General features: G+C 60.6%; 57 protein-coding genes and 2 pseudogenes (2 of these 59 running past the window's edge). 23 read left to right on the forward strand and 36 right to left on the reverse strand.

Translation table 11 applies throughout. The features are described from left to right. The 7 genes in view from NKI31_RS10850 to NKI31_RS10880 are tightly spaced (at most 10 nt apart) and all read left to right on the forward strand, a layout consistent with a single transcriptional unit that may run on beyond the window. Positions 1-195, forward strand: partial view of an ABC transporter substrate-binding protein gene (locus NKI31_RS10850; RefSeq protein WP_352651479.1) — the end only. The gene continues 840 nt to the left of window position 1, outside the view; only the last 195 of its 1035 coding nucleotides appear in the window; the start codon falls outside the window, past its left edge; it ends in the stop codon at positions 193-195. Between the two features lie 10 nt (positions 196-205). Further along, positions 206-973: an ABC transporter permease gene (locus NKI31_RS10855; RefSeq protein ID WP_352651480.1), complete on the forward strand. Its 768-nt coding sequence runs from the start codon at positions 206-208 to the stop codon at positions 971-973. Then, the gene (locus tag NKI31_RS10860) at positions 973-1644 is read left to right on the forward strand and encodes an ABC transporter ATP-binding protein (RefSeq protein ID WP_023829136.1); all 672 of its coding nucleotides are present in this window, start codon (positions 973-975) and stop codon (positions 1642-1644) included. Before NKI31_RS10855 ends, NKI31_RS10860 begins: the two co-directional genes overlap by 1 nt. Beyond that, a complete protein-coding gene (locus tag NKI31_RS10865) occupies positions 1641-2816 on the forward strand; it encodes a lanthanide ABC transporter ABC transporter substrate-binding protein PedA1 (protein ID WP_352462698.1) in 1176 nt (391 codons plus the stop codon). The genes NKI31_RS10860 and NKI31_RS10865 overlap by 4 nt, the downstream gene beginning before the upstream one ends. Continuing rightward, complete coding sequence (locus NKI31_RS10870; protein WP_352651481.1) at positions 2804-3766, forward strand: PQQ-dependent catabolism-associated beta-propeller protein; 963 nt, start codon at positions 2804-2806, stop codon at positions 3764-3766. The genes NKI31_RS10865 and NKI31_RS10870 overlap by 13 nt, the downstream gene beginning before the upstream one ends. Beyond that, positions 3763-4488, forward strand: coding sequence for a lanthanide ABC transporter ATP-binding protein PedB/LutE (locus tag NKI31_RS10875; RefSeq protein ID WP_023824782.1), 726 nt, complete (start codon positions 3763-3765; stop codon positions 4486-4488). The genes NKI31_RS10870 and NKI31_RS10875 overlap by 4 nt, the downstream gene beginning before the upstream one ends. Beyond that, entirely contained in the window at positions 4485-5291 is an 807-nt protein-coding gene (locus NKI31_RS10880) for a lanthanide ABC transporter permease protein PedC (protein ID WP_352651482.1), read from the forward strand. Before NKI31_RS10875 ends, NKI31_RS10880 begins: the two co-directional genes overlap by 4 nt. A 1-nt stretch (position 5292) precedes the next feature. On the opposite strand, the gene NKI31_RS10885 is transcribed toward NKI31_RS10880, so the two are convergent. From NKI31_RS10885 to NKI31_RS10945, 13 genes are all read right to left on the reverse strand, one after another. Then, complete coding sequence (locus tag NKI31_RS10885) at positions 5293-5709, reverse strand: c-type cytochrome (RefSeq protein WP_023712217.1); 417 nt, start codon at positions 5707-5709, stop codon at positions 5293-5295. Further along, the gene (locus NKI31_RS10890; RefSeq protein ID WP_352651483.1) at positions 5690-6568 is read right to left on the reverse strand and encodes a cytochrome c oxidase assembly protein; all 879 of its coding nucleotides are present in this window, start codon (positions 6566-6568) and stop codon (positions 5690-5692) included. Before NKI31_RS10890 ends, NKI31_RS10885 begins: the two co-directional genes overlap by 20 nt. Next, the gene (locus NKI31_RS10895) at positions 6565-6906 is read right to left on the reverse strand and encodes a hypothetical protein (protein ID WP_023681115.1); all 342 of its coding nucleotides are present in this window, start codon (positions 6904-6906) and stop codon (positions 6565-6567) included. The genes NKI31_RS10890 and NKI31_RS10895 overlap by 4 nt, the downstream gene beginning before the upstream one ends. Beyond that, positions 6906-7511, reverse strand: a complete 606-nt coding sequence (locus NKI31_RS10900; RefSeq protein ID WP_023681116.1) for a cytochrome c oxidase subunit 3 — start codon at positions 7509-7511, stop codon at positions 6906-6908. The genes NKI31_RS10895 and NKI31_RS10900 overlap by 1 nt, the downstream gene beginning before the upstream one ends. Beyond that, positions 7508-9484 (reverse strand): cytochrome c oxidase subunit I, encoded by a 1977-nt coding sequence (ctaD, locus tag NKI31_RS10905; RefSeq protein WP_352651484.1) that lies wholly within the window; start codon positions 9482-9484, stop codon positions 7508-7510. Before ctaD ends, NKI31_RS10900 begins: the two co-directional genes overlap by 4 nt. After that, positions 9481-10494, reverse strand: coding sequence for a cytochrome c oxidase subunit II (gene coxB / locus NKI31_RS10910; protein ID WP_023668010.1), 1014 nt, complete (start codon positions 10492-10494; stop codon positions 9481-9483). The genes ctaD and coxB overlap by 4 nt, the downstream gene beginning before the upstream one ends. Further along, positions 10491-11024 carry a c-type cytochrome gene (locus NKI31_RS10915; protein WP_023668011.1) on the reverse strand — a complete coding sequence of 178 codons (534 nt, stop codon included), beginning with the start codon at positions 11022-11024 and terminating at the stop codon, positions 10491-10493. Before NKI31_RS10915 ends, coxB begins: the two co-directional genes overlap by 4 nt. Then, complete coding sequence (locus tag NKI31_RS10920; protein WP_023754469.1) at positions 11021-11890, reverse strand: substrate-binding domain-containing protein; 870 nt, start codon at positions 11888-11890, stop codon at positions 11021-11023. The genes NKI31_RS10915 and NKI31_RS10920 overlap by 4 nt, the downstream gene beginning before the upstream one ends. After that, positions 11871-13748 carry a methanol/ethanol family PQQ-dependent dehydrogenase gene (locus tag NKI31_RS10925; protein ID WP_352651485.1) on the reverse strand — a complete coding sequence of 626 codons (1878 nt, stop codon included), beginning with the start codon at positions 13746-13748 and terminating at the stop codon, positions 11871-11873. The genes NKI31_RS10920 and NKI31_RS10925 overlap by 20 nt, the downstream gene beginning before the upstream one ends. Then, the gene (locus NKI31_RS10930; RefSeq protein ID WP_023712209.1) at positions 13745-14527 is read right to left on the reverse strand and encodes a heme-binding protein; all 783 of its coding nucleotides are present in this window, start codon (positions 14525-14527) and stop codon (positions 13745-13747) included. Before NKI31_RS10930 ends, NKI31_RS10925 begins: the two co-directional genes overlap by 4 nt. Positions 14528-14800: 273 nt before the next feature. After that, complete coding sequence (locus tag NKI31_RS10935; protein ID WP_023681123.1) at positions 14801-15850, reverse strand: chemotaxis protein CheB; 1050 nt, start codon at positions 15848-15850, stop codon at positions 14801-14803. A gap of 135 nt (positions 15851-15985) precedes the next feature. After that, on the reverse strand, positions 15986-16954 hold the full coding sequence (locus NKI31_RS10940) for a manganese catalase family protein (protein WP_023691426.1): 969 nt from the start codon (positions 16952-16954) through the stop codon (positions 15986-15988). A 379-nt stretch (positions 16955-17333) separates the two neighbouring features. Continuing rightward, the gene (locus NKI31_RS10945) at positions 17334-20486 is read right to left on the reverse strand and encodes a GAF domain-containing protein (RefSeq protein ID WP_352651486.1); all 3153 of its coding nucleotides are present in this window, start codon (positions 20484-20486) and stop codon (positions 17334-17336) included. Positions 20487-20707: 221 nt separating this feature from the next. Here NKI31_RS10945 and NKI31_RS10950 point away from each other — a divergent pair, with 221 nt between their 5' ends. From NKI31_RS10950 to NKI31_RS10965, 4 genes are all read left to right on the forward strand, one after another. Beyond that, on the forward strand, positions 20708-20962 hold the full coding sequence (locus NKI31_RS10950) for a hypothetical protein (protein WP_023696347.1): 255 nt from the start codon (positions 20708-20710) through the stop codon (positions 20960-20962). 128 nt (positions 20963-21090) lie between these two features. After that, a complete protein-coding gene (locus NKI31_RS10955) occupies positions 21091-22149 on the forward strand; it encodes an alpha/beta fold hydrolase (RefSeq protein ID WP_352651487.1) in 1059 nt (352 codons plus the stop codon). 20 nt (positions 22150-22169) lie between these two features. After that, positions 22170-22700 carry a DUF1003 domain-containing protein gene (locus NKI31_RS10960; protein WP_031244116.1) on the forward strand — a complete coding sequence of 177 codons (531 nt, stop codon included), beginning with the start codon at positions 22170-22172 and terminating at the stop codon, positions 22698-22700. A gap of 242 nt (positions 22701-22942) precedes the next feature. Continuing rightward, positions 22943-23335, forward strand: a complete 393-nt coding sequence (locus NKI31_RS10965) for a response regulator (RefSeq protein WP_023668021.1) — start codon at positions 22943-22945, stop codon at positions 23333-23335. A 168-nt stretch (positions 23336-23503) separates the two neighbouring features. Here NKI31_RS10965 and NKI31_RS10970 read toward each other — a convergent pair whose 3' ends face one another. The 3 genes from NKI31_RS10970 to NKI31_RS10980 all read right to left on the reverse strand — a co-directional run bounded on the left by NKI31_RS10970 (position 23504) and on the right by NKI31_RS10980 (position 24979). After that, positions 23504-23680 (reverse strand): hypothetical protein, encoded by a 177-nt coding sequence (locus NKI31_RS10970; protein WP_023725512.1) that lies wholly within the window; start codon positions 23678-23680, stop codon positions 23504-23506. Positions 23681-23883: 203 nt separating this feature from the next. Further along, positions 23884-24120: a DUF6894 family protein gene (locus NKI31_RS10975; RefSeq protein WP_023725511.1), complete on the reverse strand. Its 237-nt coding sequence runs from the start codon at positions 24118-24120 to the stop codon at positions 23884-23886. Positions 24121-24139: 19 nt separating this feature from the next. Further along, entirely contained in the window at positions 24140-24979 is an 840-nt protein-coding gene (locus NKI31_RS10980) for a Crp/Fnr family transcriptional regulator (protein ID WP_352651488.1), read from the reverse strand. A 310-nt stretch (positions 24980-25289) separates the two neighbouring features. On the opposite strand from NKI31_RS10980, the gene NKI31_RS10985 reads away from it, so the two are divergent. Then, complete coding sequence (locus tag NKI31_RS10985) at positions 25290-28619, forward strand: DEAD/DEAH box helicase (RefSeq protein WP_023752167.1); 3330 nt, start codon at positions 25290-25292, stop codon at positions 28617-28619. Positions 28620-28750: 131 nt separating this feature from the next. On the opposite strand, the gene NKI31_RS10990 is transcribed toward NKI31_RS10985, so the two are convergent. Both NKI31_RS10990 and NKI31_RS10995 read right to left on the reverse strand, forming a co-directional pair. Further along, the gene (locus tag NKI31_RS10990) at positions 28751-29593 is read right to left on the reverse strand and encodes an SDR family oxidoreductase (RefSeq protein WP_352651489.1); all 843 of its coding nucleotides are present in this window, start codon (positions 29591-29593) and stop codon (positions 28751-28753) included. A 100-nt stretch (positions 29594-29693) separates the two neighbouring features. Next, positions 29694-30077 carry a DUF1330 domain-containing protein gene (locus NKI31_RS10995; RefSeq protein ID WP_023748057.1) on the reverse strand — a complete coding sequence of 128 codons (384 nt, stop codon included), beginning with the start codon at positions 30075-30077 and terminating at the stop codon, positions 29694-29696. Positions 30078-30228: 151 nt separating this feature from the next. Between NKI31_RS10995 and NKI31_RS11000 the strand changes: the two genes are divergently transcribed. Further along, positions 30229-31119, forward strand: a complete 891-nt coding sequence (locus NKI31_RS11000; RefSeq protein WP_352651490.1) for a LysR family transcriptional regulator — start codon at positions 30229-30231, stop codon at positions 31117-31119. 217 nt (positions 31120-31336) lie between these two features. Here the strand turns inward: NKI31_RS11000 and cyoD are convergent, their stop codons facing one another. The 5 genes and pseudogenes from cyoD to NKI31_RS11025 all read right to left on the reverse strand — a co-directional run bounded on the left by cyoD (position 31337) and on the right by NKI31_RS11025 (position 36481). Continuing rightward, on the reverse strand, positions 31337-31747 hold the full coding sequence (gene cyoD, locus NKI31_RS11005; protein ID WP_352651491.1) for a cytochrome o ubiquinol oxidase subunit IV: 411 nt from the start codon (positions 31745-31747) through the stop codon (positions 31337-31339). Further along, on the reverse strand, positions 31744-32430 hold the full coding sequence (locus tag NKI31_RS11010; RefSeq protein ID WP_352651492.1) for a cytochrome (ubi)quinol oxidase subunit III: 687 nt from the start codon (positions 32428-32430) through the stop codon (positions 31744-31746). Before NKI31_RS11010 ends, cyoD begins: the two co-directional genes overlap by 4 nt. Beyond that, positions 32427-34427 (reverse strand): annotated as a pseudogene (cyoB, locus tag NKI31_RS11015) (cytochrome o ubiquinol oxidase subunit I). The gene NKI31_RS11010 and the pseudogene cyoB overlap by 4 nt, the downstream one beginning before the upstream one ends. 2 nt (positions 34428-34429) lie before the next feature. Continuing rightward, the gene (gene cyoA / locus NKI31_RS11020) at positions 34430-35359 is read right to left on the reverse strand and encodes a ubiquinol oxidase subunit II (protein ID WP_352651493.1); all 930 of its coding nucleotides are present in this window, start codon (positions 35357-35359) and stop codon (positions 34430-34432) included. Between the two features lie 231 nt (positions 35360-35590). Next, entirely contained in the window at positions 35591-36481 is an 891-nt protein-coding gene (locus NKI31_RS11025; RefSeq protein WP_023668030.1) for an MBL fold metallo-hydrolase, read from the reverse strand. Positions 36482-36780: 299 nt separating this feature from the next. On the opposite strand from NKI31_RS11025, the gene NKI31_RS11030 reads away from it, so the two are divergent. Further along, positions 36781-37938: a hypothetical protein gene (locus tag NKI31_RS11030; protein ID WP_023704619.1), complete on the forward strand. Its 1158-nt coding sequence runs from the start codon at positions 36781-36783 to the stop codon at positions 37936-37938. 69 nt (positions 37939-38007) lie between these two features. Here NKI31_RS11030 and NKI31_RS11035 read toward each other — a convergent pair whose 3' ends face one another. From NKI31_RS11035 to NKI31_RS11045, 3 genes are read right to left on the reverse strand one after another with little or no spacing between them, the layout of a single operon-like run. Further along, positions 38008-38529 carry a ferritin-like domain-containing protein gene (locus tag NKI31_RS11035; protein ID WP_352651494.1) on the reverse strand — a complete coding sequence of 174 codons (522 nt, stop codon included), beginning with the start codon at positions 38527-38529 and terminating at the stop codon, positions 38008-38010. A 47-nt stretch (positions 38530-38576) separates the two neighbouring features. Continuing rightward, positions 38577-39719, reverse strand: coding sequence for a UDP-galactopyranose mutase (gene glf / locus NKI31_RS11040; protein WP_023668033.1), 1143 nt, complete (start codon positions 39717-39719; stop codon positions 38577-38579). 2 nt (positions 39720-39721) lie between these two features. Beyond that, a complete protein-coding gene (locus tag NKI31_RS11045; RefSeq protein ID WP_023691418.1) occupies positions 39722-40894 on the reverse strand; it encodes a glycosyltransferase family protein in 1173 nt (390 codons plus the stop codon). 353 nt (positions 40895-41247) lie between these two features. On the opposite strand from NKI31_RS11045, the gene NKI31_RS11050 reads away from it, so the two are divergent. After that, a complete protein-coding gene (locus NKI31_RS11050; RefSeq protein ID WP_023691417.1) occupies positions 41248-42165 on the forward strand; it encodes a glycoside hydrolase family protein in 918 nt (305 codons plus the stop codon). A gap of 183 nt (positions 42166-42348) precedes the next feature. Here NKI31_RS11050 and NKI31_RS11055 read toward each other — a convergent pair whose 3' ends face one another. Further along, positions 42349-42525: a hypothetical protein gene (locus NKI31_RS11055; RefSeq protein WP_155922451.1), complete on the reverse strand. Its 177-nt coding sequence runs from the start codon at positions 42523-42525 to the stop codon at positions 42349-42351. 230 nt (positions 42526-42755) lie between these two features. Here NKI31_RS11055 and NKI31_RS11060 point away from each other — a divergent pair. Together NKI31_RS11060 and NKI31_RS11065 are read left to right on the forward strand one after the other, a co-directional pair. Beyond that, positions 42756-43174 (forward strand): annotated as a pseudogene (locus NKI31_RS11060) (pyridoxamine 5'-phosphate oxidase family protein). A 66-nt stretch (positions 43175-43240) separates the two neighbouring features. Next, complete coding sequence (locus NKI31_RS11065) at positions 43241-43813, forward strand: hypothetical protein (RefSeq protein ID WP_023748065.1); 573 nt, start codon at positions 43241-43243, stop codon at positions 43811-43813. Position 43814: 1 nt separating this feature from the next. On the opposite strand, the gene NKI31_RS11070 is transcribed toward NKI31_RS11065, so the two are convergent. The 6 genes from NKI31_RS11070 to NKI31_RS11095 all read right to left on the reverse strand — a co-directional run bounded on the left by NKI31_RS11070 (position 43815) and on the right by NKI31_RS11095 (position 46607). Next, on the reverse strand, positions 43815-44111 hold the full coding sequence (locus tag NKI31_RS11070; RefSeq protein WP_023687830.1) for a SemiSWEET family sugar transporter: 297 nt from the start codon (positions 44109-44111) through the stop codon (positions 43815-43817). Positions 44112-44126: 15 nt separating this feature from the next. Continuing rightward, the gene (locus tag NKI31_RS11075) at positions 44127-44690 is read right to left on the reverse strand and encodes a hypothetical protein (protein ID WP_032904714.1); all 564 of its coding nucleotides are present in this window, start codon (positions 44688-44690) and stop codon (positions 44127-44129) included. A 116-nt stretch (positions 44691-44806) separates the two neighbouring features. After that, positions 44807-45583: an exodeoxyribonuclease III gene (gene xth / locus NKI31_RS11080; protein WP_023754455.1), complete on the reverse strand. Its 777-nt coding sequence runs from the start codon at positions 45581-45583 to the stop codon at positions 44807-44809. A 68-nt stretch (positions 45584-45651) separates the two neighbouring features. After that, entirely contained in the window at positions 45652-45864 is a 213-nt protein-coding gene (locus tag NKI31_RS11085; protein ID WP_245259911.1) for a hypothetical protein, read from the reverse strand. Next, positions 45861-46025 (reverse strand): hypothetical protein, encoded by a 165-nt coding sequence (locus NKI31_RS11090; protein ID WP_156932539.1) that lies wholly within the window; start codon positions 46023-46025, stop codon positions 45861-45863. The genes NKI31_RS11085 and NKI31_RS11090 overlap by 4 nt, the downstream gene beginning before the upstream one ends. Before the next feature lie 54 nt (positions 46026-46079). Next, positions 46080-46607 carry a YciE/YciF ferroxidase family protein gene (locus tag NKI31_RS11095; protein WP_023704627.1) on the reverse strand — a complete coding sequence of 176 codons (528 nt, stop codon included), beginning with the start codon at positions 46605-46607 and terminating at the stop codon, positions 46080-46082. Positions 46608-47028: 421 nt separating this feature from the next. On the opposite strand from NKI31_RS11095, the gene NKI31_RS11100 reads away from it, so the two are divergent. Further along, positions 47029-48429: a phospholipase D family protein gene (locus tag NKI31_RS11100; RefSeq protein ID WP_352651495.1), complete on the forward strand. Its 1401-nt coding sequence runs from the start codon at positions 47029-47031 to the stop codon at positions 48427-48429. 105 nt (positions 48430-48534) lie between these two features. On the opposite strand, the gene NKI31_RS11105 is transcribed toward NKI31_RS11100, so the two are convergent. Beyond that, positions 48535-48816 carry a hypothetical protein gene (locus NKI31_RS11105; protein ID WP_352651496.1) on the reverse strand — a complete coding sequence of 94 codons (282 nt, stop codon included), beginning with the start codon at positions 48814-48816 and terminating at the stop codon, positions 48535-48537. A 73-nt stretch (positions 48817-48889) separates the two neighbouring features. Then, the gene (locus tag NKI31_RS11110; RefSeq protein WP_352651497.1) at positions 48890-49882 is read right to left on the reverse strand and encodes a YihY/virulence factor BrkB family protein; all 993 of its coding nucleotides are present in this window, start codon (positions 49880-49882) and stop codon (positions 48890-48892) included. 191 nt (positions 49883-50073) lie between these two features. On the opposite strand from NKI31_RS11110, the gene NKI31_RS11115 reads away from it, so the two are divergent. The 3 genes from NKI31_RS11115 to ligD all read left to right on the forward strand — a co-directional run bounded on the left by NKI31_RS11115 (position 50074) and on the right by ligD (position 53395). Beyond that, positions 50074-50298 carry a hypothetical protein gene (locus tag NKI31_RS11115; RefSeq protein ID WP_156933724.1) on the forward strand — a complete coding sequence of 75 codons (225 nt, stop codon included), beginning with the start codon at positions 50074-50076 and terminating at the stop codon, positions 50296-50298. After that, positions 50295-50588: a hypothetical protein gene (locus NKI31_RS11120; RefSeq protein ID WP_352651498.1), complete on the forward strand. Its 294-nt coding sequence runs from the start codon at positions 50295-50297 to the stop codon at positions 50586-50588. Before NKI31_RS11115 ends, NKI31_RS11120 begins: the two co-directional genes overlap by 4 nt. Positions 50589-50749: 161 nt before the next feature. After that, complete coding sequence (gene ligD, locus NKI31_RS11125; RefSeq protein ID WP_352651499.1) at positions 50750-53395, forward strand: DNA ligase D; 2646 nt, start codon at positions 50750-50752, stop codon at positions 53393-53395. Positions 53396-53450: 55 nt separating this feature from the next. On the opposite strand, the gene NKI31_RS11130 is transcribed toward ligD, so the two are convergent. Next, positions 53451-53921: a GFA family protein gene (locus NKI31_RS11130; RefSeq protein WP_023729497.1), complete on the reverse strand. Its 471-nt coding sequence runs from the start codon at positions 53919-53921 to the stop codon at positions 53451-53453. A 192-nt stretch (positions 53922-54113) separates the two neighbouring features. On the opposite strand from NKI31_RS11130, the gene NKI31_RS11135 reads away from it, so the two are divergent. Both NKI31_RS11135 and NKI31_RS11140 read left to right on the forward strand, forming a co-directional pair. Then, complete coding sequence (locus NKI31_RS11135) at positions 54114-54338, forward strand: hypothetical protein (protein WP_352538584.1); 225 nt, start codon at positions 54114-54116, stop codon at positions 54336-54338. A gap of 291 nt (positions 54339-54629) precedes the next feature. Next, on the forward strand, positions 54630-55883 hold the 5' portion of the coding sequence (locus NKI31_RS11140; protein ID WP_352651500.1) for an alpha,alpha-trehalose-phosphate synthase (UDP-forming). 240 nt of this gene lie beyond the right edge of the window; only the first 1254 of its 1494 coding nucleotides appear in the window; the start codon lies at positions 54630-54632; its stop codon lies off the right edge, out of view.

The following is a 55883-nucleotide window of genomic DNA, read 5'->3' on the forward strand; positions in this document are numbered from 1 at the left end:
TTGGGCACGGACGATCCTCACCTACAGGCGGCGTTACGCGCCGCCTATCGAGCCGGAATCCCTCGTCGGTTCGGCAAAGACGAACGTGATGGCGCGGCCCGGTTGTTTGCAATCCTGGCCGAATTGGGCGGCGAGGATCTGGTCGGCAAGGCGACGAGCCTCGATCCTGGTGTCTTCCGGGCCATACCGGCTTGAGCTCGCGCCAATGACCGATGTCCCAGCGTTCCCCATCACAATGCAGCGTTGGCAATCGGCTGCGGCATTGCTGACCATGGTGCTCGTCTGGCAGATTGCATCATCGATCGCCGCCGATCGGCTGTTTCCTGGTCCGGTCCAGGTTGTTTCGGTTCTCCTGCACGAAGTGGTTCGGGGCGAGCTGCCATACCATTTGGGCATCTCGCTTGCGCGCGTCGTGGCAAGCCTCGGGTCGGCAATCGTCATTGGCGCGGCCCTTGGCTACGCGGCAGGCCGCTCGCACAGAGCCGACATATGGATGAGGCCTTGGATCGTGTTACTCCTCAACATGCCGGCGCTGATCACGGTCATTCTAATTTATATCTGGCTTGGTCTTGCCGAGACTGCGCTTGTCCTTGCGGTCGCGCTCAACAAGATCCCCAATGTCGTGGTGACTATTCGTGAAGGCGCCAGCCGGCTGGACAAGGACTTTGCCGAAATGGCTGAGCTCTATCGCTTCGGGCGTGCTGCAAAGCTGCGGCATCTCGTGCTGCCGCAATTGGCGCCGTTCTTTCTCGTCACCCTGCGCAGCGGGCTGGCATTGACGTGGAAGATCGTGCTGCTCGCCGAACTGCTCGGCCGCTCCAACGGCGTCGGGTTCCAGCTACAGGTCTATTTTCAGAACTTCGACGTCACCCACATCCTTGCCTATGCGATCAGCTTCGGCGTTGTGATGCTTGCCATAGAGTATGGACTGCTTGTGCCGTTGGAACGTCGTCTGTTCGCCTGGCGACGCTGATGCTGAGGATCAGGATCGAGGACAAGACTTTCCCCGGTGACGACGGCCAGCGCCGGACGATCTTTCGCGCGCTGTCGCTTGATATAGCCGACGGACAGGTCTGCGTCCTGACCGGCCCTTCCGGTGTCGGCAAGTCGACGCTGCTGTCGATCGTTTCGGGCGTCGACCGCGAATTTCGCGGCAGCGTGAGCGGACGACCGCTTCCGATAGGCATGCTGTTCCAGACACCGAGGCTGCTGCCCTGGCTCACCGCCTTGCGCAATGTAGAGATGGCCATCCCGGATCGCGCGCCCGATGCGGCCCGGTGGCTTGCCGCTGTCGGCCTGAAAGGCAATGAGAAGAGCTATCCGCAGCGACTCTCGGGCGGCATGGCGCGGCGCGTAGCGCTTGCCCGGGCGCTCGCCGTGGAGCCTGCGCTCCTGCTCCTCGACGAGCCATTCGCTTCACTCGACGAGGCGACCGCGCAAGCCATGCGCCGCCTGCTGCAGGATTGTTTCGCCAGTCGGCGGACTACCACGCTGCTGGTTACGCATGATCTCGCCTATGCCTCGTCGCTGGGGGATCGGGTTATTGTTCTGGAGGGATCGCCTGCGCGCATCGTGCGCGATGTCGCAATCTCTGGTGGCGATGAAGCGGGATCGTCGCGGTTTGGGCTGGGGGCGACACAATGAGACTGTTGCTGGGCCTTCTCTTTCTTTTGCTGATCACCGGCCCTGGCGCCACCGAGCAACAGACGATGGTGATCGGGTATATCGGCCAGGAGCGCAAACCGGCTCTGCCCCTTGGACCCCTTGATGAAACCGTCACCGACGACGGCCTGCAAGGCGCACGGCTCGGCATTGCCGACGACGAAAGCACCGGCCGGTTTCTTGGGCAGAAATTTCGGCTGGAGGAAAGGATATTGAAACCAACCGAAACGCCGGACGACGCGGTAAGACAATTCGCCGATGCCGGCATCGCCTTTGTCGTCGCCGATCTCGACGCCAGTCAGCTTCTACAGGCCAGTGCCGCGCCCGGTGCCGAGCAGATGACGTTGCTCAACAGCCGGGCGCCGGACGACGTGCTTCGCCAGCAGGACTGCCGTAGGAACGTGCTGCACACGATCCCGAGCCGCGCCATGCTCGCTGACGGGCTGGCGCAATATCTCGCCTGGAAGCGCTGGCAGCGTTGGTTCCTGCTTGTGGGGCCGCATTCGCAGGATCAGGCGATGGCTGCGGCCTTTCGACGGGCGGCGGCTCGCTTCGGAGCCGAGATCACGATCGACCAGCCGTGGACATTCAGGCCCGCCAACGGACGTGCCGATACAGGGCATGTCACGCTGCAGACCGAAATACCGGCGGTCACGCAGGTCAGCGACTATGATGTGCTCGTGGTCGCCGACGAGGCGGATGAATTCGGCGCCTATCTAGAGGGCCGCACTGCGCTGCCGAGAATCGTCGCCGGCACGCAAGGGCTTGTCGCCACAGGCTGGAGCGCTGTCAGCGAGGAATGGGGCGCCACGCAACTGCAGGACCGTTTCCACAGGCAGGCAGGGCGCTGGATGTTGCCCAGCGACTACGCGGCCTGGCTCGCTGTGCGCAGTATCGGCGAAGCGGCGACGCGCCTGCACAGTCTCGATCCCGCGGCAATCGGCAGATATATACGCGGCGACGCGTTTCTTCTGGCTGGCTTCAAGGGGCAGGGGCTTAGTTTCCGTCCCTGGGACGGACAGATGCGCCAGCCCATTTTGATCGCCGGGCCTCGCCTCTTGATTTCCAGCTCACCGCAACCGGGCTTCCTGCATCAGCGCACGCCGCTCGACACGCTGGGCATCGACCTGGAGGAGAGCACATGCAAGTTCTGATGACGCTGTTGTTGGCGGCGTTCGCTCTTGCTGCTCCCGCCGCCGCCGAGACCATCTACGTTTCCAATGAGCAGGACAATACCGTCGCGGTCGTCGACGGCGTGACAATGACTTTGCTGGCGACGATCGATGTCGGCCGCCGTCCGCGCGGGCTGGCACTGTCGATCGACAACAAGATGCTGTTCGTCGCGGAAGGCGACGACAACCGCATCGACGTGGTCGACCTCGCGAAGCGGCGGGTCGTCGGGGAATTGCCTTCGGGAGCCGATCCGGAATTCTTCGCAGTCCATCCCGATGGCAAGCGGCTGTTCGTCGCCAACGAGAATGACAATCTGGTGTCGGTGGTGGACATCGCCGCGGCCAAGGTCATCGGCACCGTGGATGTCGGCGTCGAACCGGAAGGAATGGCGGCCAGCGCCGACGGCCGCTATGTCGCCTGCACTTCGGAGACCACCAGCATGGTGCATCTGATCGACGCAGGCACGCTTGAACTCGTCGACAATCTGCTGGTCGATACCCGGCCGCGCGCGGCTTTATTCTCGCCGGACGGGAAGCAATTCTGGGTGTCCTCGGAGATCCGGGGCACTGTCACCGTCTTCGACACGGCAACGCGCGCACAGACCGGCAAAGTCGAGTTCGAGGTGCCGGGTATACGACGCGAGGGTGTGCAGGCGGTCGGCATGGCGACGTCTCGCGATGGCACGACCGTCTATGTGGCGCTCGGCCCCGCCAACAGGATTGCGGAAGTCGATTTGAAAACGCTGGCGGTCCGTCGGCTCTACCTTGTTGGTCAACGACCCTGGCACGTTGCGCTCTCCGGCGACGAGAAGCGCCTGGTCAGCGCAAACGGGAATTCCGGCGATATTTCGTTTATCGATCTGGAAAACCAGGAGGTGGTGAAATCGCTGCCGGTAGGGCGGGGGCCGTGGGGCGTCGTGATCGGGCCATGAACGCCTTGTCGGTCGAGAATCTGGGCCATAGTTTCGGAAACCGGCGGGTTCTCGACGGCGTCTCTTTCTCTGTGGCCCAAGGCAGGATGTGCATCTTGCTAGGCCGCAACGGCGCCGGCAAGACGACGTTGTTCTCGCTGATCACCGGTCTTTATCACGCCCGCTCCGGCTCGGTGCATGTCTTCGACCAGGCGATGGATGTCAACCCGTCCGCCGCGTTGGCGCAGATGGGCGTCGTCTTCCAGTTGCCGACCCTCGACCTCGATCTGACGGCCGGCGAGAACCTGCGTTACCACGCGGCCTTGCATGGGCTTAGCCAGGCCTTGAGCAAGGAGCGCTCCATCCACGAACTCGGCCGGCTGGACGTGCTGGACAGGATCGACGATCCTGCCCGAGCGCTTTCCGGGGGGCAGCGTCGCCGTGTCGAGATCGCACGTGCTCTGATGCATAGCCCACGCCTTTTGCTGCTGGATGAGCCGACCACCGGGCTCGACGTGCCGGGCCGCCGCGCGCTCGAGCGGCACGTGCGGGAGCTTTGCCGCCAGCGCGGCATTGCCGTTCTGTGGGCAACACATTTTCTGGAAGAACTAACGGCGGATGACGATGTGGTGGTGCTGCATCGAGGCACAATGCGGTGGGCCGGCCGCGCCGATCGCCTGGCTACCGATCTCGGTGTAGCGAGCACGGGCGAGGCCTTCGCGTCGCTGACGGAGTCCGAATGAAAACGTCTCACGCGGTGCGCGCGCTCAACGGCATCCTGCGCAGGGAGATGCTGCGCACGTTGCGGCAACGCGGCCGGCTGCTCTCGGCGATGGTACGGCCGCTGGTCTGGCTGGCAATCTTTGCCGCTGGCTTCCGCTCCGTTCTCGGTCTGTCGATAACGCCACCCTACCAGACCTATGTTCTCTATGACGTATATGTGGTGCCTGGGCTAGCGGCCATGATGCTGCTCTTCCATGCCATGGCGAGTTCGCTGGCCATGGTCTACGATCGCGAGATGGGCAGCATGCGCCTGTTGCTGACCGCACCATTGCCGCGCTGGTACCTGCTTGCGGCGCGCCTGCTGGCCAGCGTGATCGTCGGCGTGCCGCTGGTCTATTTGTTTCTGTTGGTCGCGCGTTTCTGGGATGTGCGGCCGCCCGTTCTCGGCTACGTCGCGGTATTTCCGGCGCTCGTGCTGGCGGGCCTCATGCTTGGCGCGTTCGGCCTGCTTGTCTCCTCGGTTTCGTCACAGATGGAGAACTTTGCCGGTGTCATGAATTTCGTCATCTTTCCGGTGTTCTTTGCCTCGACGGCGCTCTATCCGCTGTGGCGGCTTGCCGAGGCGGGACCGGTGCTGGCAACAATCGCCGCCTGGAACCCGTTCAGCTCGGCGGTCGAGCTGATACGCTTCGCGCTCTATCTGCGGTTCGATCCTGTCGCGGCGATTGTGGTCCTTGGCTGCCTCATCGCCTTCTTCCTCGTGGCGGTCATCGGCTACGATCCCGGCCGCGGCTTGTGGTCCCGGCGCGGCGGCGAGGGCTGATTTACCTCAAAGCATAGAGATAAGCGGCGATGTCCCGCGCCTGTTGCTCGGTGATCCTCGTCGACGGCATGGCCGTGTGCGGATTGACTTCCCTCGCCGAGCGTATCCAGCGGATCATGTTCTCCGGATTGTTTGCCAGCAGGCCACCGATAAAGACCCTGTCGGCAAGGCCACCGTCCAGGCGGGGTCCGACCTGGCCTTGCGCACCCGGCACGCCGGGTATCGTATGGCAGCCGGAGCAGCCATTCGCCGTCATGATCGGAATGGCGCGGGCGCCTACGCCGCCGGTCGCCGCATCCGACTCGTGCCGGACACGGTCGCGCCGGTCGGACCACAAGGTCGCCGCTGCCACAGCCGCGGTCAGCAGCAGGATTGCGGCAAGGGCGCCCCCGATCAGCCTACCCAGGTCGGAGCGCATGTGTTGCCTCCCTGGTTGCGCTGCTGCTTATCCACAGGCCGGCGAGCAGCAGGGCGGCGCCGCCATAGATCAAGCCGGCCGGAACCCACATTACCAATCCGGCGAGCTGCTGGTCCTCGATCGCGGTCAGTCCCCACAATGCCGCGCCGGCGCCATTCTCCGGATACCAGAGTTTAGGCGACATCAGCAGCAGGACACCGAGCAGGCCGGTATGAAGCGAGGTGAAGAAAAGATGCATGACGGAGCTGCCATAGGTCTGCTGCCGACCGGGGCGCGCAAGGAGCGCCCACCAGAACAGCAAGGCTGTGCCGAGGAAGCTCGCATGCTGGGCATAATGAAGAAAGCCCTGCTGGAGCGCTGCCTGGAACAACGCCGGAATGTGCCAGATCCAGATGGCGACGCCGTGAATGATCGTCGCGTTGAGGGGGCGGATCACCAGGGCCCAAACCGATTGCAGCGTCTTTGCGCGCGTGAGCTTGCCCGTTCCGCGGCGAAGTGAGGCCGGCAAGGACCAGAGCAGGACTGCGCCTGGGCAAGCGGCGACAAGGAGGGGCGCCGCCACCGCCATCAGCAGTTCATGCTCGATCATATGGGCGGCAAACACCCGCTCGCCGAGCGCATGGATGGGGCTGACCAGTGCTGCCGTCAGCACGCCCCAACCGGCGGCGAAAAACAACGCCTGCCGCATCCGCTCGGGACGGCCTCGGCTGCTGCGGCGCCACAACCGAGTCGCTCCGATGGCATAAAGGAAGGCAATCGCGGCCAGCGGAAACGTGATGGGAAATGCGAGCGTCCATCCGGCCTCGGGCGCGCCGGCGCCGTAGCAGATCGAGGTCGAGAAGAACGCGTCGAAGCTCATCGCAGGCACTCGTCGAGAATGAGAGCCGCGCTGCCTTGCATGATGATGACGAGGGCAAACAGCAATGCCGCAAGCATGCCGAGATCGGCGACGAACTGCTCGGTGCTGCGCGTGCGCTCAGGCTTGAAGGCGGCGCCGCCCTGCCGCTTCGCCCGCCATGACAAGGCACCGCCGAGCAGCGAAAGCACGGCGAGCACCAGTGCCACGGGAAGCACCACCGGCACCTGGCGGTTGCACTGCCATGGTACGAGTGCGTAGTTCAGCTGCGTCGAGATTGCCCAAGCCATCGGCCCCGACAGAAGACCACCCCAGGACGTTCCCATTTTCAACGCACGCATCAGCCTAGCCTCGGCATCCAGTAGATGAGCAGATAGATCGGGATCCAGGTCAGCACCACGAAATCCCAATAGAAGACATTGTCGCCGACATCGCCGAAGCGCCGGCCGCTATAGCCATGGCGTGTGAACATCAGCACCGTCAAAACGATGGTGTCGCCGACATCGGTGATCAGGTGTGTGGTGTGCAGCCCGAGCAGCACCCAGAGCATCGAGCCGTAGGCGTTCGTGTCCCAGTAGATGTTCAGCGCCGGGAATTCGAACCAGCGCACGACAAGCGGGGCCAGACCGAGCAGCGACATCACCACCAGCCCGATCCGCACCGGCACGATCGCGCATTGCTTGGCATGGCCGTGGAGGATGTGATTCGGCACCACGCTGATAATGAACAGGATGGTGACGATCGTTCCGGGCCAATGGTTGGGGTGCGGGGCGCTTAGACGCCAGTTGGGCCACAAGGTGGCGAGATAGAGATAAGCGCCGGCGGCCAACGCAAAGCCCATGCCTTCCAGCGCCATGAAGCCGAGCGTTCCCCACCAGGTCGGGCTGCGCGGACCATGTCCAAAGGTTGGGAGGTCCGAAAGATCCAAGCTCGGACGCTCACTCATCCCTCATCCTCCGGGTCGTCCTTGGGCCAGAACCAGCCGATCAAGGTGATGGCGATCGGCGCGGCGCCCCAGACGATCGCCCAGGGCGTGAAGATCGAATAGACAAACGTACCGCCGACGGCGATTGCCGCCAGCAGCGGCCAGATCGACGGTGTCGCCGATTTCTCGCGAATGTCGGGGTGGGCTTCCGCCACGGTTGAGATCAACAGCTCACGGACATCGACGCGGAGACCGGTCGCCACAGGCAGCGCCTCCCGTTCGGCCCAGAGCGGCTCGACATGTGTGACAATCGGTATCCGCGCGAAATTATAGCTTGGCGGCGGCGAAGACGTCGCCCATTCGAGCGTACCGGCATCCCAGGGATTGTTTCCGGCCAGTGCGCCCTTCAACGCGCCGTGTACAAGATTGAAAGTGAACAGTACGAAGCTGAGGAAAAAGAGCACCGCGCCGGCGCTGATGAACAGGTTGATGTTGCCCCAGCCAAGCTCGGCCGGATAGGTGTAGACCCTGCGTGGCATGCCCCAGAGCCCGACGAGATGCATTGGGAAAAAAGCCGCGTTGAAGCCGATGAAAGCCAGCCAGAAATGCCAGCGCCCGAGACGCTCGCTCATCATGCGGCCGCTGATCTTGGGGAACCAGAAATAGGCCGCGCCCAGCAGCGGGAAGACCGAACCGCCGATCAGCACGTAATGGAAATGGGCGACGACGAAATAGGTGTCGTGCACCTGGAGGTCCAGCGGCACCGAAGCGAGCATGACGCCGGTGAGGCCGCCGATGACGAAGATGAAAAAGAAGCCGAACATGAACAGCAGCGGCGTGCGGATCACCGGCCTGCCGTCCCACAAGGTCGCCAGCCAGCAGAAGATCTGAACGCCATTGGGGATGGCGATCAGCATGCTCGACGCGGTGAAGAAGCTGGCGCCGAGCTTGGGTAGCCCCGTCGCGAACATGTGATGGACCCAGAGGCCGAACGAAAGGAAACCGACGGCGATCAGCGACAAGACCAGCCCGAGATGCCCGAACACGGGACGCCGGGCGAAGACCGGGATGATCGCGGAGACCATGCCAGTCGCCGGCAGGAAGATGATGTAGACCTCGGGATGGCCAAAGAACCAGAACAGATGCTGGAAGAGCAGTGCGTCGCCGCCCTCGGCGGGGTTGAAGATATGTGTGCCGACCAGCCGGTCGAGGATCAGGAAGGTCGAGGTGATCATCACCGCGGGCATGGCGAAGACGACGACGAAGGAGGTAACCAGCATTGCCCAGACGTAGAGCGGAATCCTGTCCAGCGACATGCCGGGGGCTCGCTGCTTGAACACGGTGACGATGGTTGCCACCGCGACGGCCAGTGAGGAAACTTCTGTATAAGTGATCATCTGGGCCCAGACGTCGGCCCGCTTGCCCGGCGCGAATTCGGGGCCTGACAGCGGCACATAGGCAAACCAGCCGACGTCGGGCGCCATGTTGAGCGCGAAAGACACCCAGGCGAATATGCCGCCCGAAACATAGATCCAGTAGCTGAACGCGTTCAGGCGGGGAAAGGCGATGTTGCGGCTGCCGACCATCAGCGGGACGAGATAGATGCCTGTCGCCTGCACGATGGGCACGGCGAACAGGAACATCATGGTCACACCATGCATCGTGAACAGCTGGTTGTAGAGGTCCGGGCCGATCAGACCGCGCTGCGGCCCTGAGAGCTGGATGCGCATGGCGACAGCGTTGAGCCCGCCCAGGCACAGAAACACGAAGGCGGTGATCAGATAGCGCCGTGCGACGACCTTGTGGTCGACGCTCGACAGCGCGCCGATGATGCCGGGGGGCGTGCGCCATGTCCGCGCCAGCCAGCGATCCAGGCTGGCATCGTCCATGCCGGTGTCGCGCGGTCCGTCATGCTCGGGTGCGACGTCGCCCGCGGTAGAGGTTTCACGCACCGGCGGCAGGTCGCGTTCGCTTGTGAGGTCCGCGCTGCTCATTTAAGCGCCTCGAGGTAGGCGACCATGGCGTTGAGTTCGTCGCCGCTGAGCTCCACCACCGGCATGTGGGATCCGGGCTTGATGCCCTGTGGGTCGGCTATCCAGGCGGCGAGATTGCCGCGGCTCATTGTCAATGTCCCGGCGGCAAGCGTCTGCCGGCTGGCTATATGGGTGAGGTCAGGGGCGACCGTTCCTCCGGCAGGCGTGCCGCCTATTCTGTGACACATCACGCAAGGGCGCTTCAGAAACAGATCCTGGCCGGCCTTGGCTTCGTCCCCCGTCGGAGTAGCGGCCGGCTGCAACTGGTCGTTCCACCAGGCGTCGAACTTCGCACGCGGCTCGGCGATGATGAAGGTGCCCATGTTTGCGTGCTGCGCCCCGCAGAACTCGGCGCATTGACCTCGGTAAACACCAGGCTTGTCGGCCTTGAGGTCGAGCACGTTCATGTGGCCGGGAATGAGGTCGAGCTTGCCCGAAAGGCTCGGGATCCAGAAGGAATGGATGACGTCGGTCGAGGTCAGAAGAAGCCGCACCGGCTCTCCGGCGGGGATATGGATCTCGTTCGCCGTGGTCAGGATGCGGCTTGGCGTGGCATCCTCATAGCGCACCTCCCACCACCATTGATGGCCGGTGACCCGAATGGTCAGTGCGGCATCCGAGCCGATCGCGGCGAGCGTCCTGTTGGCGAAGAAGCTCAGCAAGGTCAGTCCGATCAGGACAATGGCGGTCAACCCGACGGCGGTCATCACCGCGCGCAGCTTCCGGTCGTCGGCGCCGGCCTTGATCGCGAGCGGCTCCGCCTGCGCGCGCGACCGCATCATCAAGGGCACGACGAGGGCGATCATCACCAGCACCCACACCACGGCGCAGAGCGCGGTGAAGAACCAGATCAGCCATGCCAGTTCGCTCGCCGCGGGACCTTTCGGGTCGAGGGCGGATTGCCAGCCCGCGCATCCCTGGAGCAACAGAGCGCCGGCGGTGGCGAACGCCATCGAGACGAGACGTTTCACGGCGACTTCCCCAGCGTGGCCGCGTCGGGCATGCGGTTTTCCGACGGATGCGCCATCATGTCGTCATTGCGTTGCGGCGCGGCGGAAGACGGCGCGTTGCCGCTCAGCGAGCGCACGAAAGCCGCAAGCTCCCAGATCTGGTCGTCGGGAATCTTGTCGCGGAAGCTCGGCATGCCGTTTGGCCGACCGTCGCGGATCGTGGCATGGATGCTTTCGATCGAGCTGCCATAGAGCCACTTCTGGTCCATCAGGGCCGGCCCCATGCCGCCGCCGCCATTGGCGTGGCATCCCGAACAGTTGAACCAGCCGAAAAGCCGTTTCCCTTCGCTCATATGGAAGGCGTTGGCCTCGAAGCTCGCCGCCTTGTTATCGCTGGCGGGGGGGCGCTGTCCGCCGGGCTCCAGCGTGGTCACAGGCGTCGGCTGCTCGCCCGATCCGAGCGCCGATTGCGGGCGCGTGTCACGTTCCTCGCGCTGGCAGGCAGCGAGCGCCAGGACTGGAAACAGGAGCATGGCCACAACGGCTCTCATCGCACCGGGCTCCCCGAGGCATCGAGGCGCGGCACGCCGTACTGTGACAGCAAGGCATCTATCTCGACCTTGTGCCTGGAGAGGGCGCCATTGACATCGCCGCGCAGCGCATCGTCTTCGCGGCGGACGCCCATCGAGATGTCGTAGATCATCGGCAGTTGCGGTCCGTCGATGCGGGGCGCAACCGGCGTGATGCGGAGCGGCACCTTCTGCCTGGCGGCGAAGTAGCCGGCGAGGGGGCCCCAGACCACGGCAAGGTCGATCTCGCCACTCGCCACCGCTTCGACGATGCGCGCCGGCGGGTTGGGGGCGGAATAGTCGCCATAGACCGGATAGCCAACGAGGTGCCCGACGATACCGCGGCGGCCAAGCGCCTGGACCGGAGGCGAATTGGCGCCATCGTCGCCGATGAGCTGAACACCGATCCGCATGTCGCGCAGCCGCGGATCATTGAACGATGCTACGTCGGGGCCGTCCCTGCGGGTGACGAAGACATAGGACGATCGGTAGTAGGGCGTGGTGGTGCGCAGCATTTCGAGGTTGCTCGGCGTGCCCGGCACGAGATCGCACAGGCCCGCCTTCAGCGTGTTGCGGATGAAGCCGCGACGCTGCGCCCACCAGGTATAGGTCAGCTTGGCGCCGAGATCGGACGCAACGATTTCGGCGATCCTGTTCTCGAAGCCCTGACCTGCCGCGTTGGAGAACGGCAGGTTGTTCGGATCGGCGCAGACCCTCAGCTCACGTGCGTCGGCTGTGGCCGTCAAGAACACGAAGGCGATCGCGGCCATGCCGATCGCCAGCCGTTGGCACCCCTTTCGCGCCGGACCTACGGTCAAGTACAATCCATCAAGGCAGCCGGAACACATAAAGCGTGCCTCCCGAGGTTGTCGCGTTCTTCAGATCCTTCATGGCATTGACGAAACCGAGCGCGGCGGTGGCGTCACGCGGGTCAAGATCGCCCGATACAATGGCGCCGGCCCAGCCGCCGACGCCTGAGAGGATGGCGACATATTGGTGCCCGTCGGGACCGCGATAGGTGATGGGCTGGCCGATGATCCCGGACGAGGTCTTGAACTGCCAAAGCAGGTCTCCGGTCTTGGCGCTGACCGCCTTGAACCAGCCTTCCATCGTGCCATAGAAGACAACGTCGCCGGCGGTCACCACCGCGCCGCTCCACACCGGGAAATTCTCCTTGAGGCTCCAGGCGGGTTTCTCCGCGGCGATGTCCCAGGCGGTGAAGGCGCCGCGATTACCGCCGGGCCCTGGTATCATGCGGACGTTCATGCCCACATAGGGCGTGCCGGCAATGTAGTTCACCTCGACGCCTTCTTCATCCATGCACAGATTGTTGTGCGGGATGTAGAGCAGGCCGGTCTTCGGCGAGAACGCGGAAGGCTGCCAGTCCTTGAGGCCCGACGCCGTCGGACAGATATCGCGAACGACCTTGCCGGTGCCGGTCTTCTTGTCCGGGTTTACGATCAGCCGACCGGTTTTCAGATCCACACCTTTGCTGGAGTTGACCGGACCAAACGGTTTTGCCGACAGCACCTCGCCGGTTGTCCGGTCGAGGATGTAGAGATAGCCGTTGCGCTCCGGCCGGATCAGCACCTTGCGCGGCTTGCCCTGCCAGGACATGTCGAGCAGGATCTGCTCGTTGATGCCGTCATAATCGTGGAGGTCATGCGGGCTCCATTGATAAAACCATTTCGCCGCGCCGGTGTCGGCATCGCGCGCGAAAATGCCAGACGTCCACTTGTTGTCGCCCGGCCGCAAATCCGGATTCCATGGTCCGGGATTGCCGGTGCCGTGGAAGATCAGGTTCAGATCGGGATCATAGGAAATCCAGCCCCACATGTTGCCGCCGCCGATCTTCCAGGCTTCCGGCGGCCACGTCGTGACGCCAAGATCCTTGCCTTTGTCCATGTCGTAGTGCGGCTTGAAGTCCGATCCGATCAGCACGTCCTTGTCCGGCCCGGTGCTATAGGCGATCCAGACGACATGACCGTCGCCGGCGTCGAGCGCCTTTACCCAGCCGCGAACGCCCATCTCGCCGCCGGAATTGCCGACCAGCACTTTGCCCTTCACCACAAGCGGCGCCATGGTGATGGTCTCGCCGATGTTGATGTTGCCGACATGAGTGTTCCAGATCGGCTTGCCCGTGTTCGCATCAAGGGCAATCGTGTGGCCGTCCAGCGTATTGAAAAAAATGCGCCCGTCGGCGAATGCCACCCCGCGGTTGACGACGTCGCAGCAGGCCACTCCCTGTGCCGCCGGCTCGGGATTGGGTTCGTACTTCCACTTCATCGGGGCGCCGGGCTTGGAGAGATCGAGCGCATAGACGAAGTTGGGAAAGGGCGTCACGATATACATGGTGTTGCCGACGACCAGCGGCGCTGCTTCCTCGCCCTTGTTCACGCCTGTCGAGAACGTGAACGCGACCTGCAGGTTCTTGACGTTGCCTTCATTGATCTCGGAGAGTTCGCTGAAGCGCGTCGACGCGTAGTTCTTGGCCGGCATCGTCCATTGGCCGTCATCGGGTGGCGAGGCTGCGGCTGGCGGTACGATCGCTGGTGTTTTAGGAGGCTCGGACGCAGCGCCCAGAAGCAGCACGCAGGCGAGCAGCGTCACCAGAAGGATAGCGCCAAAGGAATTCCCGGCTGCCAATTTGCGGGTACGTCGTTCTACGTCAACGCGCGTTAATGCCAACTGCGGCATAGCTTTCATTTATTGATCGAGCCTCCCACGCCGGCGCCGAGTTCGGCCGCGATGTCGGCCTCCGTTCCGGCACAAAGCGGATGGCCCCAGCCCGAAGCGCTTTTGCCGCCGGGGTCCAGATCGTAGACAATGGCATCCTTGCGATTTGGATTGACGCCTGCCGGGACCTTGTCGAAGCCGAGCGCCGCGCGGATACGCCAGGCGACATTGTGATCGGCGCATGAGGAGTCGCCTGAAACGCCGAGGCCGCCGACAATGCTCTTGCCGTCGTAGAGGGCAAGCCCGCCGCCAAACACCACGACGCCTCCGATCGGCTTGCCGACGAGCGGGTCGCCGGCGCTTCCGAACGTTTTGGGATCGCCCGTATAGGCCGCGGCCTGGTTGACGGGATTGGTCTCCTGCAGGCCAAATAGCGGTCCGCCGGGCTGCACCCCCGCATAGAGATTGGCCGTCGAGAGGGCCATCTGAGCCAGGCTGAGACCGTTGGCCGTGTTGGCTTTCTCCGCTGCTATGAGCCGACTTCCCGGCCATTGCGAGTCGGGGGTGGGGCCGCTGAACGCAATCGCGCAGACAGTGCCGTCACGGGCAACGATGGCTGCCCATTCGTTGGTTTCAAAGCCGCCATTGGCTGGTCCGCCGCTTGCCTTCACGTTGGCTTTGAGGGCTGCAAGCAGCTTATCGTGATCGGCCGGACAGGGTTCCTGCGCCATGGCCTCGTGCCCGTGGAACAGGCCACCCATCAGCAACAGCAGGCCAAAAAGAGGTACGAAAAGCTGCGAGCGATACATTGTCCTGGCATTCGTTTACAAAACAAGGACCACCCAGGCAGACCGCAGAATGCGAGGATACGTCCAATGGGTCAGTGCCTAACTCGCGTAATGCTTCTATGTTCCTGCTTTGCATAAAATTCGTGCAGTTGGATTTGGGTGCAGGTGTTCAATCAAAGCATGGGACCTGGATACCCGTGGCCACAGGCCAAGCGGTGAGGCAACGCGGCTGATCCAGGAAAATGCGATCGGGATGGCGCAGACGCACCCGCCTTGACAAACGCTGTTGCCTTGTCACGGCGTTCGACGATGGATGATCTCTTCAATAAGTTTCGCGTCGGCTTCGTACTCCGCGGCCCGCGCAGCCATTTGGCTGGCCAGGCTGTGTCTTTCCCGCGCGGCTTCGCGTTTTGCCGTACGTTTCGCCAACTCAGCCCGCTGCTGGTGCGCTCTTAAAAGGCTCCAAAGAGCCTGTTCCGCATCGTCAGCCTGGGCCTGCATTAAAACGTCCGCTCCGAACGCATGTCCGGTGTGGCAGCGGTAACGGGTAATCGGCCCGTCTTCGATCTCCCATAGGGGGCCATGACATTCGGGGCAGACAAATGTCGAGGGGGCGCCAAGCTGGCCTTCGGTCAATTCCATTGTGCTGTGCTCCTGAGCTGCAATCGCTGCCTCAAGGCGGATGCCGGACGGGATTTCTGGTGTCGGCCCTGCGATTTCGGAAGCAAGCCTGTGCAACAGGCCAGCCATTTCGGACAGAGGGACGCAATGGTCGATTTCCACATTCTGCAAGGCGCTCAGCGGCATATCGGGTACTGCGGCGTCGCCGGGGTCCTGGACTACGCTGACGCCTCCGCACATCTTGATTGCGTGCAGGCCGGCGGTGCCGTCGGAGAGGCTGCCTGTGAGCACGACGCCGATCACGCTGCCGCCAAAGCTGCAAGCGGCCGATCGAAACAGAGGGTCGATGGCGGGGCGCGCCAGGTTCTCGCGCGGCCCGCGCCGCAGCAGCATATGATCGTCGTGTAACAGAAGGTGAGCTCCAGGCGGTGCAACGAAGATGTGCCCGTTTTTAACCTTCATGCCGTTGGAGGCATTTGCAACGGGCATGTTGGCAGCGCGACCGAGAATGTCGCCGAGGTAACTCGTGGGACCAACGTGCTGTACGACGAGGAGAGCCGCCGGGATGTCCGGCGAAAGGTCGCGGACAAGTCTCTTCAGCGCGTCGACGCCGCCGGCCGATGCTCCGATTGTCACGATGCACCGGTTCTCGCAACCGTCGGGACGGACCTTGTCCGGCTGGCCCGCACGCTCCGAATCTGATCGTGGTGCGGCGGTGGCCATGGTTGCTTCACCCACATTCAGCACAGATGTCGATGCGAGCGCTCCGGCCAGTCCGCTGCTGGTCGGGCGCCCTGCCTTCGTCGGTGTTAGCTTCCGGCCGCATCGCGGAACATAGATGCCCGCGTCGGCTCTGTACTAACGCCTACGTGCGCGTTTGACAGCAGCCTCTGCCACGGCCGGGGCCTCCTGAATGCTTGCCGCGCCGCCGAAATCGGCGTTCTTGGTACGGCCAGCTCCCGGGCCCGCTCCTAGATCAGCGCCTGTTGTCGGATCGGAAGCCGGATCGGAAAGCGTACGGTCGGCCATCCTGGCCACCACCTTCAGGTCTTTGGCCCCCAGCTTGACAGTTGCCAGGCCGTCTCCGCCGTCGACGGGCATCACCTCTTCAAGGTCATCGATCCGATCCCACTCTTCGCCGGAATTCCATGGGCCAGCGACATCGCCGTCGCCTTGAGAGGTGTTGACATACATGCTGGCGTACTTCTCTACGCCTGGGAGCTTGCCGGAAGGGAAATTGTTTTCGATCGCGTAGAGTGCTTTCTCGAACGACTTCTGGTGCGCGATCTCGCGGGTCATCAGGAAGCCGAGCGCGTCCTTGATTCCCGGGTCGTCGGTGATGTTGATGAGGCGTTCGTAAACGATCTTGGCGCGGGCTTCGGCGGCGATATTCGACCGCAAATCCACCGTAGGTTCACCGCGCGAGTCGACATAGGCCGCGGTCCAGGGAACGCCGGCTGAGTCGCACAGCGCGGGAGCGCCGCCGAACAGAATTGATTCCTTGGCTGTTGTGCCGCTGGCGCCGATCATCAGGTAAAGGTCCGCTTCCTTCATTTGGCCCTCGGCCAGCTGTGCCTTGAGCCCCTTGTTGAGCATGGTGACGATTGATCCCACCACTTCGAGATGGCTGAGTTCTTCGGTCGCAATATCGAGCAACATGTCGCGACGGCCAAGATCGTCCTCGCCAAGCCCTTGCGTGAAATAGCGCATGGCCGCTGCAAGCTCGCCATCGGCGCCGCCGAACTGTTCCATGATCATGCAGGCCAGGCGAGGATTCGGCTCCGAGACGCGAACGGTGTATTGCAGGCGCTTGTTGTGCATGAACATGGACATCTCTCCGGTTAGATCATCCGAACATCCCCGCAAGATGATTGTTCCATCCGGCCATCGGCCAGCGAGCATTTTTACGGCAGCTTCAGTGTTGAGCATCGCAGGGAGCCAGAGGCGGCATTTATTTCTCGCCGGGATTCTCCGACTGGTGACCGGCGGCAACGAGATTTCGATCGTGCTGCGCCATCACGGCGATGAGCAAGGCCGCGGATGGGCAAGAGGTAGACAAAATCTGGAGGGATACTGGCTCGGAAAAGTGAAGCCGGGCCATATTAATACGATGTCGGTGTCGACACCTTCGGCCCGTTTCGCCGCACACCTTACGCGGCAAACGCCGGGTTCGGTCACACGGCGAGCGTCGCGGGCTGTTGCCCGTTCACTTTCGATCCAGCACCTTCCGGACTTTCTCTGCCAATTCGTCGATCGTGTAGGGCTTGGTCAAAAGTTCGGTTCCGAAATCGAGCGTGCCGTTGTGGACAATCGCATTTCGTGTGTAGCCGGTGGTGTAGAGCACTTTTAGCGACGGGTGCATTGTCTTGACCTGATCCACCAGCTCCCGGCCCGACATCTCCGGCATCACCACGTCGGTGAACAAAAGCGACGGCACTTGCCCGCTTTCGACGGCCACCAGCGCGTCGCGTGGGCCTTGCATTTCCAGCACGGAGTAGCCCAGTTCCCGCAGCGCTTCCGCCGCCATCAGCCGGACGCGATCTTCATCCTCGACAACCATGATGATCTCGTCTGCACAGCCGGGGTGCTCGCCTGCCACGACGTCGATTTGGCTGTCGAGCACGCCGTGGTGCGAGCGCGGCAAATATATTTTCAAGGTGGTTCCGATGCCCTGCTCGGAATAGATCTTCACACTGCCGCCGGACTGGCGAACAAACCCATAGACTTGGCTGAGTCCCAGCCCGGTGCCTTTGCCGACCCCCTTGGTGGTGAAGAACGGATCGAAGGCTCTTGCGACAACATCAGCAGTCATGCCCGTTCCTGTATCGGTGACCGCTATCATCACATACTGGCCGGAGGGGATCGCGTTCTCCCTGGCATAGCGATCGTCGACGTGGGCGTTTGATGTCTCGATCGTCAGCTTGCCGCCAGCAGGCATGGCATCCCTTGCGTTGACGCAAAGGTTGAGCAGCGCGCTTTCCAATTGCCCTGCGTCGGCCTCGACATGCCATAGGCCCGCAGCGAGCACGGTCTCGATCTGAATGGTCTCGCCAAGCGTCCGGTTCAGCAATTCGCTCATACCGGAGACGAGGCGATTTGGATTCAGCCGCTTCGGCGCCAGTGGTTGCTGGCGGGAAAAGGCGAGCAGTCGCCTGGTAAGTTCTGCGGCACGTTGTGCTCCATCGATCGCGCCGGTTACGAATTGGTGGACGTTGGTATCGCCGTTTCTGAGCTTGCGCTGCACAAGGTTCAGGCCGCCGATGATGACGGCCAGCATATTGTTGAAGTCGTGCGCGATGCCACCGGTGAGCTGTCCGACAGCTTCCATCTTCTGGGCTTGGCGCAGGTGCTCTTCTGCTCTGGCGCGTTCCGCTACTTCATCTTTGACACGCTGTTCGAGCGTGCCGTTGAGTGTCTGCAGCGCCTTGAACAGTCGGGAGTTGTCGATTGCCGTCGCGGCATGGCCCGCAAGCCCCAGCAAGGCCGCCTCTTGCTGTTCGGCGAAGACGCCGATTTCTGGATGGCCAAGGAAGAGGCCACCCAGCACCTCGCCCGAACGCGAGACGACCGGCACGGCGAGATAGGAACGCACCGGCAGATGGCCCTCCGGCATTCCCTTGCGGGGCCAGTTCTTTCCGTAACGGGGATCCGTGAGGATATCATCGGAACGCACCACGCTTGTTCCGCGGAAAGTGGGCTCGAACACCGCGGTGTTGCGCGGCATCGGAAAGTTTTCGAAAGCAGAACGAGGTGCCCCCGACAGGGCGTAGAGCACATAGCTGTCGCCCTTGTCGTCGATCACATTGTAGAAGAAAGCTCCAAATTGTGCGCCCGACAGCACCACGCCGGCATCGGTTACCGTCTGGACAATTCGCTCCACGTCAAGCTCGGCCGCCACGGCTGCCGCAGTGGCGTTCATCAACTGAAGCTGATGCTCCACCCGCTTTCGCGCGGTGACATCGACCACGGTGCCGATGAAGCGGATCGCACGGCCGGACTGGAAAAGCGCTTCCCCCGTTGCGGCAATCCAGCGCTCCTTGCCATCCCGAAGGCCGATCGTCCGGTATTCGATGTCGTAGCGGGAGGGGGGGCCCGGCGCAAGCGACTGGCGTACGGCCTCGTCGGCCCGTGCGCGATCTTCCGGATGGAGGCCCGCCAGGAACGCGCTTTCATATGTCACCTCCGCGTCCGGCGGCAAACCAAAAAGGGCTTTGCACCGGTCGTCCCAACGCAGCACTCCGCTGATGGGATCGTAATCCCAGGTGCCAATAGCGGCCGCGTCGGTGGCAAGCCTCAGCCTCTCCTCGCTGGCCCGTGCCGCCTGTTCCGAGCGAACGCGCTCGATGTGAGCCCAGGACCGCTCCGTCACCTCGGTCAGCAAGGACAGTTCGCGTTGCGACCAGACGCGGCGCTGCTTGTCGTGGATAGCCATCAGGGCAGTCAGTCGGCCTTGTTTGACCAAAGGCATACAGATGGTTGCCGTTATCCCGATATCCTGAAAGGTCTTCGCTTCCTCGGGAGCAATTTCCTCAAGGTTGTTGTTGATGATAAGCGGCTTGTTGGCGCTGAGGTTGGTGACAGCCAGGCGACCGAAATCGGCAAGACTGTAATATCCCCTGATGCTGGGCGAGCCAGGTGCGCTCCAATCGCCGCGGATGGTGAAATGGTCTTGGTCCTGCTCCATGTCGGCATAGGCGCAAATCGAGACGCCAAGATGTTCGCCGAGGAGCCGAGTGGTGATCTGCATGACAGCATCGGCGTCGGCCGCGAGGGCTATCTCCCTGCCGAGGCGGTCGAGAAAAGCAAGGCGTTCGGCGTTCTCACGCAGGGCCAGTTCGGCGCGAAGGCGTTCTATCGCCGTACGCGTCCGGTCCGCGACTGCCGAAATGAGGGCTACTTCCTCCGTCGCCCAGCGTCTGGGCGCGGAGTGGTTCAGGTATAACAGCGCCACCAGCCCGCCATGCTCGGTAACGGGCATGTTGATGACGGATTGGGCGCTGATGGCTTTGAGTGCCTCCGCATGGCTGCTGGTTCGCGGATCTGTCTCGGCGTTTTCAAAGACAACGGTTTCGCCTCGCTTCAAATCCTCGATATACGAGCCGTAGTTCCTGAAATTCAGCGTCCCAGCCAGGCTTTTGATGCCTGGCGCGTTCCAGTCCCTGTCAATGGTGATCGTTTCTTTCTCTAGATCGATCGTGCCGTATCCGGCTCGGCTGATGCCAAAATGGTTCCCCAGCAGTTCCGCGGCTGCGTAGGCCAGTTCTGCGGGATCCGTAATCTCGCGAATACGGTCGCCCAGCGCTGCCAAAAGCTCGAAGCGCTGCAGTTCAGATCGCGGATTGCTTGAAGTGGCCCCCATTTCGCCCCCGTTTTGCCCGGACTTAAATGCAGTCTGCGGCCAAGAGTTCCCCGCAGGACGGCAGTTTCTTTGGCGGGCCGGTCAGCCGAACACGCCGCACCGGTCATAGGTTAATGACAGCTTGGCGCGCTGTGGCGGATAAAGGGGGAAACCAGCGGGCACTTGACGAGCTCCCGCTGGCTGGGTGCCCGAACCGCACTTCACTCGTTTGGAGACGTTTGATGCTTGACCGACCCATTCTTACGAATACGGACGCTCTCTATCCAGACGACCTGAAAACGCTTCGGTCGGTTTTCGACGCGCTGTGTGAGGAATTTGAGATTTCGTCGGACACTACCGCGGCAGAATCCATCGCGAGAGAGTTGGTCAGACTTTTCCAGACCGGGATGACGGAAGCGGCCATGCTGATGATTGCCGTGCGCGCACGTTGGCAGGGTGATTGGAAACTGGGAGGCAGCAGCGCTGCCCAGGCTTAACGGTCCCAACTCCATGGAGAAGGCCTACTTTAGCCGCTTGAGCCGGTTGTACAGCGTTGTCTTGTCTGGCGGAACAAGCTTTCGCCCCGAGAGTTGGGGTCGGCAGATAGTTTCCAACAGGCACGGGCATGGCGTTCGACAGAGATGGACCGAAACTCGCGACCGGGTTGCTCGCGGCCTCGTTGGCGGCGCTGGCGGCATACAACGCCATCCGCGCCAAACGTGCGATTGCCGGCCGGGCGTGCGGACGTGTGATGGAGATCGATGGTCTGCGCCTGCATTTTATCGAAGCCGGAACCGGCATGCCGCTGCTTCTCCTGCATGGCAATGGATCCATGGCGGAGGATTTCAAGTCGAGCGGCATCTTCGATGAGGCGGCAAAGACCTACCGGGTGATTGCATTTGATCGTCCCGGTTTTGGGCGAAGCTCACGGCCGCGCGGCCGGCGTTGGTCCGCTCGCGACCAAGCCGACCTTATACATGCCGCCGCCTGCGGGCTGGGTATAGAGAAATACCTCGTGCTTGGACATTCCTGGGGAGCTTGGATCTCCCTCGAGTTGGCGCGAAGGCATTCTCCATCGGTCGCCGGCATCGTGCTGGTCTCGGGTTACTACTATCCGTCACCGCGGCTGGATCTTGCACTGGCCGCACTCCCTGCATTGCCTGTGATCGGCACCGCGTTTCGTCACACCTTGCTGCCCCCGCTTGTAAGGCTTGCCTGGCATTGGGCAATGGAGAAGATCTTTAAACCCGCCGTCGTCGCCAGCGACTTCGCCGCACTGGCCAAAGATGTCGCCAGCCGCCCTTCCCAACTGCGGGCGGTTTCTCTGGAGACAGCATCGATGCTGGCCGCGTCCCTCTTGGGAAAAGCCAACTATAGGGACATTGCCGTGCCCACCGGCATCATGGCGGGATCCGGGGACCGGTTGTTCGACGCGCAACGCGATGCACGACGCTTGCACGCGGAAGTCGGTAGGTCTCTCCTTGAGGTGGTTCCGGGCGCCGGCCATATGGTTCATCAGAGCGCCCCGCAAGCCGTGGTTGGCATGGTGCACACCATTGCAGGGCGGCACGCCTTGTTCCAAGCGGGCCGTCGGCAGCGACCCAAGTCGCGTGCCGACGAGTTCAAGGCAGATCCGGCCTCGCGGGAGCCACCGGCGATAAGCGACGCCGCTTGCACGGAATGATCTCCAAACGGGGCTTTCAAATGAGCGACCAACGTCCAGCCGACATGCAGTCGGTGCTCCACCAGAACATACAGGCCCTGGTCGAGCACAGGCGACAGCAAGAGGAGCACCAAGGTGTTCAAGCGTGGGTCGCCGGCGTTGTTTCGCGCTTCGCGGGAAGCATGACTTTCGTCTATTTGCACCTTGCAATTCTTGTCGTCTGGGTCCTCGCGAACCTTGGCGCGATACCAGCCGTCCCAGCCTGGGACCCGACTTTCGTGATCCTGGCCATGGTCGCCTCGGTTGAGGCAATCTTCCTGTCTACTTTCGTGCTGATCAATCAGAACAGAATGGCCGCACACAGCGAGCGCCGAGCCGAACTGGATTTGCAGATCAGCCTTCTAAACGAACATGAAACCACGCGGCTGATCGAGATGGTGGCTGCCTTGACGGCGCGTCTGAATATCTCGACCCCGGCCGACAAAGAGCTGCCGGAACTCGCCGAGAATGTCGATCCCCAAAAGGTGATGACGCAAATCCAGCAAGCTTCTGAAGAACAGGAGAACGCTTGATCAAAGCGACCTCGTCGGCGACGGTTCAGCGTCGGCTACAACCTGTAATTCAGCCTCATTGCCAAGGCTGTCGAAGCAGCTAAGCCGGTGTCGGCCTTTTCCAGGGTGGCTTCCCGACGTCACAAGTCCGCCGCGCAATCGAGGCAGCGTGGAGCTTCGATAGCCAAAAGGCTGCTGCGGGTCAGATGGAACCAAGTTGACGCCGAAATCGTATTAGCGGTGGCGGCTTGGGGAGATTCCGGATGAGCGAAGGTGCTGTTCTGATCGTCGAAGATGAGACAATGATCCTGCTCGACCTCGAGTCAGCTTTGGAGGAGGCCGGCTTCCAGGTGGTCGGCACTCGGAGTGCCGCCGAGGCGCTGGCGGCTTTCGACCCCGATCCGACCAAGTTCAAGGCCGTACTCACGGACATCCGTTTGGGACCAGGACAGTCGGGGTGGGAGGTCGCTCGGCACTTGCGAAGGTCCAACTCGACCATCCCGGTTGTCTATATCAGTGGCGACAGCGCGGTACACTGGGGAGCGGAAGGTGTGCCCAACAGCATAATGATCACCAAGCCCTTTTTTCTGCCGCAGATCATAACTGCCGTTTCTCAACTTTTAAACGCGCAGCAAGGTGCAGAAACTCACCTCTAGGAATCGGACCGCGGCTCCACGAAAACCACGGAACATTCAATCGGCGCCGTCCGGCGTAAAGCGTTCGCGTCTGCTTGGGCCGGCGGCCTCAACCAGATGTCGACCTCAGCTCCTTCCCCTCGCCACCGGCTCGCATCCACTCGGGAGCCCTCCCGAAAGCAGGGGCGCTCATTGGTTGAGCTTTCGGTCGAGTTCGTCAAGCAATGACCGATGCTCGCTGGGCATGTCCGTATCTGTCGGCAGATCCAGCAACTGGCGAAGCTGGCGACGATTGGCGTCCGATGAAATCCACTGCCGTATGAGGCGGGCTATGACCTTTTGTTGTGCCTTGCCGATTTCTTCCATGTTAGAACCCGAGCTTGTCCGTTGGACGAACTCGGCGGCTCTTTGATGGTTCCCCGTCCTGTACACAAATCGAGGCGAATCGAGGCACAATCTATGGGTTAATGTATGTCGCTCAAAAGTGGCCCTGGTTTTGAGACAACGACATGCCAGTGGATGTTTGCAGTCTCAATCCGCGCGCCTAACGCTGAGCGCAGAGTGCAAATTTAAGCGATCGATTTTACCCGAAGCGAGAGGCTCAGCCGCAAAATCTTGGCGCCGTTTTCATCACGCACTTCGATAAACAATTGCTGCCCGTCGACGCTCTTCAGTGACTCTCTCGTGAGGTCGACAAGGCCCTCGAATCCCGCGCGGCGGACCTCTTCGAGGCCAGCGCATTCGACACCTATTTCGTCCTCGAAGATGAGATCGCCATCGCCGCTGTCGAAGAAAAATCGTGCCATCGGAGAGCTTCCGTCACTGCTAATCTGCGGGGTTCCTTTGGTGCAGGTAGGTCGTGTCGAAATCTCCTGCGTGAGTGAGGCCGGCCCAGTCCAGTGCGTGAACTTTTGATCCCGAGGTGGCAATGAGGCCTCTGCGTCGTAGTTCCTGGAGCATCCGGTTGACGTGGACCGTGGACAAACCCAGTGCATCGCCAAGGGCCGCCTGGGTAATGGGAATATCCGCCACGTGATCCTCAATGCGCCCCATGGAGCGCAAGCGAAAAATCAGTTCGCAAAGGATGTGAGCCATGCGGGTGTATGCCTCGCGTCTTCCCACATTGATGACCCACTCCCTATAAATCGCGGCATCTATCAACGTCGACCGCCAAAAAGCGGTGGCGATGCGAGGGTGCTGGTCGCAAACGGCACGCAGAGTGTCATGCCGCATGAAACCTACTCGGGCCGACGTAAGGGTCGAGAAGTTACAATCCATGACCGACAGATGCAGCCCATGCAGATCAGGAATGTCGCCAGCGACGAAGAATGATGTGATTTGTCGCTTTCCTTCGCCCGTATGTTTGGTGGAACCGACCAAGCCATCAAGAACGATAAACGAGTAAACAGGACGGTCGCCCTCACGCACCAGATCGTGGTTGGCCGAATATTCCTTCTCCTGGATCGGAATGCCTTTCAGAACGCCGATGTCGGCCTCTCGAAGATCCGAGATGGTCTGAAGCTTGCGAATGAGTACATCCGAGGATGAGGTGGGGAACAAATTGACTACCTGGCTGATGTTGGTGATCGAACTATTATCCGCGCCAAAAGTTCCGATTGGCATGGGGACATATGCGCGGCGGCAGAAGGCGCCGCCGTGCGGCATGGTCCCGTGCCTGGGGCGTTTTGCCAGCGTCGAGGGTGGTTGAAGATCCCGGAATGATCCAAGCACCAGTTTTTTAGGACAGCCATAGGTGAGCCAGGCAGCAATGCATTAACCTATGACATAGGCTCGGTTAGAAATTGTCCCGCTGGGCAGCCAGCCCCAGGAGTTCGCCGATCACGGCGCAGCTTTGACCCAGTCGCTCCCCCCAATTTCAAGGGCTGCACCCGCAGCCAGTCCTGGAACTCTTTGATGCGCCACCAGGAACGGGGTGGCTCCGCTGACGTTGTCTCAGTGGCAAGGTGAGATTTCAGTGAACAGGCATATTTCGCGGACGGATGTCGAACAAATCGATCACACGGATGACAGCGGGTTTGCGATAGAGCACGGCGGACCGCCATCCTCAGCAATCGCGGTAGCGCTGGCCCGTGGGCTGGAGACCAGTCGGGATAAGCACATCGTCCATATAGCTCCCTCGGAACGCAGTGCCGAGGAGATCGCCGGCGCCTTGCGTCAGTTCCTGCCTGACGCGGATATCATCTTGCTGCCGTCCTGGGATTGCCTGCCCTACGACAGGGTGTGGCCCACACGTGCCAATATGGGGCGAAGGCTTCGTGCGTTGCGTGAGATCGCAACGAAGCCGGATCGCCCGCGCATCGCTGTAATGTCGCTCGAAGCCATTCTGCAGCGGGTGCCGCCTGCTCCCGTCATCGCTGGCGGTTTCACAATTCTGGAGGTAGGCCAAAAGCTCGACCGTGACGATTTCAGAACCAGGTCCGAAGCCATTGGCTATGTCGTCGACGAGAGGGTCGACGAACCGGGTGAGATAGCCTTTCGGGGCGATCTCATCGATATTTTCCCTGCTGGCGCGGATGGCCCCGTTCGCATCATCGTTGGTCCCGATGCCTGCATCGGCCAGCTCAAGACCTACGACCCGCTCAGTCAGCTCAGCGATCAGGTTCGAGACTCGGTTACTGTCGGACCGGCATCCGAGCTGATCTTTAAAGCTGGTGAGCATCCTGAGCTGACAGCGATGCGCGCGACGTCGATGGAAGAGCGCCTGGTCGCATCGTATGGCGCTATGCCATCCGTCTTCGATGCGGCTTCCAGCGCCTCGATCTCCTTCCTTGAAGGGACCGACGGGCAGCCGCTCGGCAGAATTCTGGATCTGGTCGAGGATGCACGTCGTGCCAGGCAGGAGGCAGCCGGAACGAAAAAACCTTTGCCGGGACGATTTTACCTATCCCGTGAAGAGTGGGACGCTGCTCTGCTTAACCGCTGCTGCGTGAGACTTGCCGTTTCTGCCGTGGGAGTTCCCAAATTCTTCCGCCAGGCCCGACCCGGGCATGATTTCGCGGAATTCGTCACAAGGCAGACGAGCGCCGGAGTCAGAGTAGTGTTCACCGGCGATGCCTCTGAATTGCAGCGAGCAGATCGCCTGCTCGATAGGAGACTAGGCCGGCGGGCAGAGGAAGCGGCCGACTTGCCGCAAATCCTTTCGGCCGCAAGGGGCTCTCTTCTCAAGGCTGAATTCGTCCTCGACGAAGGGTTTGTCGACGCGCAATCCAATATCGCGGTGGTGGCCGCATCCGACCTGTTTGGTCCCGCGTTGAAGGCGAACGGGAGCGCGACCACGGGCATACTCGAACCCGAGTTGCGCATTGGCGATGTCGTCGTCCATGAAGACCATGGCCTGGGCGTGCTCGCCGCGGTCGAACAGGTCGAGTTGGCTGGCCAGCAACAGGATGTCGTCAGACTGGAATATCACGGCGGGGCTTCCTTGCTGGTTCCGGTCGACGACTTTGGACGAATATGGCGCTACGGCTCGGAACCGGAGGCAGTGTCGCTTGATCGCCTCAACGGCGAGGGCTGGCCGAAGCGACGCGAAGCTGCGTTGCGCGAGATCGACAGGCTGGCCAAGCGCCTCTTGAGCCTTGCCAAAATCAGGTCCAGCGAGCCTGCCGAGATCTTGAAGCCCTCCCGCACGGACTTGGCTCGTTTTGCGGCGAAATTTCCCTATACGGAGACGCCCGACCAAGCGGCCGCCATCCGCGCTGTGCTCGATGACCTTTCGTCCGGAAGAACAATGAACCGGCTCGTCTGCGGCGATGTCGGCTTCGGCAAGACAGAGGTCGCCCTGCGTGCTTGCGCCGCCGCCGCTCTCTGCGGGAAACAGGTTGCTATCATAGCACCGACAACGGTGTTGGCACGACAGCACTATGAGACGTTCAGCCGCCGCTTCGCAGGAAACGGTCTGCAGGTCGCCCACCTTTCTAGGATGGTCGGGGCAGCGGAGGCGAGAGCGGCAAAAGAGGGTCTGCGGAGCGGCCAGGTTGCGGTCGTTGTGGGTACTCAGGCCCTGGCGTCCAAGAGCGTCACCTTCGCCAATCTTGGACTGCTGGTGATCGACGAGGAGCACCGGTTCGGGGTCAAGTTGAAGCGGGCCCTGCGGACCATGACGCCTCGCCTCCATACGCTGAGCATGAGCGCCACACCGATACCCCGGACGCTGCAATCGACGTTGTCGGGCATCCAGGACGTCAGCGTTCTAAACTCTCCGCCCGCCAAAAGACGTCCCGTTCGCACGATCTTGGCAGCGTTCGATCCAGCATCGGTGCGCGCGGCCCTTCTGCGTGAATTTCACCGGGGTGGACAGAGCTTCTTCGTGGTCCCGCGGATCGAGGATATTGCCCCGGCCTGTGACCAACTGAACAGACTGGTGCCGGAACTCCGGGTCAAGACGGCGCATGGTGAAATGAAGGGGAGACAGCTGGACGAAGTCATGGTCGGATTCGCCGACGGTGATGGCGACATTTTGTTGAGCACCGACATCATCGAGAGCGGCCTCGATGTGCCGCGGGCCAACACCATCATCGTTTGGCGCCCCGACCGGTTCGGTCTGGCGCAGTTGCACCAGCTGCGGGGCCGGGTCGGAAGGGGGGCGGTGCAGGCTGTTGCGTTTCTTCTGACCCAGCCTGGCGTTGAACTGGCCGACAGCACCAGGACCCGGCTTTCGACGATGCTTGCGCTCGATCGGCTCGGCTCCGGCCTGGCAATCAGTCAAAGGGACCTCGACCTGCGTGGCGCCGGAGATCTTTTCGGAGAAGACCAGGCCGGGCATATGAAGCTGATCGGAGTGGGCTTGTACGAGCACTTGCTGGAGCGGGCGGTCTCGGCGGCTGGCGGAGGGGCCGACTTCGACAAGCAACTTGCCGAGATCAACGGTTCGGGAAAGGGCGCTTTTCCCAAGAGCTATGTCGAAGAGCCTACGGTGCGTGTTGGCCTCTATGCGCGGCTCTCCCGCATCCGTTCGGAGCCGGACCTCGATACATTCAGCGAAGAGCTCGAGGACCGCTTTGGAGACATGCCTGGCGAAGTAGCCCTTTTGCTGGAATTTACCAGGTTGCGAATAGCAGCGTCGGAACTGGGCATCGGCAAAGTCGATTTGGGTCCCGAGGCCATCGCGATCACCCTTCGGAACAAGCCGTCGGCGTCCCAATGGCGGAACAGCAAGGCGTTGGGCCTGGAGTACCGGAACGGCCGCCTGATTTTCAGGCCGATCCCGCCCGGCGTCTCTGGCGTCGACGCCGTTCGCTTAGCGCTTGATGCCATACGTGCAGCTCAGCCAAAGCACGAGATCTGACTAGCCTTTTCTCTCCATCCGGCGGCGGCACGACAATGGGAGTGCCGCAGCCACGAGTCTTCACCTCGGAATTGCAGTGCCAGTGGTGTTCAGCCACCAGTACCGCAAGTCCGGATGTTCCGCAGGGGTCGTTAGTTGCGGCCGTTCTCGTCCATGGCGAGGGAACTCGAGAGCTCGCGATAGGCACCGATCTGCTGCTGCAGAATGGCAATCTTCTGCTCTGCCGTCGCAATGGCGTCAGTACCGGCAAGGAAACGCTGGGGGAGCACGTCCCCAGACGTGAGCGTGATCAGGGCGCGCGCGAGCTTGGCCGGATCACCCCCCTGCTTGCCGTTCTGAGAACGCCAGAAGGCGATCTGCGCCGTCCGCCGCTCATGGTAGTCCTCGACGGAGGGGGCGGCATAGTTGGTCGACTCTTCCGTGAGAAGCTCGGTGCGGAAGAAGCCCGGGTTCACGATCATCGTCTCGATGCCGAACGGCACGACTTCGGTCTGCAGCGCCTCCATCCAGCCGTCGAGGCCGAACTTCGAGGCTGAATAGGCCGTGCAGAACTCGAAACCCATTAGCCCGGCCGTCGAGGAGATCGAAATGACCCTGCCGGACCGCTGCTTGCGCATCGCTGGCAGAAAGGCCCGCGTCACATTCATGGGTCCGACGAGGCTGGTGCTGAGCTGCAGTTGCATCTGTTCGGCGGTCAACTCTTCGAAGTACCCGGCAAAGAAACTCGCCGCATTGTTGACCAGCACGTCGATGCGGCCAAACCGGTCAAACGTGGCCTGGGCAGCGGCTTCGGCGTCGGCCGCGCTCGTCACGTCCAGCTTGACGATAAGGAGGTTCTCGGCGTTTCCCACGGCCCTTGCGACTTTTTCCGTGTTGCGGCCGGTTGCCACCACCTTGTGGCCCGCCGCCAATGCGGCCTTGGCGATATTCAGACCGAGGCCCCGGCCTGCGCCGGTGATGAACCAAACACTCATATTGGGCTCCTGTTCTCTAGGCCGCAGCACGGCCCCGGATTTGGACGCGATGGCCAGCAGGGACTGATCCCCATGTTGATCCATCCGCCGGCGGACTGCGTCACTGCGGAAGGCCGGCGCCTTCGGTGATGATGCGAAATCCTTCGGTCGACCTGGTAAAAAACTGCCGGGCCGCTGTGTATTCCGGCGAGTTGTAGTAGCGCTTGGCGTCAGCAAGGCTCGGGAACTCGGCGATGGCGATCACCGATCTCGAGCTTCCTTCGATGGCAGTGACATTGGGATTGTAGACGATCACGCGGCCGCCATACTTGGTGACGAGCGGCGACGCCGCTTCGATGTACTGCTGAAACACCGCCTGATCCTTGATGTCATAGCTGCCGATCATGTAGGCGCGGGGAGCGACGCCCGTCGCTTGCTGAGCAAAGGCGGCCGGGCTCACGATCATGGTGAGGGCGGCGAGCGCGCCCACGATTACCTTCTTCATATTGTTCTCCTTCAGTGGGCCAGTGGGACGGTAGGCAATGCGCGGAGAGTTGCTCCGGTTGACCGTCTGGCCTTGAGTCAGGAAGTTAGCTCCTTTAGCGACATGCAATTAGGTGGTATAATCTGCATGGGCTTAGAAGTAGGATTGATGAATGCGTCGCGACAGTCTGGATGACTTCCTGACCTTCATCGCCGTCGCCCGCGAGCGCAGTTTCACCAAGGCGGCCGCCATGCTCGGCGTGTCGCAGTCTGCCCTGAGCTATTCGATCCGGACGATGGAAGAACGCCTCGGCGTTCGGCTGCTGACCCGCACGACCCGCAGCGTCTCGCTAACCGAAGCGGGGGATCGCCTGTTTCGAAGCATCGCTCCCAAGTTAGATGAGATCGCAAGCGAGATTGCCGCCCTCAGCGCCCTGCGCGACAAGCCGGCCGGTACAGTCCGGATCACCACCGTGGAGCATGCCGGCGAGACCATCATCTGGCCCGCCATGGTCGGGCTCATGCGCGACTATCCCGCCATCAGGGTCGAGATTATCCACGACTACGGCTTGGCTGACATTGCGGCCGATCGCTTCGATGCGGGTGTACGGCTCGGCGAACAGGTGGATAAGGACATGATCTCGGCGCGCATTGGGCCAGACTTCCGCATGGCGGTTGTGGTAGCGCCTTCATACTTTGTAAGCCGCTCCCGTCCGGTCACGCCTGAAGATCTTGCCGATCATGCATGCATACCCCTGCGACTGCCCACAGGCGGCTTTGCACCGTGGGAGTTTCGCAAGGAGGGGCGGGAATTGAAGGTGCGCGTTCACGGACACGCCGCCTTCAACACCCTCGCGATGATCTGCCAGGCCAGCCTTGAAGGGTTCGGGCTCGCCTATCTGCCCGAGGATCTAGTGACCTACCTACTCGAACAGGGTCGCCTAGTGCGCGTTCTTGAGGACTGGTGCCCCCTTCGGCCGGGCTATCACCTGTATTATCCAAGCCGGCGCCAACACTCGCCGGCTTTCGCACTCGCGCTGGAAAGGCTGCGCTACCGCGACTGAGTGCGATTGAAATAAGGATCGCCAGACCTCGACGACCATGGCGCCTATCAAAGCCGCCCAGTACAGGAAGTCCGGAGCGCCCGTTTCCCACCGATCCCAGTCTCCCCAATTTATGAGTTCACTGCCTAGTATCATCTCAGCGTTGCCGCCGCAGCTTGGCTCGGGCCATGGGTGCGAATGGTGCACTGTGGGCGGCCGTGCGTTCGCAGGGCAGCGTTCAAGGCATGGTTCCGGCTTGATGGGGTGTCACGGCAGCCATGTTTTCATTCAGATGGGCCATGATCCAGATAGAGCCCAGAACCACCAGCGCGACGATCAGCACGCCGAAGGCCAGCGCCAGGATGTTGTTGGTGTTGTCCGGCCCGGTGGTCAGGTGCAGAAAGAAGACAAGATGCACGCCCATCTGCGCAACGGCGAGCACCACCAGGGCCGAGATGACCGCGGGCTGGTAAATCAGGTCGGTTCGCGCCGCCAGGAATGACGCGATCGTGAGCAGGATAGCCAGGCCGAAGCCGAGCACATAGCCCGAGAGGCCCCCAGCCGTTTCGTGCTCGCTTATGTGTTCCTCGCCCGGCGCTGAATCGCGGCGGTCCTGCAACTCGCCGGTCTTGCTCTCGAACTCGGTCATGACGATGCTCCCAGCAGATAGACCAGGGTGAAGATGGCAACCCAGATGATGTCGAGGGCGTGCCAGAAGAGCCCGAAGCAGTGGAGCCGCCGCAAGATGTCGGGCCGAAAGCCCTTGACCCACAGCTGCGCCATCATCGTTCCCAGCCAGAGCAGGCCGAGACCGACGTGGGCACCGTGGCAGCCAACGAGCGCAAAGAAGGCAGAAAGAAATGCGCTGCGCGAGGGGCCTGCCTGCTCGCCGATCATTGCCGCGAACTCCTGTAGTTCCAGGAACAGGAACGCTGCCCCGAGCAACCCCGTGACGAGAAGCCAGAACTGCGTGGCAGCCATTGATCTGCGACGGGTGGCGAGTGTTGCCACGCCGCCGGTGAAGCTCGAAGTGAGCAGAAGGCCCGTCTGGACCGCAACCCGTGTCGGTTCGAACAGATCCTTGCCTGTCGGTCCGCCGGCGGTTGCCTTGGCGAGCACGGCGTAGGTGGCGAAAAATGCCGAGAACATGATGATGTCGGACAGGAGAAAGATCCAGAAGCCGTAGGTCACCGTGACGAACTTTGAGGCCGGGCCGCCTTCTCCGTGGCCCGTCGCAGAGCGCACCGCATGCCGACCGGTGTGATTAAGCCGATACGGGTCCCATGCCTGGGTGCCGGCGCTGATGTCGCCGGAGAATGCGTGATCGCTCATGCCGGGCGCTCCCACCCGCGCAGCCAGGCAAACTGGGCTGCCTTGTGGTCATGATCGATGCGGGCGACCTCGTCGACAGGGATCTCGTAGTCTCCATGATCGCGCCAGGCGAATACGACGAAGGTTGCGTAGGCGCCGATGAAGCCGACGATCGCCAGCCACCATATATGCCAGATCAGCGCGAAGCCGATCAGTGTGCTGAAGAAGGCGGTGACGAAGCCAGTCGGGCTGTTGCGAGGCATCTCGATCGGCTCATATGCCTTTTCCTCGTCCGAGCTCTGTTCGATCCCTCGTTGCTTGATGCTCCAGTAGGGCTCTTCGTCTTCCACGTGAGGCAGCCGTGCATAATTGAAGACAGGAGGAGGAGAAGATGTCGACCACTCCAGCGAACGCCCGTCCCACGGGTCGCCGGTTTCGTCGCGAAACTTGTCGCGATGCCGGACCGAAACGAAAAGCTGTGTGATCTGCAGCGCCGCGCCGGCGATCATCACCACCACGCCGAAAGCGGCCACCACCAGCCACGGTGCCCAAAGGTCCATATCGATATGTTGCAGGCGCCGCGTCATGCCGAGCAGACCGACAATATAGAGCGGTACGAAGACCAGCATGTAGCCGGCCAAGGTGACCCAAAATGCCGCCTTTCCCCAGCCTTCGTGCAAACGGAAGCCGAACGCCTTGGGGAACCAGTAGGTGAAGCCGGCGAATGCTCCAAACAACACGCCGGAGATGATGACGTTATGGAAATGCGCGACGAGGAAAAGGGAATTGTGTAGCACGAAGTCGGCCGGCGGGACGGCAAGCAGGACGCCAGTCATGCCGCCGACGGTGAAGGTGGTCACGAAAGCCAGTGCCCAAAGCATCGGCGTGTCGAAACGAACGCGCCCGCCATACATGGTGAAGAGCCAGTTGTAGATTTTCACACCGGTTCCCACGGCAATGACCGACGTGGCGATGCCGAAGGCGGCATTAACGTCCGCTCCGGCACCCATGGTGAAGAAGTGATGCAACCAGACCATGAACGAGACGATGCAGATGAACATCGTGGCCGCGACCATCGAACGGTATCCGAACAGCGGTTTCGATGAAAAAGTCGAGAAAATCTCGGAGAAGATTCCGAAGGCGGGAAGCACCAGGATGTATACTTCGGGATGGCCCCACGCCCAGATCAGGTTGACGAACATCATCTGATTTCCACCGGCTTCGTTGGTGAAGAAGTGGAAGCCGAGATACCGGTCCAGCGTCAGCATTGCGAGCGTGGCGGTAAGGATCGGGAAGGCTGCGACAATGAGCAGGTTGGACGCGAGCGAGGTCCAGCAGAACATCGGCATTCGCAGATAGCCCATTCCCGGCGCCCGCATCTTGAGGATGGTCGTCACCAGGTTGACACCGGTGAGCAGCGTGCCGACGCCGGAGATCTGGATCGCCCACAGATAATAATCGACACCGACGCCCGGCGAGTAGGTGGTTTCCGACAAAGGGGCATAGGGCAGCCAGCCGGTGCGCGCGAACTCGCCGATCACAAGCGAGATGTTGACCAGCAGGGCTCCGGAAGCCGTCAGTCAGAAGCTGACGGAATTGAGCGTCGGAAAAGCGACATCGCGTACGCCAAGCTGCAGCGGCACGACGAAATTCATCAGGCCGATCATGAACGGCATCGCGGCGAAGAAGATCATGATCGTGCCGTGCGCGGAAAAGATCTGGTCGTAATGCTCCGGCGGGAGGTAGCCCGGCCCGTGAATCGCCAGCACCTGTTGTGTGCGCATCATGATAGCATCGATAAAACCACGAAGAAGCATGAGCATCGCCAGCACAATGTACATCACGCCGATGCGCTTGTGGTCGACCGAGCTTATCCACTCGCTCCACAGATATGGCCAGTACCCCTTCACCGTTATCCAGCCAAGCACGGCGGCTGCTGCCAGAAAGACGCCAAGGGCTGCGCCGAGGGGGATGGGTTGATCGAAAGGAACGGCCGACCAGTCGAGCTTGCCCAGCATCGTCATTCTGCCCCTTGTGGATGATGGGTCATCGTTGCCGCCGCCGGGGGGAATGCCCTTGGGCTCACCTGTGGCTCGCCGCTGGCTGCGCTCTCAGCAGGCCCCGGACCCGGTGGGAGCGTCTGCTGAACGACCGCTTCGAACAGCCCAGGCTGGACATGACCGAAGGAAGCCGGCGCCACATTTGTGCTTTGCCGGGCGAGTTCGCGATAGGCATTGGCATTCAGCACGCCGCCCCCGCCACGCAGCGATGACGCCCAGCGGGTGAAGGCATCGGCTGAAACCGCGCTCACACTGAAATTCATATCCGAGAAGCCGTCGCCGCTGAAGTGCGCCGACTGGCCGAAAAAGCTGCCCTCGCGGTCGGCCTGCAGATGCAATTCGGTCTGCATGCCGTTCATGACGTAGACCATGCTGCCAAGCTGGGGCACGAAGAACGTGTTCATCACGCTGGCCGAGGTCAACTTGAAACGCACTGGAACACCGGCGGGGATAACCAGTTGATTGACAGCGCCCACGCCCTGCTCGGGATAGAGGAACAGCCATTTCCAGTCGAGCGCCACCACCTGAATGTCGAGCGGCGGCTGGCTAGAAGGGATCGGTTTGCGCGGATCGAGCTGATACGATCCGTAGTAGATCAGACCGCCAATGAACAGGATGGTGAGCGTCGGGATCGACCAGACGATCAACTCCACGCGTCCCGAATAGGTGAACTCCGGGTTATAGCGGGCGTTGCTGTTCGAGGCGCGGAACTTCCAGGCGAATGCCAGAAGCGCAACAAGCGTGGGAACAACGATCACCAGCATCACCGCCAGCGAGTTCAAAAGGATCGTGCGATTGCCGACGCCAATTGGTCCTTGGGGATCGAGCACTCCCCCCGCGCAACCGGGGAAGAATGCGCCTCCGAGGATACAGAGCAGTTGGCGTGTCAACTTAGGGCTGGATGGCAACAACACCGGTTCTGCAATCTCTCTTTGCGGGAACGCGTGCTAGGGGCATGCGTTCATCGGGTTTCCATCTGAGCCTCCCCATGGCGCGGAACCTCGCGGCACTTCGCAGGGTGTCGCCCCTAAGCGAGTGCCCCAACTGTCGCCGGCTGGGTTTGTTCCGCTGGACGAGTTACTCTGTCCGATGTCCCGCGTTGGACCAATCCGACCATAATTTCAGAACGATGGCGGCTCGATTGGCCTAGCTATCGGCGACGCTGGCTCGCGCACGAATTTCAATTTCGGCGGGACGGCGAATACCCTGAACCGCTCAGCCAGGTTGTCGAGAGCCTGACGCATGCCCACTCCCGCAGCAGCCGCGCCGTGCCCACTGATGACCATCTGGGGGCCCAAGGCAGCCAGATGCTTCACGGACCTTTCCGCTGCATCCCAGTCTGGCGTGAAATAGCGCGGCGGACCGTGCATCTCGAGATCCTGAATGGCGACTTCATAGACCGACTCCTGACCGGTGGTGATGAAAGCGTCTCCTACGATGAGCGAGCGGTCTTGCTCGCGCCAGAGCGAGATATGCCCAGGGGCATGTCCGGGTGTGTGCAGCCATTGCCATCCGGGCATTCCGGGGATCGATCCATCGGCGGGCAAGGGTTGCAAACGGCTGCCAAGATCGATTGGCCCGCGTGGAAAAAGCGGTGAAAGCAGCGCCATCAGTCCACCCCCAACCCAGGGATCCGGTGGCGGATAGGATGTGGTTCCGTCCAAATAGGGGTGCTCGAGTGGATGGGCGAAGACAGGCACGTCCCAGCCATTTGCGAGTTCTAGAACCGTTCCCACATGGTCGAAATGGCCATGGGTCAGGATGATTGCAGCCGGCCGTGCGTTGACGCCGAACCGCTTTTCCGCGACCGCTAGAATGCTGCTGCGAGACGTCGGCAACCCGGTATCGATCAGCACCCAGTTCCGATCTCCGCTGCCCGGTGCGCCGAAGAACACGACATTGACGATTGCTAGCCGCAAGTAACCCAGGTCCGGTGCGATGCTCCAAGCGCCGTCGCCACGATCCTCGCGCCTGGCGTGGTCGATCTCGGAAAGTCGAATCTGAACGGTCATGTGATCCCATGCCTCTGTTGTTGCCGAGCAGCCGCTCGAGTGGATGACGGCGGCTGTACATCGCCCCGAACTTGGGACGGGCCTCCTTGTTCCTCATTTGCACGCGGCGCCCGGACAGTTCACCACCGGAACAAAGGCTCTACCAATGGGTTCGGCACTACCCGGCCACGCAAGGACGAGCTGGACTGAGCAACGAACATGGGGCGCGCCCGACTGAATTCGGTATTTCGCCAACGCGGTTCCCGGTCCGGACAAGGCGGCCGAGTTCGAAGCCGATTGCCCAAAGGAGACTTCGAAAAATGAGCGAAGTGGGACGCCAGACGGAGGCCTCGGTTCCGGAAGCTTCGCGCTTCGCCAGTTTTTTCATGGCAGGCTTTGAATGCTCCTCGCACCGGCGCAAGGACGGCGTTCGCCTCGATCTTATTCGTGCGACCTCGCATAATTTGCATGCCCTGGGCGACTACCGCGGCTGCGCCGAACTCGGCCTTCGCACCATCCGCGACGGCCTGCGTTGGCATTTGATCGAAACCGCTCCCGGAACCTATGACTGGTCAAGTTGGGCGCCAATGGTCGAGGCAGCCCGATCGGCAGGTGTTCAGGTAATCTGGGACATCTTTCACTACGGATCTCCGGACCATGTCGATCAGGGCTCGCTGCATTTCATCGACGCCTATGCCTCGTTCGCGGCAGAAGCCGTCAAGGTACACCGTTCGATCACCGGAACATCGCCTCTGTTGTGTCCCATCAACGAAATCTCCTTTTTCGCATGGGCTGTCGAGGTCGGCTATTTCCCGCGCGTGGGGCCGAACAAACGTGGATGGTTCAAGCGGCACCTCGTCAAGGCCGCCATCGCGGGTGTTCGCGCAATGCGGGAGATCGACCCCGCCTGCAGATTTGTCTGGGCCGAGCCGCTTATCCATATCGCCCCTCGTGACCGGACCCGCAGCGAACGGCGCCGGGCCGAAAACGCCCGACAGGGGCAGTTCGAAGCTTACGACATGTTGCTGGGCCGCGTCGAACCTGAGTTGGGCGGGAGCGAAGATGTTGTCGATGTCGTGGGCTTGAATTTTTATCCGCACAATCAATGGTACGTAAACGGGCCGACGATTCCGATGGGACACCACGAGTACCGCGCCCTGTCAGAAATGTTGCTAGAAGTTGCCCATCGGTACGGTAAGCCGATGTTCATTGCGGAGACCGGTTCCGAGGGATCCGGCGGGCCGGCTTGGCTCCACTATGTCTGCGACGAGGTGCGTTCCGCAATCAGTCTCGGAGCGCCGGTCGAAGGTATTTGCCTGTACCCGATAACGGCCTACCCGGGCTGGGACAATTCGCGACATGCCGAGGTTGGTTTGTTTTCCGTCATCCAGGCTGATGGCAGGCGACACCTGCGCAAACCCACAGCAGATGAACTGGCCCGTCAGCAAGCTCTTCTCGTGGCGGACACGACGCCTTGAAGAGGCCTCAAACGAGGGAGGGGCGGGCAAGCGTCTGTTTCGAAACGCCGCCCGCGCCGGTGCGGTGCATCAGCTTTTTGCAGTCGTCCCGGCCTCGCGCAACCTGGCATACCGCATGGTAACGTCGCTCAGATTTTCCTTGAGCCAGTTGGCCATGGCTTCCTCTTCGTTCAGGTTCTGCTTGAGGGCCCTTTCAGCATCCTGGAAGCCCCCGGCGTCGGCCAGTACCAGCAGCGAATTGTAGGCAGCAATCTCGTAGTTCTCGAATGCGAAATTCGCCAGGCTGTTCTTGATGATCTCGTCGCCGGCCATCGAATGTCCAATGGCGGCCACGCTGCCAACCATCGACAAGGCGGTGTCCTTGAGGGTGGAGTGCTCCTCGCCAAGGCCCTCCAGGACGGACTCGAGTCTCGTGATCTGGCCTTCGGTTTCCTGAATGTGCCGGCGCAAGCGATCGGCCACCTCCGGATAGTTCTCTATACGCTCGACCTGAGGCTTCATGATCGACAGCGCTTGATTTTCCATGGCGTGCGCGTTGCGCAAGCCGACGATAAATATCTCACGGCTTTCCGAGTTGAAGTTTGTATCCATCGAGTTTCTCCTTCTGATACCCGCCCGATCTTCCGTCTTGAAAGAAACTATCTTCTCGGCTCGGCCAACAACGGCTCGTCCGTGCGCGCCCAGGCCGGGAGGCTTTTTTGGATGCGCGAGAAAGTGGCCAGAGCCTGTCCGACTACCTGGTCCATGTTGTAATAGCGGTAAGTTGCAAGCCGACCGACAAACCAGACGTCTGGGCAGCTTGCCGCGAGCGCTTCATAGCGCTTGTAGAGCACTTCGTTTTCGGGCCGGGGCACGGGATAGTACGGGTCCCCGATGTCCGTGGGGTATTCGTAGGTCAGGCTGGTCCGCGAACTCTGCTGGCCGGTCAGATGTTTGTACTCGGTAATGCGCGTGTAATCTTCCGTCTGGGGATAATTGACCACGGCAACCGGCTGAAATTGCTCGCAATCCAGTGTAACGTGCTCGAAACGAAGCGAACGGTACGGAAGGTGCCCGAGCTGCCAGCCGAAATATTCATCGATCGGGCCGGTATAAACCATGCGCCTGAACGGTATCTTCTCACGAATTTCACGGAAGTCGGTCTGCAGCATGATCTTGATGTTCGGATGATCGAGCATGCGTTCGAACATCCGCGTGTACCCGCCGGCCGGCATTTTCTGGAAGCTGTCGCTGAAATAGCGGTCGTCACGGTTGGTCCTGGTCGGCACTCGTGCCGTCACGGATTTGCTCAGCTGACTGGGATCGACGCCCCATTGCTTTCTTGTGTAGCCGCGGAAGAATTTTTCATAGAGCTCGCGCCCCACGGTGCTGACGACGACGTCCTCAGCCGTTCGGACATCCTCCACCGTTTCGCGTCGCGACGCGAAGAAATCCTCCAGCTGTGCCGAGGTCAGGTCCAGCCCGTAAAGCCGGTTGATGGTGTCGAGATTGATCGGGATGGGAACCAGTTGCCCGTCCACGGCCGCCAACACCCTGTGCTCGTACGGCCGCCATTGCGTGAACTGCGAAAGGTGGTCCACGATCGTTTGGCTGTTGGTGTGGAAGATGTGCGGGCCGTAGCGATGGATGAGGATGCCGGCTTCATTGTAGCAGTCGTAGGCGTTGCCTCCCACATGGCTGCGGCGATCGATCAGCAAAACGCTTTCCTGACGCTGCGACGCTATCCGTTCGGCAAGCACACTGCCGGCGAAACCCGCGCCGACGATCAGCCAATCGAACATGGCTATGCACTCCTGCGAAGGGGCACGACCTTCTTGCGTTGGTAGGCGCGCTCAATGTGAGCTGCCATGGCATTCCATGTCCGTTCCCAGGACATGTCCGCAAGATAGGCATCGACTTGCTGCAGGAGCATCTGACGCGGTCGCGAAAGGACGGAGCGCAGCTTGATTTCCAGATCGTCACAGTCGGCGATTTCCACCAGCCCGGCAGCACCGTAACTGCGCACCACGTCGACGATTGCCGTCGAGATCACCGGCAGACCCGCGGCGAGGAATTCCGGCGTCTTGGTCGGGCTGATGAAACGCGTCGCCTCGTTGAGGGCAAACGGCATCCATCCGGCGTCCCAATGGCGCAAATAGTCGGGCAGATCGCAGTAGGCTTTCGGGCCAAGCCAATGCAGGTTTTCGGCTTGCGGCAGGCTTGCAGGGTCGATCTTGACGACTGGACCGAGCATGACGAAATGCACGTCCGGCATTGTCTTTGCCGCTAGCGCCACGAGATCGACGTCCAGCCGCTCGTCGATGACGCCGAAATATCCAACCCTCGGGGAAGGAATGCCGGCCTGGTCGGCTGGGTCCCTTCCTGGCCGTCTTGCGGTGTGAAAGTGCCTCACATCGATGCTGCTCGGAAATGGAAAGATGGCGGGATGGAGGTGACGCTTGGTCTCGAACAAGCTTAGACCACCGGTGAAAACGAGATCCGCGCGGCGCAGAAGCGCCTTTTCCATCTGGCCCAGCTCGGGGGGCGCATTCCTGAACGCAGAGAGTTCGTCCATGCAGTCATAGACGCATATGTCTGGGTCGAGGAATTCCGTAAAGCGAAGAGCCATTGGGGTGTAGTACCAGGCGATCAGCCGGCTATGCGGCATAGAAGCGATGGTCTGCTGCACAAATCTCCGCTGGACGGCATCTGCTTTCGCGGCCGACGTGCCGAGCGGCAGCACTGGTGTGACAATCAGAATGTTTTCCGATGCCACGCTCGTCCGCATCAGCGGCTGCGGCAATTCTTCGAAAACGGGTTCTTCAAAGTAGACCACTCGCTGCTGAGCGGATGCGAGAGTGAGGAGATGCTGCGGACGCTGGTGAACAAAATTCCATCGTAAGTGGGAGAAGCAGACCAGTATATTTTCGCGACGAACATATTGACTGCCGGTTACCCCGCCAAAGGCCGCATCCATTGACATACTCCCTCTGTGACACTATTTATGTTACGATTAACATTTGTTAATCGCGAATGGAGAGAACTACTTAGTTCCAGCTCCTAACTTTCGATCAGGTGAGTTGTTCCAACTGAAATGAAGAAGGCCCGGTCGCCCGCTTGTTCCGCGCACGAAGCGGGATCTGGTTGCGGAGGCGAGGGCGGCTGTCGGAACCCGGCCGCCACTGAAAGCGTGGTTCAACGAGGAATGCTGGTGGACAGCGGCATTGCCGTATTTGCGTTGAACTCGTTGGCTATAGAATGTGCCTAACATCAATGATTCGCCTGTATCTCTGCGCGTCTCCGACTGCCGAGGCGAATTCCGGGGCTAACATGAACATCAACTTTGAAACGAACGTTTTTCCACTGTTTCATCCGCAAAGCGTGGATGATCTCAAGGACCCGTGTCCTGTCTTCGATGGCCGTGTCTGGCACGTCTTCGGGTCAAGCGGCACGGTCACCACTGAGACGTGGAGAATCTTGCATGCCACGGCGCCCGATCTGTATGGACCGTGGGCCGAGCATGAGCCGATCGAACTTCCAATCAACGGCACTGGTGTTGCGGCTCCCGGTGTGACCCACGAGTGCGGCGTCTTCCACATGTTCATCCAGACGGAATTCATGAAGTCGGGTGGCCGTTGCGAGCATGCGGTTTCCAACGACGGGTTCCATTGGGTAGTCCTCAGTCCGGCCATTCTGGCCATCCCGGACACGGAAGAGGACGGAATTTACGATCCGCATCCGGCAGTCATTGGCGGTGGGCGCTACCTCGTTTATTCGGCTATGCCAAAATTCACCAGGGTGCCTCAGCCCGACATCTATCTGGCGCGTAGCCAGTCCGACTCGTGGTTCGGTCCGTGGAAGCGGATCGGCAAAATCCTCGACCACAACGATGTTCCCCACCATAACACCAGAGATGATCCCGACTACGAATGGGGCATTGAGGGCGCGCAACTGATCGAATTGCCGGACGGCCGGGTCCTTCTCAATGCCACGTGCTTTCTTCCGGACGGCCTTCGGGGAAACCGGCAACGGGTGTTTTTTGCCATAGCCGACGAGGTCAGCGGACCTTACGTTTCGATCGGCCCGGTGCTGGAGCCAGGTCAACCGGGCGAGAACGGCCACTCGACAGTGATGATCGATGGCAGTCAGCTTTCACTGTTCTACCAGAGCCGGGTTGCCACAACCGATCACCGATGGCGCTATGGTTTGGCCAGATGCGACGTCGCTCTCTTTTCAAAGGTCGCGTGATTCCAGGCTGCCATTAGCGCCTTGAGGCGGATCCGCGTCATGCGGCCATGGAACTCCGGAGGGTTGAAGGTGATCCGCGTCGGTGACGGTAGCAAAGTGTCATCGCGAAATGATTTCAGCCCGTTCGTCAATTGTCTCCGCGCATCGATGACACCGCCAGATGCCCGACTAATGGGCTCATAGCTATTTCTTCGGTCCCTTGACAGGGAATGTCGCGTCGCCGTCTTTTTTGCCGGAGATCACCCGCGGATCGGCGCTGGCGACGCCATCGTTTCCGCCGCCCTTGTGGTCCTTTTCCGACTGACCCTTAGCGTCCTGCTCGGGTGTCCGTCTTGATGTTCGAAGCGTCTTGTCCGCCATCATGGCCTCGCGTTTGCCATCCAAACTTCCGGCAATTTCGAAAGTTCCACCGCTTTAGCAAGCCGAAGGACCCAGTGAGTCGGAACGTCGTGGCGGGACGTGAGTTGTAAGCGAGGATATTCACCCGCAGGAGGACGCTTATGGCTAACCGCCGAGAGCAGCAGACGGACCTCACGCCCGCCGAGGCAACAGACCGCATCTGGGAACTCGCCGAGGACATCGACGTCTGCATGTTTGTGACCTGGGACGGCGAGTACAATCGAGCCCGTCCGCTATCTGCGCGTGTGGTCCGTGAGGAAAACGCCATATACTTCCTCGTCAATGACGACAGCGCCAAGAGCAAGCAGCTGTCGACCTATCCAAAGGTCACATTGGCCTGGAGTGACAACAGCCACTACAAATACGTCACGATGTCAGGCCCGGCCACAGTGACAAATGACAGGGAAAAATCGCCGAGCTCTGGGAGAAAACTGACTCAGCCTGGTGGGATAATGCCGATGATCCCGAGATTCGTCTGATAACGGTCAAACCCGACGAAGGCGAATTGTGGGACAGCCCGGGGCTAATGATGGCTACCGCAACGATGGTGTTTGCGGCCGTTACCGGCGCCAAGCCGAATGTGGGCGACAACGCAAAGGTCGAGCTCTGAGCGAGCGGCTAAACTAACCTCTGCTTTAGAGGCAGCGTCGATGAGCATTTTGGAAACCAGCAAGAAGTGATCGAGAACGTCACCGGTTTCGCAAGACCGCGCAAGGAAGCTGTCGCCGGATTTTTGAGGCAGCGAAAGTCGAATGAGTTCTGGTTCAAGGATGATGGACTTGTGCCCAATCATCCTGCATGGCCGCTCGTCGTTTATCGCGGCGCCGTCGAATTGCCCGAAGGACTTGATCCAGCAGCCGTCATGGAGGTGCTTTTCGATGCAAACGGATGGGGCGATAGCTGGCGAAACGGCATCTATGATTACGTTCACTATCATTCGCAAATACACGAGGTTCTGGGAATTGCGCGCGGAAATGCTGAAGTCCGGTTTGGCGGCAAGAAAGGACGAACGCTGTCGCTGAAGGCTGGCGACGTCGCGGTCCTCCCGGCAGGCACCGGGCACCAATGCCTCTCGGCATCCGATGATTTTTTGGTTGTCGGCGCGTATCCTCCATTTGGGACTTATGACGAATGTAGGAGCAAGGATCAGCATAGCGATGCGCTCGCAACCATCCCCAAGGTGGGGCGTCCGCGCAAGGATCCTGCATATGGTAGCCAAGGTCCGCTGCTGAAAAGTTGGAAGCGCTAATTTAGTCGTCGGGGTCGAAAGCCTTGGCAACTGCGTCTTTCTCAGCCTGCGGCAGGACTGTCATTGTGAGAATGAAGGCTGACAGCAGGAGACAGACGCCATTCGTGATTATGATCGGCCACTCTGCCTTCATGATGCCGAAGGCCAGCCACAAGGCGAAGCCCAACACAGTGATGGCATACATCGGTGCGGAGATGCCGCTTGTCTCTCGTGTCCTGATGATTTTCCAGGCTTGCGGGGTGAAACTGCTCATCGAGCAGACGGTCGCGAGATAGCCGATGAGCGTGACTGTCTGCATGGAAGCGGCCCTGACCTACGTCGCAGATACGCGCTTGAGATCAGATACGCGGACCACGCCGTGCTGGCTGACAAAGGTCAGGGTGAAGTCCGTGCTCTGGCTCTGCGAAACACCGGATATGCGATGGTCGCCTGTGTCATAAATCTCCATCTTTCCATGATCGTCGATGACCAGGCGGCTTTGCTCAGGAAACGCTGCGTAGCGCATATTGTTTTGAGAACCAGCGGCAGACGGGCTCCCAAACTCCTCAGGCCACCATGAGCCGGCGTGGGCCATAGCTGCAGAACGATAGCTCGTGTCGTCGCGTTGTGGCTTGGCGGGATGATCGCGCAGGTAGGCCGAGAGCTCCGCCGCGATAGTGTTGAGCTTCGCCTTGAGGCTGTCATCGAACATGTCGCCGACCATCGTCATGCCGGAGGACCATTGTGACATTCCTCCGAAGTCGACGTGGCTGAACTGGGCCATGGTTCCACCACCACGCCGCAACGCCTCAAGGACAGCCATGACAGCGCCATCAGTGACGCCATGCTGGCGTGCAAGGCGCGCAATCAGTTCAGCTTCCTTTTGAGTGTTTGTCATCATTGCGTCCTTTGAATCGCTTGGCGCCGGCAGTCCTCATTGTTGGCGATAGACATGCGGCCAAATCTAATCACGAAGGAGCGCCACCAGGTCTTCAGGCTCCTTGCCGAGGAAGCTCAATCAAGTTCTATCCAGGCTGGCGCATGATCGCTCGGCTTGTCCCATGCACGCGTTTCGGCATCTACTCCGGCATTCTTCAGGCGATCCAATAGGGATGAACTCAGCAAGAGATGGTCCATCCGGAGCCCGGAACTCCGATCGTACCCGCCGCGGTAGGAGAAGTTCCAATAGGTGTAAATTCCCTTTTCTGGATGAATGCGACGGACGGCATCGATCCAGCCCTGAGCAAGCATTTCGGCGTACGCGCTCCGGCTCTCGGGGAAGTAAACGGCATCGCCAACCCAGCGCCCCGGCATCGCCGCGTCGATCGAGCCTGGAACGACGTTATAGTCGCCGCACAGGATGGTCGGTGAGCTATCGCCGAGCAGCACCTGGCCATAGGTGATCAAACGTTGGAACCAGCGAAGTTTGTAGTCGAACTTCGGCCCCGGCGCTGGATTGCCATTAGGCAAATACAGGCAGCCGACAACAAGCCCATTCACATCTGCCTCGATGTAGCGGCTGTGCGAATCGTCGGGATCGCCCGGCAGACCTCGACGACGTTCCAGCGGCTCAATCCCGCGAGCGAGGATTGCCACGCCATTGTAGGACTTCTGTCCGTGCCAGATTGCGCCATAGCCGGCGTTTCTAATCGGATCGACGGGAAATTTTTCGTCAGAGGTCTTCAGTTCTTGAAGGCAGACGATGTCATAGCCGGTTTCGCCAAGCCACTTGAGAAGCACTGGCAGTCGGCCGTTGACGCCATTGACGTTGAAGGTTGCGATGCGGGTCATCTCGACGATTTAACGTCTTTGCGCCGCTTCGATGCGACATAGGGTCGGTAGCCAAATCTTGCCTTTTGTCATCGTCCATCTGCATTTTTGCTCGAAGCATTGGTGCTTTGACCGGAAGCAGCGGATGTCTTTGCATCTTTGGAATGCGCGGCAATCGCCGGACCCGCGCCGGTAGCTTTACGCATATCGCCGCTCCCCTTGCCGTCAGTCGATTTCTTGCTCAACAGTCCTGAGAAATATTTTCCAAAGAAGCCCATCCGACTCTCCATCTTGGCGCTCATTCGGCGACTTTGCGGGCCCTGAACTCATCTCTGCGCTGTTCTCGCAACTGCCGAGGATCGCTGCGCGAACCACCAAGGGCGCGGCGCCTGACCAGCGCGGCCGAACACTCAAGCAGGAAACATTCCAGTCCTTTGTAGATATGCGTGACCATGTCCTTCATCTCCCGCGACCGCCTCGGCACATGGGTCGCCGAGGCGGTTGGGTAGGCGATCAATCAAGCCGCTTTCCGTTCTGCCGCTCGTTCGTTGACGCCGGCTTCACCGAGGGCAGTCAGCGCCTCGTCGGTGGCCTTCTCCTCCTCAAGTGTCGCATTGAGGAGCGCAACCACGTCATCCTTGCCGAGCGTCGTAGCCCAGGCAATCAGGGTTCCATACCTGGCAATCTCATAGTGCTCCACGGCTTGCGCGGCACCGACGAGCCCTGCATCGAGCGAAGTCGAACCCTTGTACTCCTGAAGGATTTCAGATCCTTCCTCCAGGATGCCGTCGATCGCCGGGCAGGTTTTGCCGCGCGCGGCCGCGCCGAGAATCTCGAAGACCTCCTCCAGACGTTCGACCTGCCCCTCGGTTTCAGCGAGGTGCTTCTCGAATGCTGCCGCAACTTGCTGTTCGGATGCGCCTTTGGCCATCTTCGGCAAGGCTTTCAGAATTTTCTTCTCGGCATAGTAGATGTCTTTGAGGCCATCGAGGAAAAGGTCCTCCAGGTCCTTGTTGTTGCCATTGGCTTTCTTGGCAGTGGGCATTGTGCCGTCTCCTCTGTTGAAAATTGCCCGTCGCGAGCATTTTCTTAACTCGGAAACCCGAACCCGGTTCCGGGATAATGGAGATATCTAATTTAAAGGGTCCTGCGCTTCACTGAGAACAACGACCACGTCATTCTCGTGAAGAGCCGCGGCGGGGCGCACGCCATCGGGCTCCCGCCAACGGTCGTGCGGTCTGAGGGCCTGGGACTGCAGGAGACGCAAGTACCGCAGCGGCAGCAGAGCAGTCGGGGCAACGCCTCTCAAGCCTCCTGACCGCTCTGCAGCCGCTTGATTGCTGGCCCTGCTTGCATCCAGGAATTGGGTGATTGGACGCTGCGTATGCAACCAGAATACCTCAGAATGGTTCTAGCTATGATTTGAGCGGGATGGCAGCGAGCGCCGTCCAAAGGTGGCAATTTTTATGGACGTATCACTTTCGCGAACCGCAGACGACAACATCAAAACCGGCAAGAGCGGCTTGCTGCTTGTCTCGGACAATTATGACGCTTTCGCTCTGCGCGTGCTGGCCGCAAGGAGCGCTGAGCGCAGCCTCGACCTGATGTACTACCTTTGGCATGATGATCACACCGGCCGCTTGCTGCTTCGCGAGGTTTTTCGAGCTGCTGAGCGCGGTGTTCGGGTGCGCATGCTCCTTGACGACGTCAATCCGCGTAAAAATGATGCGGCATATCTGGCGCTGAACAACCATCCAAACATCGAATTGAAGTTGTTCAATCCGAGCGGTATCAGGCGCGGCCGGATCATGCGTGGTGTGGAAGTGCTGTTGCGGCTCTTTGCATTGACGCGACGGATGCACAACAAGGCTTGGATCGTCGACGACAAATTTGCCATTGTCGGCGGTCGGAATGTTGGCGATGCCTATTTCGATGCGGCAGAAACCAATTTCCGGGACCTCGATCTGCTGCTCCTGGGGCCTGCGGTACGGCAAACCGCGGCGATATTCGATGCCTTCTGGGCTTGCAATGAAGCCAAGCCAATCAAAACCCTGGGATCAGTGGCTGAGCATGAGCATGCCAAATGGCTTGAAGGAAGCGATACCGGCCCCGATCCCAAATTCCTGAACGGCATCGGCAACCGGGGCTCGATCACAGAGTTTATTGCGGCCAGCAACGACGTTCATTGGGTGGATGGCGTGCGGGTCATTTCCGATCCGCCGGAGAAGGTTCGTGGTTGGAGACGTCGCAGCTGGCTTATGAAAGAGCTGCGTCCGATCATCCAATCCACGCGCGGGTGTCTGGAAATTGTGTCGCCCTATTTCATCCCCGGCAAAAGGGGCACAGCGATCTTGCTGGACCTTGTCGGCGCCGGTGTTGACGTTTCGGTTCTGACCAATTCCTTGGCCGCCACGGACGTCGCCGCAGTCCATGGCGCTTACGCAAACTATCGCAAGCGGCTGCTGAGGAATGGCGTCAATATTTTCGAGCTTCAGCCGTTCAACCGGCGCTCCGCAATCTCGGTGTTTGGCTCGAAGGGCGCCAGTCTGCATACGAAAGCTTTCACCGTCGACGACAATATCGGCTTCGTCGGTTCCTTCAATTTCGATCCACGGTCAGTGTCCTTGAACTCGGAAATGGGCGTGCTGTTTGAGGATCCGAAAATGGTCGCCGAGCTGCGGCATCGATTCCAATCGGAAATATCTCCGGAAACAAGCTATCGGCTCGAACTGAAGCACAATGTTCTGCATTGGCATGGATGCGGCGAAGGCAAGATTCAGGACTATACGCATGAACCAGAAGCCGGATTTTTTCGCCGTATCCTGGCGGTCTTCGTCCGTCACCTCCCGATCGAATCTCAGCTCTAGCATCTGATGATGGCCGAGGACCTCGCGATCTCAGCGAATTGCCCTGCCGGGGATCGCGTGAGCGAAACGTGAAACCCTGATCTACCACGGGTCAGCCAGACCGCATCACCCCGGTTCTTCGACAACCGCGTCACCAATCCCATGCTGTCCGGCGTCCGGATCACTCGGCAACACGTCGGAAAAATTGACTGTGGCGACCAGGTATCCGGCTTCATCGTAGACCTTGATAGTCGATCCCGATTGCTTGGTTCCTGACCCAGGATCCGCCGCCACCGCTACGCGCGCCATCTCTATTGCTCTCGGACTGGCCATCTCCGCACTCGCTAGCTCTTCCTCGAGAGCGGTAGTCTGGCCGGATACTGTCGTCTCAAAGCGGAATTTTGGCATGGGCAACCTCCTGTTCCTATGCAATTCCGGTGTCCGGGTTGCGTTCCAAAGAAACAGAATTGGTGGGAAGCAGCTAAGATCGCCGCGATGGCCAGACCCGTGTCGCCACGAAGGTCAGCAAACCCGTGATCACAATCCAGGCCTGCACCTCGCGTTGGATGGTTGGTCCAAGGTTCGATGTCTGTCGCGACGGGCTCTCTGCCTCCACTATCGGTTGAAGGTCGGACCGACTGCCGAGACGGACGGAATAGGCCCGCGTGAACTCGGCGCCGAGCAGGAATATCTCAGACGAATAGTAAACCCAAAGCAGCACGACCAGCAGTGCACCCGCCGCGCCATAGGAGGATGCGATCGCGCTGGTTCCGATATACCAGCCAATCAGCGACTTGCCGATGGTGAAAAGCAAAGCGGTCACTGCCGCGCCAATTGCGACATCGCGCCAAGCGAGCGACCGGTCCGGCAGGATCTTGAAGATCGCCGCGAACAGAGCGGAAATCAGCACGAATGATACAATGCCGTTTATCGACGCGAGAATGATCGTGCCGAACGGCAGATGGGCGTTGATGACAGCGCCAAGCGCGGAAATGGCGGCACTCGCCGCCAACGACACAAGCAGTAGAAATCCCAACGCTGCAACCAGACCCAGGCTGGCCGCCCGCGCCCGCACCAATCGCGACACAGACATGGGTGGTGGGTCAATCTTCCAGATTGTGTTGAGCGAAAGCTGCATTTCGCCAAACACCCCGGAGGCTGTCACGAAGAGGGTGACGATGCCCACCAAAGTGGCAAGAGTACCGGCGGTTCTGTGAGAAGCGCTTTCGATGGTGCTGCGCAGAAGGTCGCCGGATTGCGACCCCATCACGCCTGCGATTTCGGCCGACAGAGCGAGTTGAGCTGCTTCATGCCCAAAGACAAGTCCAGCAATCGCAACAACGATCAACAAGATCGGGGCCAGGGACGTAACGGCATAGAACGCCATCGCCGCACCGTGGCTGAGGGCATTGTCGTTGATGAATCCGAGGATGCTCTCCTTGCCAAGAACCCAGGCTTCGCGTGCCACCCGCATGGGGAATTCCTTTTGCCTCAACGAGCAACCTAGTGCTGTGGGCAACGAAAGCGAGACTGCCGCCAGTGCGCGAGGCGCGATTGCCGAGACACGCCCGCTTGTCTCTGCACCACGGCCAGAAATGTTCCATGCGGCGCCGGAACTCGCCGGGCTCGTAATGGTTATCGGTCATCCGATTGGAGTGATCGAAAATGCCTGATAATGAAAACCATCGCGAGACCGGCGCAACGAAGTACCCGGCTAGAACAGGTCCTGATCCTTCGGATGCGTTCTCTCAGGATGCGGCCGGCAACAAGAAACCCAAGAGTGGGGTCGGTCTGACGCGGCCAGTCAATGAGGTGGATGACAAGACGCACCAATCCGATGGCCAGAACGCCCCGGCGAGGCCGGGCGGCGGAAACACGGTCAAGCCATGAACGTTGCCAATCTTCAGCTTGAAGGGTTGATGATGGCGGTCGCGTCAATCAACAACCTGCTCGTTCACAAAGGTCTGCTGTCAATTGACGAGATCGATACCGCCCTGCGAAAGGCAGAGGCGTCCATGACAGGTGACGAGCGGACCTACGAAGACATGTCACCGGCCAACCGTGACGCGATCTGCTTCCCGATCCGGCTTCTGCAGATCGCAAACAACGCGCAAGGCGAACTGGACATCCCACCATTTTCAGAGCTTGCAAAAATGGTTGGGCAAACCAAGAAACCTTAACGTCAGCGGTGACGACACCTGTAGCCTCCGTGAAGGCCTCATTTGACGCCGATGCCACTCTGAAGCGGAAAAGCAGCATCGGCGTCGTCTCGGCTATAACCGAACCAAATCTCACCCACTGCGTTGAGTCCCGGCGTTGCGTCATTAGTCGGGGCACTTCCATGAAAACGGGCGAGCTTTCAACCTACCGGGCCAAAAGGGATTTCGCGAAGACGAAAGAGCCCAGCGGCGAAAGCTCGATTGCGGGTTCGAACCGACTCCGGTTCGTCATCCAAAAACACGCGGCCACGCGGCTGCACTATGATCTTCGCCTCGAGCTTGGCGGGGTCTTCAAATCATGGGCTGTGACCAAAGGTCCATCACTGGATCCTCACGACAAACGACTTGCCGTGGAGGTTGAGGATCACCCGCTGGAGTACGGCGACTTCGAAGGCACGATTCCCAAAGGACAATATGGTGGCGGCACGGTGCAGTTGTGGGATCGCGGATATTGGGAACCGGAAGGCGCCATGTCTCCCGAAAAGGCGTTGGAAAAAGGCGACCTGAAATTCACGCTGCAGGGCAAGCGCCTGCATGGAAGCTTCGTCCTCGTGCGCATGAAGCATGACCGCAATGGCGGGAAGCGGACCAACTGGCTGCTGATAAAACACCGCGACAAATACGCGACAGAGGGCAATGGCGATGCGGTGCTGGCTCAGGATCGATCCGTCGCCTCCGGTCGGAGCATGGAGAGGATTGCAGCGGGGAAGGGGGCAGGTCCGAAGCCGTTCATGATGAATGGTTCATCGTTGGCCGATGCGGATGCCGTTTGGGACAGCAAGCGCGGCCATGCGGCCGACAAGCGCGCCGCTAGGTCGGCAAAGCCTGCTCCGCGGCCGAAGCGAGCCGGTCCTGCCTCAGCGGCGAAGATGCCCGACTTCATCCCACCACAGCTTTGTGCAACGCTTTCCCGGCCGCCGGCCGGGACGAACTGGGTTCACGAAATCAAGTTTGACGGTTATCGCGTCCAGTTGCGCGTGGAAGACAAGGACACCGCGCTTAGGACCCGCAAGGGTCTTGACTGGACGGAGAAATTTGGCGCCATCGCAAAGGAGGCCGCCAGTCTTCCCAACGTCATCATCGACGGCGAGATCGTAGCGCTTGGCGAGAACGGCGCGCCCGATTTTGCCGCACTGCAGGCAGCGCTGTCGGAGCGCCGGACGAAGGACCTGATCTACTTTGCCTTTGACCTGCTCTTCGCAAATGGCGTCGATCTGCGAAAGATGCCTCTCTCACAACGGAAGGAACGTCTGAGCGAGATGCTCGGCGAAGTCGATCGCGGCGAGCAAAATCTCATCCGCTATGTCGAGCACTTCAGCAATGGCGGCGACGCGGTGCTGCGTTCTGCCTGTCGCCTGTCGCTTGAGGGGATTGTCTCCAAAAAGGCCGATGCGACCTATGTTTCGGGGAGGACCGACACCTGGGCCAAATCGAAATGCCGCGCCGGGCATGAGGTGGTCATCGGCGGCTGGTCGACGACCAACGGCAAATTCCGGTCATTGCTCGTCGGCGTCAATCGCGGTGAACATTTCGCCTATATCGGCCGTGTGGGGACCGGATTCAGCGAGGCAAAGGTCAAGCAGCTGATGCCCAGGCTGCAGGAGATGAAAGCCGCGACGTCGCCGTTTACCGGCGATGGCGCACCGAAAAGGAATTCAACCGTCTTCTGGACGAAGCCGGAATTGGTCGCGGAAATCGAGTTCGCCGGCTGGACCGGGGGTGGCAATATCCGGCAGGCCGCCTTCAAAGGCCTGCGTGAAGACAAGCCCGCAAAAGACGTCGAGGCCGAGCGTCCAGCCGATCCTCAAGAGACGCCGATTGCCGACCCTGCCAAGGTGACTGGCAAGACAGGAAAAAGCCCGGTTGTCATGGGCGTCATCATTTCCAAGCCGGACAAGCCGCTTTGGCCGAATGCCGGCGACGGTCAGCCCGTCGACAAGCTCGATCTTGCAGAATATTTCGAGACCGTTGGCCCCTGGATGATCAGACATATCAAAGGTCGTCCCTGTTCACTCGTGCGTGCGCCGGATGGCTACGCCGGCGAGCAGTTTTTCCAGCGCCACGCAATGCCAGGCACATCCAATCTGCTGGAACTGGTAAAAGTCTTCGGCGACCACAAACCGTATCTGCAAATCGACCGCGTCGAGGGTCTGGCCGCGATCGCCCAGATAGGCGGCCTTGAGCTTCACCCCTGGAATTGCCAGCCGGGTCATCCCGAAATACCTGGCCGACTTGTCTTCGACCTTGACCCCGGTCCGGAAGTCCCTTTTGCGAAGGTGGTCGCGGCAGCCAAGGAAATGCGCGATCGTCTCGAAGATCTGGGCTTGGTGAGCTTCTGCAAAACCACGGGCGGCAAAGGCTTGCATGTCGTGACGCCATTGGCGGCCCAACGCAGCAAGACGACATGGGCCGAGGCCAAGGCCTTCGCAAAGGCCGTCTGCATCCAGATGGCGGCAGACAGCCCGGATCTCTACCTCGTCAACATGGCCAAGAAGCTGCGGACATCCCGGATTTTTCTCGACTATCTCAGGAATGATCGCATGGCGACAGCCGTCGCCCCTCTCTCCCCTCGCGCCAGGGAAGGCGCGACTGTATCCATGCCGCTGACCTGGAGTCAGGTGAAGGCGGATCTCGATCCGAAAAAATACACCGTTCGCACGGTCCCGGGCCACCTGAAAAAGACCGTCGCCTGGGCTGACTACGATGATGGCGAACGGTCGATCAGCAGTGCCATCAAACGGATTGGTTCAGCAAAGCTCGCCGCATGACGACCTCGGTTCGCGCTGGCTTGCAGGTACGAGGCCCAAAGTCCAACCTCCTGCCTCACCGGTCTCTGGGATTGCCCAGGGCGGGGTCGCGCGCCCGGGTGTAGCCCTCGACGCGAGGCAAACCGTCATCCATCCTGATAAACGGCAGCCGCATTTCCCAATAGGCTTGAGCTTGGGGATGGAACTTCTCGGGCGCGTCCATGAATCCGATCGAGATGTAGAACTCATTTGGCAAGCCTTCATCGGTGTACCCAATCGAGGTGCCACATTCCGAACAGAAGGAGCGCACGACGCCCCTGGTTTTCGAGAATGTTTTTGGTTTTGGGCCGAGCCAATGGACCTGATCTGGACGATAGCCAATCCAGATCGTCAGTGGGCTGCCGATCGCTCGTCGGCAGTCATCGTCGTGGTCGAAACAAATCCAAAAGGGATCGCCACTGAATTCAGCTGTGATGGCTCCGCAAAAGCAATGCCCTCGATCAATCCGGGCCGGTTTTCTGATCGTCGTTCGGGGTTTGTCGTCCATGGTAATCTTCCCGCCAGCGTGGTGGCGTAACGCCGCGGACGGCAAGCAGTTCCTTTGGACGTCACAGAGCCGCAGATGCGCGCAACCGGCGGGCTGCTCGTCAATATCATTTGAGGCAGATCAGGCCTTAGTTTGTTGGGAACATTTTTTCAGGTCCGCACTTTGTTCGCCGTCTGACCAAAGGAGGCGACCTTGAAAACACGACGCATCGACAGGGAAAAGCTCGAGAGGGCGGATCGAGAAGCCAAGTTGCTGTTGGAAGCGGAGCGGCATGCCAGGGAAGCCAAGACGGCGCGGCTTAGAGAACAGCGACAGTTGTTGGAGGCATCGATAGCGCAGACCCCGCCCGCGCCCGTAGCCGCAAAGCAGCCGCCCCGCCAACGAAAGCCGACGCGCAAGGTAATCGAGGTGGACTGACGGTTTGGTCAGTTGGGGCTTTTGCCAAGGTGGGGAGTTGATATGACAGGGCAGGGGATCCGGCAGCATGAATACCAAAGCGGTAAGTCCGGCCGTCGCCAAAGCGGCTGCTCGGCGTGCTGGATCGGGGTCTCATCACCCGTGCGTCCGACGACGATCCTGCGAGAGCCGCTGAAAAAGGCGCCGAGCGGGCCGAGAATGTGATCCAGCGAGTCCGGCTGGACACTTACGTCGGGAACAATCGCACGCGCGGACCGTTCCCCAAGCGATCTTCACGCTCAGGATTTGCTCTTGTTGCAGCGACCGGATGAAATTTTCAACGAGGCCTCGCAAACGGTTGGTGATCCCCTTGAGCGCGACGCCTTAGGTGGGGAGGCTGAGCTAACTGGCGATCGCGCCATCCCGAGTCGTCTGGTTGTCGTCTCGAACAGGCTGGGGAACATTCGCGATCTGTCGCAAGCCGGCGGACTTGCTGTAGGCATCGGGGATGCGTTGGCCGAGCGTGGAGGCCTGTGGCTAGGAGCAAGCGCTGAGTATCAGGACTACGCCGCGAGCGACGAACCGCTGATCCGCTTGGAACGCGTGGGAAAGATCGAGACGGCTGCGCTTACCCTGCCCTATGAGGAGTATTCGCTCTATTACAATGGCTATGCCAACAGCACGCTGTGGCCGCTTTTTCATTACCGACTCGACCTGGTGAACCACCGGGCAGAGTTTCTACACGCCTACCGGCAGATCAATGCGCGGTTCGCGAAGGCGCTCGCAGGACTGCTGTCGGGCAACGACGACCTGGTGTGGGTTCACGACTACCACCTTATCCCCTTGGCCGCCCAGTTGCGGCGGCTGGGAGTCCGGAATCGGATCGGGTTTTTTCTTCACATACCGTTCCCGCCGCCCGACCTGTTTGTAGCCACGCCCGACCATGAAGAACTCATCGATGATCTGCTTCAATATGACGTCGTGGGGTTCCAGACCGAAACGGACGTGGGGAATTTCCGGCGCTCAGTGCAGGCGGCCAACTCCACTACTTTTGATATCAATGGTTCGGCTGAGATGAACGGCCGCACGGTGTTATCGAGGTGTTTTCCGATAGGCATCGACGTCGATTCAATCGCACGCATGGCCAATGAGGCGGCGGAGGATGTGCAGATCGATTCCATGCGCCGCCAGATTCTGGGCCTCAAGCAAATCATCGGCGTCGATCGGCTGGACTACTCCAAGGGTCTCCCCGGCCGCATGCAGGCTTTCGCTCGTCTTTTGGAAAGGCATCCGGAACACGAGCGAGCGGCAACCTATTTGCAGATTGCGTCGCCGACGCGCGAGGAGGTCAGCGCCTATGCCGACATCCGGGCCCAGCTTGAGGCAACCGCCGGCGCGATCAACGGAAGATACGCGGATTTGGCTTGGACCCCGATCCGCTACATCCACCGTGCCGTATCACGCTCTCGGCTTGCTGGCCTGTTGCGCGCTAGCCAGGTCGGATTGGTCACGCCCCTGCGTGACGGAATGAACCTCGTCGCCAAGGAATACATAGCCGCGCAGGAC

The sequence above is a fragment of the Mesorhizobium sp. M0659 genome (assembly GCF_040320605.1).
Taxonomy (GTDB): Bacteria; Pseudomonadota; Alphaproteobacteria; order Rhizobiales; family Rhizobiaceae; genus Mesorhizobium.

Coding starts and splice junctions, on each gene's coding strand:
- NKI31_RS10965 (WP_023668021.1), top strand. CDS start 22,943: ATGAGCGAAGGTGCTGTTCTGATCGTCGAAGATGAGACAATGATCCTG.
- NKI31_RS11110 (WP_352651497.1), bottom strand. CDS start 49,882: ATGCGGGTGGCACGCGAAGCCTGGGTTCTTGGCAAGGAGAGCATCCTC.
- cyoD (WP_352651491.1), bottom strand. CDS start 31,747: ATGACCGAGTTCGAGAGCAAGACCGGCGAGTTGCAGGACCGCCGCGAT.
- NKI31_RS10860 (WP_023829136.1), top strand. CDS start 973: ATGCTGAGGATCAGGATCGAGGACAAGACTTTCCCCGGTGACGACGGC.
- NKI31_RS10895 (WP_023681115.1), bottom strand. CDS start 6,906: ATGCGTGCGTTGAAAATGGGAACGTCCTGGGGTGGTCTTCTGTCGGGG.
- glf (WP_023668033.1), bottom strand. CDS start 39,719: ATGTTCGATTGGCTGATCGTCGGCGCGGGTTTCGCCGGCAGTGTGCTT.
- NKI31_RS10880 (WP_352651482.1), top strand. CDS start 4,485: ATGAAAACGTCTCACGCGGTGCGCGCGCTCAACGGCATCCTGCGCAGG.
- NKI31_RS11010 (WP_352651492.1), bottom strand. CDS start 32,430: ATGAGCGATCACGCATTCTCCGGCGACATCAGCGCCGGCACCCAGGCA.
- NKI31_RS10980 (WP_352651488.1), bottom strand. CDS start 24,979: ATGCCGCACGGCGGCGCCTTCTGCCGCCGCGCATATGTCCCCATGCCA.
- NKI31_RS10855 (WP_352651480.1), top strand. CDS start 206: ATGACCGATGTCCCAGCGTTCCCCATCACAATGCAGCGTTGGCAATCG.
- NKI31_RS11120 (WP_352651498.1), top strand. CDS start 50,295: ATGAACGTTGCCAATCTTCAGCTTGAAGGGTTGATGATGGCGGTCGCG.
- NKI31_RS10890 (WP_352651483.1), bottom strand. CDS start 6,568: ATGAGCTTCGACGCGTTCTTCTCGACCTCGATCTGCTACGGCGCCGGC.
- NKI31_RS10970 (WP_023725512.1), bottom strand. CDS start 23,680: ATGGAAGAAATCGGCAAGGCACAACAAAAGGTCATAGCCCGCCTCATA.
- NKI31_RS10990 (WP_352651489.1), bottom strand. CDS start 29,593: ATGAGTGTTTGGTTCATCACCGGCGCAGGCCGGGGCCTCGGTCTGAAT.
- NKI31_RS11050 (WP_023691417.1), top strand. CDS start 41,248: ATGAACATCAACTTTGAAACGAACGTTTTTCCACTGTTTCATCCGCAA.
- NKI31_RS10995 (WP_023748057.1), bottom strand. CDS start 30,077: ATGAAGAAGGTAATCGTGGGCGCGCTCGCCGCCCTCACCATGATCGTG.
- NKI31_RS11095 (WP_023704627.1), bottom strand. CDS start 46,607: ATGCCCACTGCCAAGAAAGCCAATGGCAACAACAAGGACCTGGAGGAC.
- NKI31_RS10920 (WP_023754469.1), bottom strand. CDS start 11,890: ATGTGTTCCGGCTGCCTTGATGGATTGTACTTGACCGTAGGTCCGGCG.
- NKI31_RS10900 (WP_023681116.1), bottom strand. CDS start 7,511: ATGAGTGAGCGTCCGAGCTTGGATCTTTCGGACCTCCCAACCTTTGGA.
- NKI31_RS10885 (WP_023712217.1), bottom strand. CDS start 5,709: ATGCGCTCCGACCTGGGTAGGCTGATCGGGGGCGCCCTTGCCGCAATC.
- NKI31_RS11035 (WP_352651494.1), bottom strand. CDS start 38,529: ATGGATACAAACTTCAACTCGGAAAGCCGTGAGATATTTATCGTCGGC.
- NKI31_RS11070 (WP_023687830.1), bottom strand. CDS start 44,111: ATGCAGACAGTCACGCTCATCGGCTATCTCGCGACCGTCTGCTCGATG.
- NKI31_RS11090 (WP_156932539.1), bottom strand. CDS start 46,025: ATGAAGGACATGGTCACGCATATCTACAAAGGACTGGAATGTTTCCTG.
- NKI31_RS11030 (WP_023704619.1), top strand. CDS start 36,781: ATGAGCGAAGTGGGACGCCAGACGGAGGCCTCGGTTCCGGAAGCTTCG.
- NKI31_RS10930 (WP_023712209.1), bottom strand. CDS start 14,527: ATGTATCGCTCGCAGCTTTTCGTACCTCTTTTTGGCCTGCTGTTGCTG.
- xth (WP_023754455.1), bottom strand. CDS start 45,583: ATGACCCGCATCGCAACCTTCAACGTCAATGGCGTCAACGGCCGACTG.
- NKI31_RS11130 (WP_023729497.1), bottom strand. CDS start 53,921: ATGGACGACAAACCCCGAACGACGATCAGAAAACCGGCCCGGATTGAT.
- NKI31_RS10940 (WP_023691426.1), bottom strand. CDS start 16,954: ATGTTCATGCACAACAAGCGCCTGCAATACACCGTTCGCGTCTCGGAG.
- NKI31_RS10865 (WP_352462698.1), top strand. CDS start 1,641: ATGAGACTGTTGCTGGGCCTTCTCTTTCTTTTGCTGATCACCGGCCCT.
- NKI31_RS11075 (WP_032904714.1), bottom strand. CDS start 44,690: ATGACAAACACTCAAAAGGAAGCTGAACTGATTGCGCGCCTTGCACGC.
- NKI31_RS10870 (WP_352651481.1), top strand. CDS start 2,804: ATGCAAGTTCTGATGACGCTGTTGTTGGCGGCGTTCGCTCTTGCTGCT.
- NKI31_RS10960 (WP_031244116.1), top strand. CDS start 22,170: ATGAGCGACCAACGTCCAGCCGACATGCAGTCGGTGCTCCACCAGAAC.
- NKI31_RS11105 (WP_352651496.1), bottom strand. CDS start 48,816: ATGCCAAAATTCCGCTTTGAGACGACAGTATCCGGCCAGACTACCGCT.
- NKI31_RS10950 (WP_023696347.1), top strand. CDS start 20,708: ATGCTTGACCGACCCATTCTTACGAATACGGACGCTCTCTATCCAGAC.
- NKI31_RS10945 (WP_352651486.1), bottom strand. CDS start 20,486: ATGGGGGCCACTTCAAGCAATCCGCGATCTGAACTGCAGCGCTTCGAG.
- NKI31_RS11000 (WP_352651490.1), top strand. CDS start 30,229: ATGCGTCGCGACAGTCTGGATGACTTCCTGACCTTCATCGCCGTCGCC.
- NKI31_RS11085 (WP_245259911.1), bottom strand. CDS start 45,864: ATGAGCGCCAAGATGGAGAGTCGGATGGGCTTCTTTGGAAAATATTTC.
- NKI31_RS10875 (WP_023824782.1), top strand. CDS start 3,763: ATGAACGCCTTGTCGGTCGAGAATCTGGGCCATAGTTTCGGAAACCGG.
- NKI31_RS11025 (WP_023668030.1), bottom strand. CDS start 36,481: ATGACCGTTCAGATTCGACTTTCCGAGATCGACCACGCCAGGCGCGAG.
- NKI31_RS11055 (WP_155922451.1), bottom strand. CDS start 42,525: ATGGCGGACAAGACGCTTCGAACATCAAGACGGACACCCGAGCAGGAC.
- NKI31_RS10955 (WP_352651487.1), top strand. CDS start 21,091: ATGGCGTTCGACAGAGATGGACCGAAACTCGCGACCGGGTTGCTCGCG.
- NKI31_RS10935 (WP_023681123.1), bottom strand. CDS start 15,850: ATGGCCACCGCCGCACCACGATCAGATTCGGAGCGTGCGGGCCAGCCG.
- NKI31_RS10915 (WP_023668011.1), bottom strand. CDS start 11,024: ATGAGAGCCGTTGTGGCCATGCTCCTGTTTCCAGTCCTGGCGCTCGCT.
- NKI31_RS11100 (WP_352651495.1), top strand. CDS start 47,029: ATGGACGTATCACTTTCGCGAACCGCAGACGACAACATCAAAACCGGC.
- NKI31_RS11115 (WP_156933724.1), top strand. CDS start 50,074: ATGCCTGATAATGAAAACCATCGCGAGACCGGCGCAACGAAGTACCCG.
- NKI31_RS10925 (WP_352651485.1), bottom strand. CDS start 13,748: ATGAAAGCTATGCCGCAGTTGGCATTAACGCGCGTTGACGTAGAACGA.
- ligD (WP_352651499.1), top strand. CDS start 50,750: ATGAAAACGGGCGAGCTTTCAACCTACCGGGCCAAAAGGGATTTCGCG.
- NKI31_RS11045 (WP_023691418.1), bottom strand. CDS start 40,894: ATGGATGCGGCCTTTGGCGGGGTAACCGGCAGTCAATATGTTCGTCGC.
- ctaD (WP_352651484.1), bottom strand. CDS start 9,484: ATGAGCAGCGCGGACCTCACAAGCGAACGCGACCTGCCGCCGGTGCGT.
- NKI31_RS10975 (WP_023725511.1), bottom strand. CDS start 24,120: ATGGCACGATTTTTCTTCGACAGCGGCGATGGCGATCTCATCTTCGAG.